Annotated in this window: 50 protein-coding genes, 1 tRNA gene and 1 pseudogene; 23 read left to right on the forward strand and 29 right to left on the reverse strand. The window is 55.7% G+C overall.

The annotated features are described in order from the left end of the window. Nucleotides 1-158 precede the first annotated feature (158 nt). Both CI070_RS12845 and CI070_RS00690 read right to left on the reverse strand, forming a co-directional pair. Complete coding sequence (locus CI070_RS12845; protein ID WP_143245583.1) at nt 159-350, reverse strand: hypothetical protein; 192 nt, start codon at nt 348-350, stop codon at nt 159-161. Nucleotides 351-368: 18 nt separating this feature from the next. Continuing rightward, nucleotides 369-3,530 (reverse strand): AsmA-like C-terminal region-containing protein, encoded by a 3,162-nt coding sequence (locus CI070_RS00690; RefSeq protein ID WP_179218370.1) that lies wholly within the window; start codon nt 3,528-3,530, stop codon nt 369-371. Between the two features lie 205 nt (nt 3,531-3,735). Here CI070_RS00690 and CI070_RS00695 point away from each other — a divergent pair, with 205 nt between their 5' ends. After that, on the forward strand, nt 3,736-4,434 hold the full coding sequence (locus CI070_RS00695; RefSeq protein ID WP_094136221.1) for a pirin family protein: 699 nt from the start codon (nt 3,736-3,738) through the stop codon (nt 4,432-4,434). Between the two features lie 56 nt (nt 4,435-4,490). Here the strand turns inward: CI070_RS00695 and CI070_RS00700 are convergent, their stop codons facing one another. After that, nucleotides 4,491-5,030 carry a DUF2062 domain-containing protein gene (locus tag CI070_RS00700; protein ID WP_179219342.1) on the reverse strand — a complete coding sequence of 180 codons (540 nt, stop codon included), beginning with the start codon at nt 5,028-5,030 and terminating at the stop codon, nt 4,491-4,493. A gap of 184 nt (nt 5,031-5,214) precedes the next feature. Here CI070_RS00700 and CI070_RS00705 point away from each other — a divergent pair, with 184 nt between their 5' ends. Continuing rightward, complete coding sequence (locus CI070_RS00705) at nt 5,215-5,943, forward strand: TlyA family RNA methyltransferase (protein WP_094136223.1); 729 nt, start codon at nt 5,215-5,217, stop codon at nt 5,941-5,943. Nucleotides 5,944-6,238: 295 nt separating this feature from the next. Here the strand turns inward: CI070_RS00705 and CI070_RS00710 are convergent, their stop codons facing one another. From CI070_RS00710 to nagB, 4 genes are all read right to left on the reverse strand, one after another. Next, a complete protein-coding gene (locus CI070_RS00710; RefSeq protein WP_094136333.1) occupies nt 6,239-6,805 on the reverse strand; it encodes a hypothetical protein in 567 nt (188 codons plus the stop codon). 109 nt (nt 6,806-6,914) lie between these two features. Next, on the reverse strand, nt 6,915-7,442 hold the full coding sequence (locus CI070_RS00715; protein WP_094136224.1) for a hypothetical protein: 528 nt from the start codon (nt 7,440-7,442) through the stop codon (nt 6,915-6,917). An 18-nt stretch (nt 7,443-7,460) separates the two neighbouring features. Further along, a complete protein-coding gene (locus CI070_RS00720; protein WP_094136225.1) occupies nt 7,461-8,681 on the reverse strand; it encodes a hypothetical protein in 1,221 nt (406 codons plus the stop codon). 383 nt (nt 8,682-9,064) lie between these two features. Next, complete coding sequence (gene nagB / locus CI070_RS00725; RefSeq protein WP_022198221.1) at nt 9,065-9,808, reverse strand: glucosamine-6-phosphate deaminase; 744 nt, start codon at nt 9,806-9,808, stop codon at nt 9,065-9,067. A 185-nt stretch (nt 9,809-9,993) separates the two neighbouring features. On the opposite strand from nagB, the gene CI070_RS00730 reads away from it, so the two are divergent. Both CI070_RS00730 and CI070_RS00740 read left to right on the forward strand, forming a co-directional pair. Next, on the forward strand, nt 9,994-11,178 hold the full coding sequence (locus CI070_RS00730; protein WP_094136226.1) for a class I SAM-dependent rRNA methyltransferase: 1,185 nt from the start codon (nt 9,994-9,996) through the stop codon (nt 11,176-11,178). 331 nt (nt 11,179-11,509) lie between these two features. Then, entirely contained in the window at nt 11,510-11,791 is a 282-nt protein-coding gene (locus CI070_RS00740; protein WP_094136228.1) for a KH domain-containing protein, read from the forward strand. A 15-nt stretch (nt 11,792-11,806) separates the two neighbouring features. Here the strand turns inward: CI070_RS00740 and CI070_RS00745 are convergent, their stop codons facing one another. From CI070_RS00745 to CI070_RS00755, 3 genes are all read right to left on the reverse strand, one after another. Beyond that, nucleotides 11,807-14,275, reverse strand: coding sequence for a hypothetical protein (locus CI070_RS00745; protein WP_143245584.1), 2,469 nt, complete (start codon nt 14,273-14,275; stop codon nt 11,807-11,809). A gap of 88 nt (nt 14,276-14,363) precedes the next feature. Then, nucleotides 14,364-15,665, reverse strand: coding sequence for a class I SAM-dependent rRNA methyltransferase (locus CI070_RS00750; protein ID WP_094136230.1), 1,302 nt, complete (start codon nt 15,663-15,665; stop codon nt 14,364-14,366). Beyond that, nucleotides 15,662-16,567: an SDR family oxidoreductase gene (locus CI070_RS00755; protein WP_179218371.1), complete on the reverse strand. Its 906-nt coding sequence runs from the start codon at nt 16,565-16,567 to the stop codon at nt 15,662-15,664. The genes CI070_RS00750 and CI070_RS00755 overlap by 4 nt, the downstream gene beginning before the upstream one ends. Nucleotides 16,568-16,658: 91 nt before the next feature. Between CI070_RS00755 and CI070_RS00760 the strand changes: the two genes are divergently transcribed. Further along, nucleotides 16,659-17,609 (forward strand): enolase C-terminal domain-like protein, encoded by a 951-nt coding sequence (locus CI070_RS00760; RefSeq protein WP_094136232.1) that lies wholly within the window; start codon nt 16,659-16,661, stop codon nt 17,607-17,609. 266 nt (nt 17,610-17,875) lie between these two features. On the opposite strand, the gene CI070_RS00765 is transcribed toward CI070_RS00760, so the two are convergent. Both CI070_RS00765 and CI070_RS00770 read right to left on the reverse strand, forming a co-directional pair. Beyond that, nucleotides 17,876-20,053, reverse strand: coding sequence for a family 20 glycosylhydrolase (locus tag CI070_RS00765; protein ID WP_094136233.1), 2,178 nt, complete (start codon nt 20,051-20,053; stop codon nt 17,876-17,878). A gap of 111 nt (nt 20,054-20,164) precedes the next feature. Continuing rightward, nucleotides 20,165-20,611 carry a hypothetical protein gene (locus tag CI070_RS00770; protein ID WP_143245585.1) on the reverse strand — a complete coding sequence of 149 codons (447 nt, stop codon included), beginning with the start codon at nt 20,609-20,611 and terminating at the stop codon, nt 20,165-20,167. A 175-nt stretch (nt 20,612-20,786) separates the two neighbouring features. Here CI070_RS00770 and CI070_RS00775 point away from each other — a divergent pair, with 175 nt between their 5' ends. Together CI070_RS00775 and CI070_RS00780 are read left to right on the forward strand one after the other, a co-directional pair. After that, the gene (locus CI070_RS00775; protein WP_094136235.1) at nt 20,787-22,172 is read left to right on the forward strand and encodes an MATE family efflux transporter; all 1,386 of its coding nucleotides are present in this window, start codon (nt 20,787-20,789) and stop codon (nt 22,170-22,172) included. Nucleotides 22,173-22,483: 311 nt separating this feature from the next. Next, nucleotides 22,484-23,962 carry an alpha-amylase gene (locus tag CI070_RS00780; RefSeq protein WP_094136334.1) on the forward strand — a complete coding sequence of 493 codons (1,479 nt, stop codon included), beginning with the start codon at nt 22,484-22,486 and terminating at the stop codon, nt 23,960-23,962. Nucleotides 23,963-24,045: 83 nt separating this feature from the next. Here the strand turns inward: CI070_RS00780 and CI070_RS00785 are convergent, their stop codons facing one another. After that, nucleotides 24,046-24,495 carry a YhcH/YjgK/YiaL family protein gene (locus CI070_RS00785; protein ID WP_094136236.1) on the reverse strand — a complete coding sequence of 150 codons (450 nt, stop codon included), beginning with the start codon at nt 24,493-24,495 and terminating at the stop codon, nt 24,046-24,048. A gap of 239 nt (nt 24,496-24,734) precedes the next feature. Between CI070_RS00785 and CI070_RS00790 the strand changes: the two genes are divergently transcribed. After that, a complete protein-coding gene (locus tag CI070_RS00790; protein ID WP_094136237.1) occupies nt 24,735-25,220 on the forward strand; it encodes a MerR family transcriptional regulator in 486 nt (161 codons plus the stop codon). Between the two features lie 124 nt (nt 25,221-25,344). Here CI070_RS00790 and CI070_RS00795 read toward each other — a convergent pair whose 3' ends face one another. The 11 genes and pseudogenes from CI070_RS00795 to CI070_RS00845 form a co-directional block, all read right to left on the reverse strand. Further along, nucleotides 25,345-26,163, reverse strand: coding sequence for a carboxymuconolactone decarboxylase family protein (locus CI070_RS00795; protein WP_179218372.1), 819 nt, complete (start codon nt 26,161-26,163; stop codon nt 25,345-25,347). Nucleotides 26,164-26,170: 7 nt separating this feature from the next. Further along, nucleotides 26,171-26,632, reverse strand: a complete 462-nt coding sequence (locus CI070_RS00800; protein WP_094136239.1) for a putative quinol monooxygenase — start codon at nt 26,630-26,632, stop codon at nt 26,171-26,173. A 7-nt stretch (nt 26,633-26,639) separates the two neighbouring features. After that, complete coding sequence (locus CI070_RS00805) at nt 26,640-27,218, reverse strand: flavodoxin (RefSeq protein ID WP_256943546.1); 579 nt, start codon at nt 27,216-27,218, stop codon at nt 26,640-26,642. Between the two features lie 188 nt (nt 27,219-27,406). Further along, on the reverse strand, nt 27,407-28,543 hold the full coding sequence (locus tag CI070_RS00810) for a metallophosphoesterase (RefSeq protein WP_094136240.1): 1,137 nt from the start codon (nt 28,541-28,543) through the stop codon (nt 27,407-27,409). Nucleotides 28,544-28,632: 89 nt separating this feature from the next. Next, the gene (locus CI070_RS00815) at nt 28,633-29,751 is read right to left on the reverse strand and encodes an aldo/keto reductase (RefSeq protein ID WP_094136241.1); all 1,119 of its coding nucleotides are present in this window, start codon (nt 29,749-29,751) and stop codon (nt 28,633-28,635) included. 42 nt (nt 29,752-29,793) lie between these two features. Continuing rightward, nucleotides 29,794-30,873: an alpha/beta fold hydrolase gene (locus CI070_RS00820; protein WP_094136242.1), complete on the reverse strand. Its 1,080-nt coding sequence runs from the start codon at nt 30,871-30,873 to the stop codon at nt 29,794-29,796. Between the two features lie 24 nt (nt 30,874-30,897). Beyond that, complete coding sequence (locus CI070_RS00825; RefSeq protein WP_094136243.1) at nt 30,898-31,743, reverse strand: aldo/keto reductase; 846 nt, start codon at nt 31,741-31,743, stop codon at nt 30,898-30,900. Nucleotides 31,744-31,789: 46 nt separating this feature from the next. Beyond that, nucleotides 31,790-32,797 carry a DUF362 domain-containing protein gene (locus CI070_RS00830; RefSeq protein ID WP_094136244.1) on the reverse strand — a complete coding sequence of 336 codons (1,008 nt, stop codon included), beginning with the start codon at nt 32,795-32,797 and terminating at the stop codon, nt 31,790-31,792. Nucleotides 32,798-32,835: 38 nt separating this feature from the next. Continuing rightward, nucleotides 32,836-34,041, reverse strand: a complete 1,206-nt coding sequence (locus CI070_RS00835) for a MalY/PatB family protein (protein ID WP_094136245.1) — start codon at nt 34,039-34,041, stop codon at nt 32,836-32,838. Next, a pseudogene (locus CI070_RS00840) lies at nt 34,038-34,910 on the reverse strand (DUF3737 family protein). The gene CI070_RS00835 and the pseudogene CI070_RS00840 overlap by 4 nt, the downstream one beginning before the upstream one ends. 765 nt (nt 34,911-35,675) lie before the next feature. Then, a complete protein-coding gene (locus CI070_RS00845; protein ID WP_143245586.1) occupies nt 35,676-35,993 on the reverse strand; it encodes a hypothetical protein in 318 nt (105 codons plus the stop codon). 110 nt (nt 35,994-36,103) lie between these two features. On the opposite strand from CI070_RS00845, the gene CI070_RS00850 reads away from it, so the two are divergent. Both CI070_RS00850 and CI070_RS00855 read left to right on the forward strand, forming a co-directional pair. Next, nucleotides 36,104-36,910, forward strand: coding sequence for a LexA family protein (locus tag CI070_RS00850; protein ID WP_094136247.1), 807 nt, complete (start codon nt 36,104-36,106; stop codon nt 36,908-36,910). A gap of 410 nt (nt 36,911-37,320) precedes the next feature. Then, nucleotides 37,321-38,502 carry an acyltransferase family protein gene (locus CI070_RS00855; RefSeq protein ID WP_094136248.1) on the forward strand — a complete coding sequence of 394 codons (1,182 nt, stop codon included), beginning with the start codon at nt 37,321-37,323 and terminating at the stop codon, nt 38,500-38,502. Between the two features lie 201 nt (nt 38,503-38,703). Here CI070_RS00855 and CI070_RS00860 read toward each other — a convergent pair. Beyond that, nucleotides 38,704-38,778 (reverse strand) — tRNA-Gly (locus CI070_RS00860). Nucleotides 38,779-38,966: 188 nt separating this feature from the next. Between CI070_RS00860 and CI070_RS14010 the strand changes: the two genes are divergently transcribed. The 3 genes from CI070_RS14010 to CI070_RS14015 are packed head-to-tail and all read left to right on the forward strand — an operon-like array spanning nt 38,967 to nt 40,891. After that, nucleotides 38,967-39,098: a hypothetical protein gene (locus tag CI070_RS14010; protein ID WP_256943693.1), complete on the forward strand. Its 132-nt coding sequence runs from the start codon at nt 38,967-38,969 to the stop codon at nt 39,096-39,098. A gap of 12 nt (nt 39,099-39,110) precedes the next feature. Then, entirely contained in the window at nt 39,111-39,875 is a 765-nt protein-coding gene (locus CI070_RS00865; RefSeq protein ID WP_094136249.1) for a S1 family peptidase, read from the forward strand. Next, nucleotides 39,872-40,891 (forward strand): PDZ domain-containing protein, encoded by a 1,020-nt coding sequence (locus CI070_RS14015; RefSeq protein ID WP_094136250.1) that lies wholly within the window; start codon nt 39,872-39,874, stop codon nt 40,889-40,891. The genes CI070_RS00865 and CI070_RS14015 overlap by 4 nt, the downstream gene beginning before the upstream one ends. A 100-nt stretch (nt 40,892-40,991) precedes the next feature. On the opposite strand, the gene CI070_RS00875 is transcribed toward CI070_RS14015, so the two are convergent. From CI070_RS00875 to CI070_RS00890, 4 genes are read right to left on the reverse strand one after another with little or no spacing between them, the layout of a single operon-like run. Beyond that, nucleotides 40,992-41,834 carry a hypothetical protein gene (locus CI070_RS00875; RefSeq protein WP_094136251.1) on the reverse strand — a complete coding sequence of 281 codons (843 nt, stop codon included), beginning with the start codon at nt 41,832-41,834 and terminating at the stop codon, nt 40,992-40,994. 34 nt (nt 41,835-41,868) lie between these two features. Further along, nucleotides 41,869-43,407, reverse strand: a complete 1,539-nt coding sequence (locus CI070_RS00880; protein ID WP_094136252.1) for an SUMF1/EgtB/PvdO family nonheme iron enzyme — start codon at nt 43,405-43,407, stop codon at nt 41,869-41,871. Further along, nucleotides 43,407-44,618 (reverse strand): tetratricopeptide repeat protein, encoded by a 1,212-nt coding sequence (locus CI070_RS00885; RefSeq protein WP_094136253.1) that lies wholly within the window; start codon nt 44,616-44,618, stop codon nt 43,407-43,409. The genes CI070_RS00880 and CI070_RS00885 overlap by 1 nt, the downstream gene beginning before the upstream one ends. Then, nucleotides 44,615-45,391 (reverse strand): hypothetical protein, encoded by a 777-nt coding sequence (locus CI070_RS00890; RefSeq protein WP_143245587.1) that lies wholly within the window; start codon nt 45,389-45,391, stop codon nt 44,615-44,617. Before CI070_RS00890 ends, CI070_RS00885 begins: the two co-directional genes overlap by 4 nt. Between CI070_RS00890 and CI070_RS00895 the strand changes: the two genes are divergently transcribed. The 10 genes from CI070_RS00895 to CI070_RS00940 form a co-directional block, all read left to right on the forward strand. Then, a complete protein-coding gene (locus tag CI070_RS00895) occupies nt 45,390-45,602 on the forward strand; it encodes a hypothetical protein (protein ID WP_143245588.1) in 213 nt (70 codons plus the stop codon). The genes CI070_RS00890 and CI070_RS00895 overlap by 2 nt on opposite strands. Before the next feature lie 120 nt (nt 45,603-45,722). After that, nucleotides 45,723-46,310 carry a hypothetical protein gene (locus CI070_RS00900; RefSeq protein ID WP_094136256.1) on the forward strand — a complete coding sequence of 196 codons (588 nt, stop codon included), beginning with the start codon at nt 45,723-45,725 and terminating at the stop codon, nt 46,308-46,310. Further along, nucleotides 46,307-46,639, forward strand: coding sequence for a hypothetical protein (locus CI070_RS00905; RefSeq protein ID WP_094136257.1), 333 nt, complete (start codon nt 46,307-46,309; stop codon nt 46,637-46,639). The genes CI070_RS00900 and CI070_RS00905 overlap by 4 nt, the downstream gene beginning before the upstream one ends. Nucleotides 46,640-46,686: 47 nt before the next feature. Beyond that, entirely contained in the window at nt 46,687-46,980 is a 294-nt protein-coding gene (gene gatC, locus CI070_RS00910; RefSeq protein ID WP_012420815.1) for an Asp-tRNA(Asn)/Glu-tRNA(Gln) amidotransferase subunit GatC, read from the forward strand. A 48-nt stretch (nt 46,981-47,028) separates the two neighbouring features. Further along, the gene (gene gatA / locus CI070_RS00915) at nt 47,029-48,441 is read left to right on the forward strand and encodes an Asp-tRNA(Asn)/Glu-tRNA(Gln) amidotransferase subunit GatA (RefSeq protein WP_094136258.1); all 1,413 of its coding nucleotides are present in this window, start codon (nt 47,029-47,031) and stop codon (nt 48,439-48,441) included. Nucleotides 48,442-48,495: 54 nt separating this feature from the next. Further along, on the forward strand, nt 48,496-49,479 hold the full coding sequence (locus CI070_RS00920; RefSeq protein WP_094136259.1) for an AAA family ATPase: 984 nt from the start codon (nt 48,496-48,498) through the stop codon (nt 49,477-49,479). 98 nt (nt 49,480-49,577) lie between these two features. After that, nucleotides 49,578-50,468 (forward strand): DUF58 domain-containing protein, encoded by an 891-nt coding sequence (locus tag CI070_RS00925; protein WP_094136260.1) that lies wholly within the window; start codon nt 49,578-49,580, stop codon nt 50,466-50,468. Nucleotides 50,469-50,486: 18 nt separating this feature from the next. Further along, nucleotides 50,487-51,101: a DUF4381 family protein gene (locus CI070_RS00930; RefSeq protein WP_094136261.1), complete on the forward strand. Its 615-nt coding sequence runs from the start codon at nt 50,487-50,489 to the stop codon at nt 51,099-51,101. A gap of 6 nt (nt 51,102-51,107) precedes the next feature. Next, on the forward strand, nt 51,108-52,094 hold the full coding sequence (locus tag CI070_RS00935; RefSeq protein WP_094136262.1) for a VWA domain-containing protein: 987 nt from the start codon (nt 51,108-51,110) through the stop codon (nt 52,092-52,094). Between the two features lie 17 nt (nt 52,095-52,111). Beyond that, the coding region (locus tag CI070_RS00940; RefSeq protein ID WP_094136263.1) for a vWA domain-containing protein at nt 52,112-54,004 on the forward strand (1,893 nt) is incomplete at its 3' end.

Here is a 54,004-nt window from a genome sequence, read left to right on the forward strand (position 1 = left end):
ATCTGGACGATTACGATGTTCTGCTTACTCCGGACGGCACGATCCTTTACGTTGACCATTAAACGGCTCTGCCCATAAGGGAACTCCGTGTCCTGCCGGGTGAATGCCGGCGTGGCCCGGAGCTTCCGGGAACAATTCTTCAGTAATACCTGAAGTCATCAAGGAAGTAAGGAGGGGGCGTTTTCCGCGCAGGCCGCGGGAGGCGCCCCCTCTGATTGACGGGCGATCGTCGGCACGATGACGATGTTTTGCCGGCCCCGGATGGCGATCTCTTCTTGACGCGGACCATGAAACAGACGAAGGCGGGAAAGAGGTCTTCTTTTGACGAAGGCCAAAACGTCTCTTTTCATGTTCCTTTTGCCAATGCACTACCTCTTCCGGATGGAGGCCGGCGCAGGGGGAACAGGGGCTTTCCCTCCGGAGAACGGAGCGAAGTTCCAGGAAACATTGCTTAAAGGCCCTGTGCCGCGCACCTGGAACAACCCGCCGGCCAGAAGGAAGACGGGGGAGGTAATCAGCCCCGGCAGGCCGCGCAGCCCCAACTTGAAATCTGAATTGACCTGCAGGTCGGAAAGACGTATCCAGCCCCCGCCCTCCAGAGACATGTTGCTGCCCTGGGCCGCGAAGTTACTGGTGCGCACATAACCCTTTTCAATGGAAAAATCGCAATCGGCCCTGGATATCTTGTAATTGATCAGATGCCCCAGCCCCGGAATATAATTGGAGAGGGCTTCCCCCAAAAATCCGAACAGAGGAATTTCCACCAGGTCGCCATGCACCAGGGCCGCCTCCCCCTTCGCCTGAATAGAATTCATATTGCCGCCCCTGGATGAAAATTCAATGGCGCCGTGCACGGTGGCTTTCTCCATCTTCTTGTCATAGGATTTCCCAATGGACGCCAAGTTCATATCCTGGAGTACAAAAGAACCGTTCAGGGCATCCCCATCGTCAATCTGCGCCAGCACACGGCCCGTAAAAGAACCGTCCCAAATGGTTCCCTTCATCTTGTCCACAACCACCCACTGCGGAGAAAGCAGCACTTCTCCCTTTGTTTTTCCGAGGTCCAGCGTAGTACCCAGCAAGGGATAGCGCACGCGCCCGGCGGAAGCGTCAAAGCGGATGCGCCCCTTCATCAGCTTCATGTCATCCCCCATTGGGAACATGCCGCCTCCGGAAAGCGTTACGGGCCGTGTAAAGACAAACTCCTTTAACACCCTGGCGGCGCTATCGGAAAACATCCGCAGAGTATAACCGGGATAGGCCTGTCCCTCCAGGCCAAGCACTTCCACCGTATCCTGCGCAAAACGGAAATCTATGCTCTTGGCCTTGAGCGTGCATTCCGAAGGACCTCCGGACAATCCGGCGGAAGACAGGTAATTCCCGTTGGAAACCACAGTCGTCACATTGGTCAGCACCAGCTGGTCCGTCACCAGATGGGCATCCGCCCGGGCGGACTTCAAATCCACCCCTTTGTAGCGCGTGTTGGTTGCGGAAACAGTAGCCTGCAAGTCGTAAGCCTTTTCCAGATTATACAGGCCCAATGTCCCCTGGAAAGAAAGTTCCAGGCCGGAATCCTGGCGGAAGGAAAAGCGGCTCATTAAAAAGTCGTCATCCTTTATGCTTAACAACTGGTCTATCGTTTGCAGCGGAACCGAGGACTGCCCCATGATAAACATCTGACCGTCCAGAAAACCGTTGGCGAATAACTCAAAAACGCCCTTCTCCATTTCTATCCGGCAGTTTTGCACAAAAAGCTGGTTGGGACGGTATTCCGCCTCCACATCCGCCGTCTTAACGGAAACCTTGTTCCAAGCCAGGTTTTCCGCATGGATGCGCGCGCGGACCAGCGTCGGCTCCACAGGCTTGCCCTCCGGAATATCCAGCCTGCCGTGAACCCATAAAACCGCTTTTTCCGGAAGTTGCAAATTCTCAGGAACAGGAACCGAATTCCCGGCCAGAGTCACCAGCAGTCCAGGTTCCAGATTCGATTCCATCGTAAAAACAAGGTCAGTGCCCAGGTAGCTGCCTTCCAGCCTCACCCGGCCGTCATCCCGCACCAGGTCCAATTGGGTGACATTAATGGAACGGCCGATCAATTCCGCCCTGGCCGTAGCGGAGACAAATTCCACCCCCTGGTAAAAGACATCCGTCACGGAAGCCTCAATCCGGAGGCGGTCCACCCGGAGCGGCCCTTTCCAGCCCTTCCCCATATCCACGGAACCGTACACCTTCAATTCCGGGTCTCCCCTGATTTCCAACGTTGGCGGCAGTTTCGCATCCTCCGGCGCAAGAGAGCGGGCCATGCCCAGCATCGCATTCATGGGCAATGTGCTGTGCACGTCTATCTTGATTTCCCCGTCCACTCCCATCACTTTGCCGGAAAAACTGCCTCCGGGATGCCTTATGTCCAGATCAGTTACATAGAAATTACCGTTTTCGTAACTGAAATCGCAGGAAGCCCTCTGGAATTTTTCCCCAAGCACGGAAAACGCACCCAAGGAACCGGCCCCTAAAACATTCAGATGCTCCACGCCCTCCCAGTTTTCCGAAAAAACCGCACGCCCGGATAGCTGCACATGCGGCTCGCTCAGGAACTTCATTTCCCGCGGCACCAGAGCTTCATCAACAATAGCCACCGCCCAGGAAACCAGCGGAGCCGTACTGCGGACATCCCAGATCAGCGTGCGCTTTTTCAAATCGGCCTGGAGGGAAAGGCTGACGAAACCGGCCGTTTCCGCATCCCGCATGGTAAAACGCTTGGCCATAATGACGGAATCCGCATAATCCCCGCTGAACAGAAAATCCTTGAGTATGATTTTTCCGTACCTGAGGGAAAGCGCCTGCAAATCCATGCCCACACGCACGCCGCCTTTCGGATCGTCGCTTAAATTGACAATCAGGCGCGGAGGGGATGATTCAGGCCACTTCACCCGGTCCATGTAATTCAGCGCCTGATTCAACTGTTCCCTGACGGCGGCCATGTCCTGAGCCGTCAGCGTAAAGTCGCCGGAATCATCCTGCCCCATGGAAAATGCCCCCTGGGCCGTCACCCGGATGCCCTGCACCACGGCATCCGCATTGACGATGTCCACCATGCCGGGACGCTCCAGATTCAGTTCCGCGTTCACCCCCGTTACGGAAAAAACTTTTTCCGGATTCCCTGCATCTACGGGCAGGGTGACGTCCATCCCCTTCACATTCACCCGCTCCGGCACTACTTGCCCGTCTATCAGTTTTTTCCAATTCAGCGCCACATCCGCCTCATGCAGCAAAACTATGGGCCGGCGCGTTTCCGGCGCAGCCTCCGGATCCAGCAACTCCACGTTTTTCAGTGTCACGACGGCACGGGGCCACAGAGCAACCTTCAGCGTCCCTATATGGGAAGGGATGCCCTTTTCCAGAAGAACCTGTTCCACCCGCTGCACGACGAAGGAGGGCACCCCCCAGATGGAAATGCAGCATACGCACCCCAGCAACAACGCCCCCAGCAAAATAATCACTGTGGGAATCAGCCCCTTAATCCATCTCATAAATGTCCGCTGAGCCATAAGCCTTGTCTTCTTTGCACAGGTGCTTCGGTACGCTACCTTAAAAGAAGAGACATTGCACCATCAATTTGTGTTGCCTATTTATTTTACGGCACCGGAAATGATGTCATCCGCCTTGAACATCCCCGCGTTTCATCCAGTCAAACACTTTACAGGCGGAAAGCCGCTCTTACTACCCCAGACAATCATGAACATTACCATTCACCGGGCATCCACCCGTGGTCATGCCAACCACGGATGGCTGGACACATACCATACGTTCAGCTTCGCCAGTTATTTCAACCCGGAACGCATGCAATTCGGAGCTCTGCGCGTACTCAACGACGACACGGTTCTCCCGGAAAAAGGCTTCGGCTCCCATCCGCACAAAAATATGGAGGTGGTTTCCATCCCTCTGCAAGGAAAACTCCGCCACGGAGACAGCCTGAACAACAGCCACGCCATTACCCGCGGAGAAATTCAGGTGATGAGCGCCGGAACGGGCATCCTGCACAGCGAATTCAACGACAGTCCCACGGAACCATTGGAATTCCTGCAAATATGGATTATTCCGGACAGAGTCAACGCGCCTCCCAGATACCGGGATTACAACATTGCTCCCCTGCTGAAACACAATGAAATTTCTACCTTCCTGGCCCCGGAAACGGATATTTCCATCATGCAGCAGGCCTGGTTTTCCTGGGCGGATCTGGACAGGGGCATAGAACGGGAATACCAATTCAAGGGACGGAACACGGGCGTATACATCTTCGTGATAGAAGGAGAAATAAAAATAGGAGATGCAGTGTTGCACAGTCGGGACGGAGCCGGAATTACGGATACGGAAACCGTCTCCATGGAAGCCCTCCAGAACTCAACCGTTCTGCTGATGGAAGTAGCCGTCTGATTTCTGCGGACTGCCCGGCTTTCCGGTTGCGTTGCCTTACCTAGGCGGCAGTTTTTTTACGCCTCGCCGCTCGTTCTTTTGCCGTGCAGGAAATGGCCTATCCTCCACCCCAGCTGCACCAGTCCGTAGCACAGTCCACCCAGAACCACGCTGGAAACAATCCAGCCCGCTGCGAATTCCAGGCTTACCATGCCGATGCTCAATCCGCCAAACGGCTCCCAGGACCACTGCTGAACTCCCGCTTTCAGCATCTCCCAGTTCGCTCCGGACATAGGGAGCCCCAAAACCGAAAAAAGAAACCATCCCAGCCACCATTGAGCGGGAATGGCAAAAAAAGTAAAGCCGGGGGGGGAAAGCCACGCCATCAGAATGGCTACGGGAATATTGCCCTTGCGCCACAGGCAGGCGAAAACGCCCCACAGGCTCTGCATGGGAAGCGGGGCAATCGCTGCGGCAGCCCCCCAGGCGGCGCCCGTCGCTACGGACTGCCTGTTCCACGACCAGTAAACAGAATCAAAAACCCTGGCGGAAAGGAACTTGCTGGTCCACGATTTTTTGCGCACCTCCGTCAGCAGGTAAAGCCTGACTTTGCGCATCAATTGCCTGTAGCGGTGTTCCATCCGCCGCAGAGTCTCCTATAAACCGGCCTTGAATCAATCGTAAAATGCTCCAGTACGAGGAATGCCGCATTTTTACGCCCGAATGCCTCTCTGCGCTCGGTTTTTCTTGATTCTTCATGCGGTTTCATGAAATACCTGCGTGCACATCTTTTTCCGAATCATGAGCAAGCAACGACTCGATATCCTTCTGGTTTCCCGCAATCTCGTAGAATCCCGGGAGCTGGCCCAGCGGCTCATCATTGCCGGAGAAGTGAGCGTGGGGGGGCATCCCTCCACCAAGCCCGGTCTCAAGGTCAATGAAGACGCGGATATCGCCATCAGAAACCGTCCCCGCTATGTCAGCCGCGGCGGCCTGAAAATGGAAGGAGCCCTGAATGCCTTCCCCGTTTCTGCGGAAGGCAAGGTCTGCCTTGACATTGGGGCTTCCACAGGAGGCTTCACGGACTGCCTGCTCCAGCACGGAGCCGCCAGAGTGCATGCCATAGACGTAGGAACCAACCAGCTCGTCTGGAAACTGCGTCAGGACCCCCGCGTCATTGTGAAGGAAAAATTCAACGCCCGCTACATGACTCCGGAGGATATTGGGGAACAAGTGGATCTGATCGTTTCCGACGTCTCCTTTATCTCTCTGAAAAAAATCCTGCCAGCCGCCTTTCCCCTGCTGAAAAAAGGAGGAGACGCCCTGGTGCTCATCAAGCCCCAGTTTGAACTTCAGCCGGAAGACATAGGCCCCGGCGGCATCGTCCGGGATCCGGCTTTGCACCAGCGGGCAGTGGACTCCATACGCACTTTCGTCACGGAGGAGCTGAACCGTTCCTGGATGGGGTGCGAACCCTCCCCTATCACGGGAACGGACGGCAACCATGAATTTCTGGCATGGCTCAAATAGCTGCGGCCTTTTACTGTCCGGAAAAATCCTTCAGGCACCGTGGAAGGGGTCAACAGTTTCCCACAGACCTGTTGCCATCCCATGATTCCACATCAAAGTCTACCCTGCCTGCCCCTTGCTCAAAACTTGAGAATACCGGTATTTTCCGCTGGTAGGGAAATATTCCTCTGATGCACAGGTGACTGGCCGTGTAACCTGATGACAAATCCTACCGGGAACCTCAAAGAAGCAACAACACACCTCAGACGTGATTAAAAGAGACTTTCACCATTCTCATTGAATCCACGTTGAACATTCACCGAGCTACTCCTTTGGGCGACCGGCTCGACGTACGAAATTCAGTCTTCCCTACATACACCCTCCGAACACCAGGTTCCGCACATTCATCCCTGAAACGTACTTCCAGCTCATAGTTCTGATCATTGCGAAGGTGTTCGAAATACGTTAGCAATAAATAAGCTTCCTTGATGGAGACTTCATGCTTTTCTCCCGGTTTCAACGTAATGAAACATATCTCGTCCGCTGCCCGTTCAAGCAAATACAAGGGTCCATAACGGGCTTTTGGAGTCTTTATTTTGCCCACCATGTGCCCATATCTCTTCCCTCCCTCTTTTTCCCATATTTCGATGTCGATATTAGGTCCATATTCCTTGAGGGGATAGAAGTCGTCAAACAGGCGAACGGTCTTTTCGCCTTTGTTCGTGAACACCAGTTTGAAGTCAGGAAAAGCCTCCCTCGCGTCAAACTCGGTTTTTTCCATCACCACGGAACATTCCACTCCGTTGTCGGCCATGTCCCCCCATGCCGCAACATGGAGGGACAGACAAACCAAAATTCCTAAATACCGGAAAATTTTTTTCATCACAGCGAGAGTTTGGCCGTCGCCCGGAAAGTCCCCAGGAAATGAGCTGGCTTCCACAAAGGAAAAATCCTCCCTCATCGAATATAAGCGAGGATATTTTAATCATTTGTTAAGGCTTAGTACAGAATTTTGTCTCTCCCTTGTATGTCCTGCGAACTCCCGGTTCGCCGCGCTCATCCATGTACTCCACTTCCAGCAAGTAGGTTTCTCCCTTGGACAAACGCAGCGTCTCAGGGAGAAATTCCACCAGCAAGTAAACGTCCTTAATGGGGACTTCGTGTTTTTCTCCGGGCTTCAAGGTAATAAACCGGATGTCCTGAAACATCGGGTTAACGTGGTAGGCTCCCAGATACGAGCCAACTTCTTTCTTCTCCTTCCCTGTTTGTTGGCTCCAAAGTTTTATCATGATATGAGGACCTAAAGTTGGATCAGGATAAAAACCATCATAAAGCCGGACAGGCTCTTTTCCCTTGTTAGTAAAAACGAGCGTAAAATCCCGTAGCCTGTCTCTTACGTCAAAGAAAGTTTTTTCCATCTTGATGGTGCATTCCAGGCCGTTGTCCGCCTGATCGCCCAGGGCGGCACCGGACAGCAACACGCCAACCAACAAATTGACGAAGAGACAGGCTTTATTCATGCTTTAATAAAGAAACATTTAGTTTTCTTCACCGTTGACCGGGGGAAGGAAACACACAGGTTCCGTTACTCCCGGCACCGTGACGTTCCGGGGAACCCGGGTCCAGCCGTTGGCATCCGCTAAAGCGATAACACTCCTGATCGCTTCATTCAAGACTTTTTGCCCTGCACAATAAGGACGGCTATTCGCATCATCCGGAAGTTTTTGGACATAGGCCCAGACTTCTTGTTGGAATTTCTTCTCCCAATCGGTAACGGCCTTCTTCATCGCTTCCAATGCCTGGTCCATATCCGGGTATTCCTTGCAGGAGACGCTTTCCTTTTCCAGTTCTTCCTGAACCTTTAAATGTTTCCAGTAAAACTGGTATGATTCCTTCCACTGCTGGCGGTGGTGTTCTTCATGAGCAATACTGGCTTCTTGGGTGCTCCAACCTAAAACACCTCCCCTGGCTTGTTCTCCGTTCATACACTCAACTGCTATGATGGCTTCCCCTTCCGTTGCCGGGGGATTGACAAGAGCGTCCCGATAGCCTCCCGTGCGAATCAGCATCTCAGTACCGCAGGAAACATGGGCAACCCGGAGCCTCCAAACATCGGCTACTTCATCCTTACACGCCGTCACAAAGATTTTGGGCACGATAGGCGTGGTAATGCAATCTCCCCCTTCATTTGAAAAAGTCGGTTCCTTTTCGTCAAATCCGATTTCCACCTCCTGGGATTCTTCACAGGTGATGGTGGCCTCTTTCACGATGGTCCACAATTTCATCTTAGGGGATGCTGAAAAGGTGCGCTTCATTGTCGAATTGTCGGAATAATCACCTTCCTTGATTGGTTCCCTGTCCATCGTTACATTGAAGGCAATCGCATTGCCGCTGGTAGGAGAATATCCCTCATTGATGCACAGAAGAGTAACCTTGTAATAGCCCGCTTTCAGGTTTCTTGACCCGGTGGCCAGTTCCAAGCGTCCGTGAGGGGGAATACCATCTTTGACGCAGACTTCCTCACCCGCGATTTTGAGAAACCCCTTGTCGTCTGCTTCAAGGCCGAAATAGTAAAGGCCGTCCTCTTCCACCTTGATAAACATTTCCGGAGCTCCGGAGCAGGAAGCGTGTTCGCACTCCGAGCCGTCAAAACGGCATTCCGTGGCTTCTACACCAAGCTTCTTGTCAATGAGAGGTTCACTTCCATCATAGATGCAAACGGGACCAACAGCCTTATTTAGAGGAATATAATTATTCATGTTCCTGATAGTTTATTGTTTCCGAACTAACGTTTAGTTCACCGGGAATCATGAAGAGTTCCTGAGCCAGCAACAACACGCCTCAGACGTGATGAAAAAGAAATCCCCGGTTATCTCCAATAAAAATGACGGATGCCACTCAGCACCCGCCATATATATGTTAGTAGTTTGGAACGTATCGCCACACGAACATGTGAATTAGTATACGATGATACAAAATCCTCCCCGCACAACCTCCACCCCTTCCCTTTCGCCTGAATAGGCGGCATTATCCCATATAACCTCCATGGAAAGAAGAAGCTCCCGCTTTCCTTCATCCCATAAAAAACGCCGCCTTTCCACGAAACCGGGAAAGACGGCGTTTCCGTTGCTACAACGTAAAATTAAAGCTGGGAAGCGGCTCCCTTGTCCAGAAGGAACTTGGCGTTCGGATGCTTCTGAAGGTAGGAGGCGGCCACCTCCACCGTCACAGGCCCCTGAACAGCCTTCTTCACGATGGACGCCTTCTTTTCTCCCCAGGCCATCAGAGCCACTTCACGAGCGCCCATGATGGTAGCCACGCCCATAGTAATGGCGGTGGTGGGAACATTTTCAATACCGCCGAAAGCGGGAGCGGCGTCGGAACGGGTCAATTCGTCCAGATGAACCTGCCGGGTAATGGTGGTGTCATCAGAGCCGGGTTCGTTAAAGCCGATATGGCCAGTCCGGCCAATGCCGAGAATCTGGAGGTCAATACCGCCGCAGTCCTTGATCTTTTGTTCATAGGCGGCGCAGTGGGCGGCAATTTCATCATCCTTCACGGTGCCGGAGGGCAGATTGATGTTTTCCGGCTTGATGTCGATGTGGTTGAAAAGGTTGGTGTGCATGAAATACCAGTAGGACTCCGGATGGTCACGATCCAGGCCGCTGTATTCGTCCAGATTGAAGGAAATGACGTTGGCAAAGGAAAGGCCTTCCTCTTTATGCATGCGAACCAGTTCCGCGTAAAAAGGCAGCGGAGTGGCCCCCGTGGCAAGGCCAAGAACCACGTTTTTGCCTTCAGCGGCGCGCGTACGGATCAATTCCGCAACTTCTCCTGCCAAAGCCTTGGCAGCATCCTGGGGAGTTTCAAAAGTTTCTACTTTCATAACGCGCCCTATTTTACTGCGTTTCCGGGCATTTTCAACCGAAATAGTCCCGGAATGATGCACAGCGGCGCACTTGCGCAAAAAATCCCCGGGTACGGAGGCCTCTTCCCTTTCCCCATCCGTTCAGGAAACCGCCCGCATTACCCTTGAACTTTCCCCCCCGATCATGTATTGCCTTTCCTGACATGGCAGGTTTGATTATTTCTCCAAGAGCACGTATTTTTCAAGGACACGACTGGGTTTACGGCACGGAAGTGCGCAAGGTCTTCGGCAACCCGCAGCCGGGGGACGTCGTGTCCCTGAAGGATTTCAAGGACCGCTTTCTGGGTTCCGCCATGTTCAATCCCCATTCCCAGATCGTCGCCCGGCGTTTCTCCCGCCGCAAACAGGAACTGAACGGAGATTTCTTTTCCAGGCGCATCAGCCAGGCAGTGGAACTGCGCCGCCGTCTGCTTCCGGAAGAAACTCTCACCCGGCTCGTCTGGAGCGAATCCGACGGGCTTCCCGGCCTCATTGTGGACCGTTACGCGGATTATCTGGTCGTCCAGACGCTGACGATCGCCATGGAACGCCGCCTCCCCATCATCCTGAATGTTCTGGAAGACCTTCTTTCTCCCCGCGGGATTATTGTCAGGAATGATTCCCCCATGCTGGCGGCGGAGGGGATTGCTCCCTCCGTCCGGGTGGCGCGGGGGCAGCAACCGGAACCTTTTGCCGCACGCAGCGGCAGCGTGCAATTCATGATTGACCTTCAGACGGGACAAAAAACCGGCCTGTATCTGGACCAGCTTGACAATTACGCCGCCGTAGCGCGCTTCGCCCGCGGACGACGCGTGCTGGACTGCTTCTGCAACCAGGGCGGTTTCGCCCTGGCCTGCGCCCTGGCCGGAGCTTCGGAAGTAACGGCCGTGGACGTTTCTCAGGACGCTATGGACGCCGTAGCGCGGAACGCCCGCCTGAACGGAGTCTCCGTGCAGTGCGTCACGGATAATGCGTTCGACTTCCTGAAAAAGGAAGCGGCCCTCGTCCGGGACGGAGGAGAACACAAATGGGATTTGATTATCCTGGACCCTCCCTCTTTTACCAGAAACAAAAAATCCGTGCATGACGCCATGCGCGGATATAAGGAAATCCACCTCCGCGCCATGAAGCTTCTGACCCCGGGAGGCATCCTTTCCACCTTCTGCTGTTCCCACCACGCCGGAGCGGACCTGTTCCGTGAGAGTGTGCTTGCCGCCGCCATTGACGCTCCGGCCACCCTGCGCCTGATGCAGCAACATGGCCAAAGAGCGGATCATCCGGTTTTATTGAATATTCCGGAAACGGAATACCTGAAGGGGTTCACTTATGAACTGCTTCCCGGAAGATGATTTCATGATAATAACAACAACCATTCCTTCCGGCCCGATATTGTCAAAATGAGGTAAAAATATAATGCTGTTTCCATTGAATAAAAACATTGTTCCCATGAAAAAATACTTGCGTATCCCCTTTTCCTCCACTATATTGCGCCCCGAGCAGGTGAGCGCTCGTTAAAAAAGCTCTCTGGATCTTAACCGATCCAGTTTCATAGGGTAGTTGGGGCGCCCCGGCCGTTTTACGGTCGGGGCGACTTTCTTTTTCAGGGAATGCCTGGAATTGCATCTTTTCAATCAGGCGGCTTTATAGTAGGGTTCATGAAAATAACCCACATTTCCCTTCATGCATCCTGCTGTAGAACAAATCCGCCAGTACCTGCAATTGATCGCCCTGCAATTCGTGCAACACCCGGAACAGGCGGAATTGCGCGTTGCGGAATCCCCGCAGAGAGACGCCGTCCGCTTCCGTTTGATTCTGGAAAAAACGGACGTGGCCCGCATCATCGGCCGCAATGGAATGACGGCCTCCGCCATTCGTTCCCTGGCGAAGGCGGCCGGGGAAAAACACGGCATCAAGGTCATTGTGCACATGCTTTCCCATGAGGAAGCGGCCGAACAGCCGTAAGCGGCGCTCCTGCGCCTACAATTCCACATCCAGCACCAGGGCCAGAAGGTTAAATGGAGCCGGAGTCTCCACACGGAGGGCAAAGGAAGACTGCTCATCCATACCATAGTTGTGGATCATCCGCACATAGCCGGAGTAAGGTTCGGAAACACCGTACCTGCCGGGCTGGAAATCCTTCCATGCCTCCGGGGCCCCCGTTCCGTAGCGGAATTTCAGGGTGCTTTCATGAAGCAGGACGCGCGCACCTAGCTGCTTTTTAAAGCGACCCAGCGTCTCAAGCGTTTCCAGGGGCATTGTCCTTACTTCCGCCGGAGCGGCCAGACCTACGGAGACTGCTTCCCCATCCCCTCTTCCGGGACAGGCGGCATTCCCGGCTCCGTCAACGCTGATGTCCATGCATGCGCCGTCCCCGCCCACCAAAAAGGCGCCGCATCCCGCCAAATGGCTCAGGCCGGACAGCGTTCCCCCCTTCACGACAGCCTCCGTACAGGCATCCAGGCAGGCATTCCCGTCCGCCATGCATTCCACCGTAATGCAGGCCTCATCCCCCTCCCCGCGCGCCACGGCAAACCATACTTCCTCATCCGGTGTGTTGCGGGAACCGCGCAGGGATGCTACGGACAAAATACGGCCGTGTTCCAAACGGTGCGCATGCCACGCCACCACATTCTGCTCCCGGTTCAGGGTCATGCATACGGCGCTGCCGTCACCCAGCACGCACCAGACATGGAACGCCGTGCTCCTCTGCACAGTCCAGTCCACAATTCCCTCCGCCAGCAGATGGTCGGACAACAGGCTCACATCCCTTGTCTGGTAGCCGTCAGCCTCCAGAGAATAAAATAATTCCCGGACCTTCATCCCGCCCTGCTGCACAAAAAGAAGGCTGTTTTCTACAGACAGGGCATCCAGGGAAGCGGAGCCCACTCCGGAATGACGCTCAAATCCGGCGTTAGAGGCATTCAACCCTTCTGAATTGGTGGCGGACAAACGCCATTCCCCCTCGCTGGTGCCGATCATCAGCCCCCGGAGGGAAGCTATCCAGGAAATGCGGTTCTGCTGGGAAGCCGCCATGGTCAGAATCATGGGGGAATCCGCCGGAATGCCGGGCGTAAACGCGGAAAAATCATCCACCCTGCTGGCCCACAGCGTCTGGGGCTGCCCAGGCGTGCCACCGAACCACAGCCGCCCCTGATGGAACTCTACCGTGCACGGATAACCGTTCCGGACCCCGAACGCACCAAAGGACCAGTCATTGGTATCACAGTCACTCAGCGTATGATAGGACAGATGAAGGGCGTTCGCAAGATAGGCGCTGCGCGGGGAAACATATTCCTCCACCACCACTTCATGATTGAAGGAGCCGGCAGCAGCACGGAATACGGGCGTTCCCGCAGAGGTCCCGCCCTTGTACGCCATGAGGCGGATTTTGTAATAGGACATTTCCTCTTCATTGCCGCTCAAGGTGAAATTATTCCGGAACCCCTCCCTCTGCTGGAAGCTCTTCACGGAATGCCACACCAGTTCCGGACGGTTGGGAAGGTAATTGGAACCGTCCGGATATCCCCGGCAAATTTCCCATTCCGCATCCCAGGTCCCAGTCGTCTCCAACGTCCACGCGCCATTGACATAAACGCGGGTACTGGCATCGGCTCCTTTTTCAAAAAAGGCCGTGTAACGCTCCGGGCGGTCCACTCCTTTCAGGTAGTCGCTTTCCCGGCTGAAATCGCGGATGCAGGTATAAGCCTGCCGCCAGCCATCCTCCCGGTTCATGGAAAAAGTTTCTCCCTTGTAAAGGTCCCGGTCCAGAGTCGTTAAATGGTAAAAAGGCATCTGGGTTCCCTCCGCCACGGTTTCTCCATATTTCCTGGTGATGCGCAGAAACTCCTTTCCCTCCATTTCCGGAGTGAATACATCATCGTCCGCCGTCGCCAGCAGTCTGTTGGCGCTTCCCTCCCGCACCATGCGGCATTCCAGCCGCACGGCATTCAGCAGGGAACTCTCATAAGGCATGCCGGAAAACTCCAATGCTTCCAGCCGCCAGTCATCGTCTGAGTAGCGGGCCAGCGTCATAGGCGGCGTAGAAGGTTCCACGCAGTAAATCACGTCATTCAGCTGCTGCATCCGGAGTTTGCTTACCTGTTCATCCGTCTTCCACGGAGTAAGCGTTTCCTGCGCCCCGCCTTCCGCATCCGTCAGAGGAGCGCCATTCTTAAAATACCGGATATAGCCGCGCCCCACTTCCAGCATAAACTGCACGCCCGTGGAGTACTTGAAGGAAACCAGCCTCACCATGCCCTCCCGGCATCCCGCGCGGGCGACCAGGCGTGTTCCCGGCCTGCGCCGGAGACCGCCGAAGGGGCTGACCAGAAAATTGATCAGCCGGGAGGCACCGCGGGACACGGGGTCCAGGTCGGCGCGTCCGGCCAGCCACGGGGTCAGCTCCCCGGCCGTAAAACTGAGCCGCTGCAATACTTGTTTTGCCATATTCCCCACCACGAAAGCAGAGAGGGGCAAAAAACGTCAACACGCCTGAAAGGTTTTTCCGAAATGCATCCCGGGGCTCAAACTCCAGCTACAGGGCAATCGCCCACAGAACCTTCAGATAACGGCCCTCCGGATAAGTGCTCAGGAAAGGGTGGTCCCAGCCGGGGCCGGTCATCGCCATGATCTGGAGCTTGCGCCCCTGCCGCTGGGCGGCCTTGATGACAGTATGCTCAAACTCCGCGGGGGAAAGCAGCCCGGAACAGGAACAGGTAACAAACAGCCCGCCGGGGCGCACGCATTGCAGCCCCAACATATTGAGGTCATGGTATTTCTTGATACCCTCTTCATACCCGTCCCTGCCGATGATGAATTTGGGCGGATCCAGCAGCACGGCGTCAAACAGGCGGCCGTTGCGCACCATCTGGCGCGCATAAACAAAGGCATCCGCATGCACGAAGTCGATGCGCTGCCGGTTGATATTCCCGTTTCTTTTCGCCATGGCGACGGCCTTTTCATCCAGATCCACAGCCGTTACTTCCGCCGCTCCGCCCAGCATCTTGGCGGCAATGGAAAAGCCGCCGCTGTAGCAGCACAGGTCCAGCACCGTGGCCCCCTTCACCAGAGAGGCGAACTTGAGGCGGTTGTCACGCTGGTCACAGAAAAAGCCCGTCTTGTGTCCCTGGGCGAAGTCCACTTCGTAGGTGATGCCGTTTTCCACAATCTTCACCAGCCTGACGGGGGCCGGGGATGCCGGCGCCTCTTCCGCCCGGATGCCCTCCATGCGGGCAATGCCCTCATCCACCTGCACCACATGGCGCTTTGTGCCGCACAGGCGGTGCAGCAGGGGCAGCCAGCGGTCCAGCCTCTGCCAGACGGCCAGCGTACTCACCTCCAGGCTCAGCACGTCCGCGTAACGGTCCACCACCAGGCCGCCCAGTCCGTCGGAATCCCCGTGCAGCACACGGTACGCATTCGTGGTCTCATCCAGGCGCAGAACTTCCCGGCGCAGCTTCACGGCGCGTTCCAGCGCGGCATCCAGGTCCCGCTCGGCAAAAGCGTCCTTCCCGTGGTGCACCATGCGCAGGGGCGTGCGGCTGGCCTCATTCCAGAATCCGGCGCCGAACAATTCACCATTCTTGTCATAGACGTTTACCAGGCTACCCGGCGCTATTTCCCCGCTTACGGAGCCGAGCATGCGGGGGAACACGGCCGGATTGTATGTGAAATACTTCAGCTCCACCCAGGGCTTGAGCCATTGCTCGCTCCCTTCCGGCGACTTGTTGGCAAAAAGGTTCTTTTTGGGAGCCGTGCGCGGACGGCCCGGCTGGGAACGGCGGTCCCGGTAAACGGGTCTGGGGCGGGAATCATGGGAATTGCGGAAATCGTTCATGAAATGCTGGAGAGAAAGGGTGGATCTGCGGCATAGCGGGCCACGGCCATGTCGATGGCCTCTTCATACGCCCTTACGGGCTGCTTCATCAGGGAAGAGAGCCGTTCGCAGGACATGGCGGTATGCCGGGGCCGAGCATCCCTGAAACCGGCCTGTTCGTCGAGCTTTTGTTCCGCCACGGGCGGCAAAGAAGGCAGCAACCCGTGCTTCACGGCGCATTTCAGTACGGTTACGGCATAACTGTGCCAGGAAACAGGCTCTCCGGACTGGCACAAATGCAGCACGCCGGAAGCCCCGCTCTCATAAGCCAGAAAACGGAGCCATGCGCACAAATCTTCCACCCATGTGGGCATGGACCATTTGTCCGCCACGGCGGCCAGGGGCTCCCTTTTCATCGCCCGCCGCAGCACCATTTCCGGGAATGAAGGCCGTCCCGGATTGCCGAATACCCAGGAAACGCGGGCCACCAGAGCATCCGGCATCTCCTCCCGCACACGGAATTCCGCCTCCAGCTTGGACTCCCCGTACACATTCACGGGGCGGCACTTCCCCTCCTCCGTTTTCAGGCCTTTCCTCCTGCCGTCCAGCACATAATCCGTACTCAAATGGATAAAGCGCATACCCTCCAGGCGGCAAATGCGCGCCATCATCTCCGGAGCCATGGCGTTGACGCGGTGGGCCGTCTCCGGATCATCCAGGCAGGCTTCCAATCCGCTCACAGCGGCGCAATTCACCACATGAGTGGCTCCGGAAGAAAGCAGAACACGTTTCAACGCGCTTAAATCCTTCAAATCACAAAAGCCCCGTCCGCACTTCACCACCTCCAGGCCATGTTCTTCCAGATACGCTGCCAGGCGGCTCCCCACCCGGCCGTCAGCTCCGAACACCAATGTTCTGTACATGACGCAGAGCTTAGACGTTTCCCCCTCCAAAATCCAATGAAAACCTTTTTTCATCGTGACAAAAGATGGAAAGGTTGTTTGAATTAAAGTTGTGTTTTACCATGAATATTCTTTAACAGCCTGCGGCCCTCTGAACGCCAGAGCCGCGGAAGTGTGCAGGAAGGGAGCCCTTATTAAAACGGATGAAGGCGGGTACGGCTGCATCCAGCCGTGGCCGGAACTGGGAGACGCCACCCTGCAGGAGGAATTGGACGCGCTCAGGAAGGGCCGCCCTCTGCCTTTGGGCGTCCGCGCCGCGGAGTGCGCCCGAACGGACGGAGAAGCACGCGCGAGGGGCGTCAGCCTGTTTGACGGTCTTCACATTCCGGAAAGCCACGCCACGCTGCCCTCCTGCGTCAGCCCCGCCACCATTCGCATCATGGAATCCAAGGGATTCAAGGCAGGAAAAATCAAGGCCAGCGCCAATCTGGCCGCCTCCCTGGAACGGCTGACGATGCTGGCATCCATGGTCCCCTCCTGGCGCTGGCGGCTGGATTTCAACGGATGCCTGAATGAAAACGATGCCCTGAAATTCTGGAAATCCCTGCCCCACCATCTGAAAACCAGGATAGACTTCATAGAAGACCCGTGCCCCTTCTCCATCCAGAGCTGGGAACGCCTGGTGGACGCCGGCATGCCTCTGGCCCTGGACATGGGTTCGGACGTGGAACACCAGCCGGCTATTTCCTCAGACCTGCCTATCATCCGCATCGTCAAACCCGCGCGGGAAGCAACGCCGGAATACCTTTACGAGCCTCCCGTCTTCACTACCGTCATGGATCACCCCGTAGGGCAGCTCTGGGCCGTTTACCAGGCGGCGGAGTATTACCGCAACTTCCTTCCCACGGAAATTCCCCTCTGCGGCCTCTGCACTCATCTCCTGTTTGAGCCGGACCCCTTTATTGACCAGATGGGCGGCATGAACCCTCAGGCAGCTGTTCCCGGAGGCACGGGGCTCGGGTTTGACGAACTATTGGAAAATATTCCCTGGAAAATACTGTAACAATACAGAATTACCCGGCTTTCATTGAAACTACAATAAAGCGGTTCTTCCCATACTCCCGTGCCGGAACCGCCCACGGTTTCCCTCAGCCTGCCGGGACTTGCCGCTCTGATGACGCGCCGCCGGGGAGGGCTTAATTTCGTATTCGCGTCCTTTGCATGCAATCAGAAGCCGCGCTTTTGCAGGAAGCGCGGCTTCTTTTGTAATGATGATGGCGGATACCGCAACCGGATTATCTCAACTCCAGATGCTTATCACGCAATTTTCTATTCCGGGCGTGTGGAAAATTTAAGGCCGGGATATTCCTTCACATTGCATCCGGGCGTCTTGGGATTCACCAGCACCGGAACAAAAGTGAACATCCACCGGCGCGCGGAATTGTTGCTGGGGCTCTTCACCAGCACGCGGTTCCACCCCTTCTTCAACGGAACCATGGAAGGCTCCCGGAAATGGTAGTTTTCATCCACCAGCACGCCGCTGTTACGCGGCTTCTTCCATTGCGGGGGGACAATCTCCCGGCCGTTCACGAAAAATTTGGGATCCGCATGGAACCATTTGCCGGGAACGCTCGCCGGACCATTGCGCCAGTCGGATGTGGCCCAGGTATGCCCGCTGATCCAGAAAGGCACCGTCTGCGCCTTGGGGGAATAAATCCAGGTCTGCGCATAATAAGTATGGTTCTTGTGGGGATAAGCTCCTATCTTCGCGCCATTGAATAGCGTCGGAAAATCACAGTAATGCTTGAAAATGATGGTGGCCCCCGTGTAATCGTCTCCGGACCACTCATAGGTGACGCCGTCAATCTCGTAGGAATCCTTCATCTTCCCTGCCTTGTTGTCCTCTTCCGGGGCGAATTCCGTTTCCGTCTTACCGCCGTTGGGAATAGGCCCCAGCAATTTCCAGGGAATATTCGCCTGCCGCACGTAATTAAACTCCTTATCCATGAAAAAACGGTCCCGGATGGCGAGCACTCGGTTCTCGTAATCCGCAAATCCTTTCAGCAGAGGATCTCCCTGCACGGGCAAATTGGAAAAATACTTCATGTATTCGTCCTGGTTGGGATCTCCCTGCACCTTCTCATGGGGATTATTCCACAAGGGTTCGGAAACGAACGCCATCCCGGCGTAAACGGGCGTCTGAAGCACCTGGTTGCGCGGATCCGTGATTTCCAGGTCCGGGAAAGAGCACAGCATCATGCCCAGTCCTTCCGCATTCCGGAACGGACACGCCCGGCGGAAATACATCGTCATGGCCGTTTCAAACGGATCAAGATGATTCAGGTAAGTTTCCAGGGAATCAACGTACTTCGCTCCGTCGGTAGGCCATGCGCCGCGGTTCTGGCGGCCGGACCATAACTGCTGGATGGAGCCGTTATAGCCCTTCGGCGTCAGGCCGGGCTGCCATCTCATGGGAATGCGGCCGCAGGATTCCACAGCATTAATGTACTCCTTCAGAATCTCATTGTTCACCTGCTCATCCCTGCCGCGCACCTCATCCGTGCCGATGTGGATAATGGGCATTTGCTCCTTGGGAACCAGGGAACACAACTCCTTGATCAGGGCCACCAGGGCCTTGGTGGCCTTTTCATCGCTCATCTTCACGTTGAGCGCCTTGCGGAACATCTGGCTGTGCCCCGGCATATCCATCTCCGGAATCAGCAGGATGTTGCGCAGGCGGCAGTATTCCACCAGCTGCTTAAACTCCTTCTGCGTGTAAAACTTGCCAGGCATGCGCGTATAATTCCTGGAATCGTTCAGCTCCGGATAAATTTTGGATTCCAGCCGCCAGCCGGGATTCTCCGTAAAATGGAAGTGGTAAACGTTCAGCTTGAGCTGCGCCATGGAATCCAGCTCCCGTGCAATCAGAGGCAGCGGCATGTAATTGCGTCCCACATCGTTCATGAACCCGCGGATTTCAAAATCCGGCCAGTCCACGATGTCGCAGGCGGCAATAGTCGTCGTCCCGCCGCGTCGCAGAAGAAGCTGCTCCAGCGTTTTCATGCCGTAGTAGAATCCTCTGGTATCCATCGCCGTAATGAGCGCGCCGCCGGAAGTTACACGAAGGGAATAGGCTTCCTCCTTCAGCTTGGAATTTTCCGTGCCGGTTTTCACATCCCCCTTGACGAATTTAACGGCAAACGTCCCGTCCGGAGCCACCTTCACGCGGTGATCCGCCAGAAAAGACTTCAACTCGGAAACGATGAACTTCATCTGCTCCGGATAGGAAGTCTTGGACGGAGACGGAGCCAGAATGCGCACGGACTGCACGGGAATAGCCCTGCCGTCCCAGCGAAGCTGCTGGGGTTTGGGAACCAGCGGAGGCCGCTCCGCCGGAAACTGCCTGTAATTGGCTCCGTTGGCCGGAAAGGACGGGGCCGTATCCTGCCCCCATGCTCCGGCGCAAGCCATGCACATCCATGCAAACGATAATAAAAGGAACTTCATGCGGCCAATAATACGCCCGCAATAACGCCTGCCTGTCAAACCTATCGTGTCCAACCTGCCGGGAAACGGGGCTCCGGCAGCATTTTTTTGCAAAAAGACCAGAACCTGCGCTTACATGACAGAGGATGGCCGGACATCCTGCGCGGCCGGGGCATCTTCAATTTCTCCGGAAATACCGTTTACGGCCACACCGCGGCGCACGGCGTAAAGTCCCGCTTCCTCCTCTTTCTTTCCGGCTACAAAAGCCCAGTAGTAACTGCCGCGGTCATGATAGCAGGCCCACTCTCCGGCAATTCCCGGGCGAGCTTCCATCAGCAGGGAATAAGAATCCGCGGGAGAAACCTTGAACCCGCGGGGCGTACTCAAACCGGAAGAGGGAAAGGAACGGATGTCTCCCCTCCACACCAGATCCAGAGAAGAAGAGGACAGCAGGCCGTCCGCAAGTCTGCTTCCCGCCAGAACCTGCCCGGCGCCGAACATGGGCAGGCAGGAAGAACCCAGAAAAGCGGCTCCGCAAACGGAGACAACGCGCAGGAAAGGGAAAATGGATATGGTCATGGCATGCTTCTGAAAAAGGCGGAAAGGACTCAACTCCCAAAAGCTTCCACAGTCAATCAAAAACAGCCCTCTTTCCGGAACTGGGGAAAAGGCCGTTTTCCGGACAGGTGGACAGCTTGACAACCCATCCGCGCGTTTTTATAGTTTGTTGCCTGTTTTGAAAGGAGGAACGTCCATGGCAGCCCAGTCACGCAACATCGCAGAATTGGAAAACGCATCCGTATGGCGTCTGCTGATCCAGTACTCCCTGCCCTCCATCGCCGGCATGGTGGTATACTCTCTGTACAACATCATTGACAGCGTGTTTATCGGCCACGGCGTGGGGCCTCTGGCCCTGTCCGGCCTGGCCGTCACCTTCCCCATCATGAACCTGACTTTCGCGCTGGGCACGTTGGTAGGCATCGGCGGGGCGGCCATCAGCTCCATCCGTCTGGGAAGAAAAGACCAGGAAGGCACTGAGCGCACGCTTGGCAACGTCCTCATCATGAGTCTGATTGCCGCTGTGGTGCTGGTGGTTCCCACACTTCTCTTCCTTACGGAAATCCTGACCGCCTTCGGCGCCAGCGGGCAGACTCTCACCTATGCGCACGACTTCATGCTCATTACCTTGCTGGGGCTGCCCGTCACGTACGTCTTCTTCAACCTCAATCATGTGATGAGAGCTACCGGCTACCCTAAAAAAGCCATGGGCTCCACCCTTCTCTCCGTAGGAATCAACATCATCCTGGCGCCCATCTTCATCTTCTGGTTCAAATGGGGCATTACCGGAGCCGCCGTGGCTACCCTTCTCGCCCAGGTCGTCGGCATGGTGCGCGTGCTGTTCCACTTTTCCGATGCGGCCAGCACAGTCCACTTCCGCCGCGGCATCTGGCAGCTGCGCAAAGCCATCGTCACCGGCATCCTGTCCATCGGGCTGGCTCCCTGCCTGGTAAACGTCTGCGGCAGCGCGGTTACCGTCGCTATCAACAGGCAGCTTGCGGACCATGGGGGAGACCTGGCTATCGGGGCCTACGGCATCATCAACCGCATTCTTATCCTGTTCGCCATGCTCGTCATCGGCCTCACGCAGGGAATGCAGCCCATCATCGGCTACAACCACGGAGCCATGAAGCCGGGCCGCGTTCTGCTCACTCTCAAATACGGAGTTCTGGCCGGAACGTCCTTCACCACGCTGGGCTTCCTGGCCTGCGTCCTCTTTCCCCGCGGCATTGCCGGCCTCTTCACGGATGACGCCTCGCTCATCAGCCTGGCGGCCAACGGCCTGCTCATCTGCGTGCTGGCCTTTCCGCTCATCGGCAGCCAGATCATCATCGGGAACTTCTTCCAGGCCATTGGGAAAGCCCGTCTGGCCATCTTCCTGTCCCTGACGCGCCAGATGCTCTTCCTGCTGCCGTTCCTGCTGGTCCTGCCCGGTTTCTGGGGGCAGAACGGAGTCTGGGCATCCCTCCCCCTGGCAGACGTGCTTTCCTTTATCGTCACCCTGCTCTTCATCCGCCGGTTCCTGAAATACTACCGGCTGAAAAACAGGCACTACCTGGTTCCCGGCACGGGAAAGGCATAACCTTTCTCCCCCCTGCCTTATTGGCACGAATCCGCCCCAGGACACATTCTTTCCGGGGGGATATGGAAGGCGGTGAAACCTTTTTCCATTCTCCGGAGAAAGGTCCTCCCCGCCTTGCCGTTTTTCCCGCTGGCGTTTTTGCGGGACATAAGACCGGCAGTACGCCTAACGCGCCGCACTTTCAGGACTCTATTCTGTTGAAGGCCTCGCATGGTCTCCCCTTCTGGGGCCCCTCCCGGGAGAACCGCTTTTCCACCGGACAGCTTCCGGAAGCGCAACAACCCGAACAGTATTACAAGGAATCATATCAAATGAAAAACGGAATCATGATGCAGTATTTTGAGTGGAACCTGCCCAACGACGGACAGTTTTGGAACAAGCTGAAGGATGACGCCCCTCATCTGGAGGAAATGGGCGTCACGGCCGTCTGGATTCCTCCGGCCTACAAAGGGAAGGAACAAAACGACGTAGGATACGGCACCTATGATCTTTTTGACCTGGGGGAATTCGACCAGAAAAACACCGTCCGCACCAAATACGGCACCAGGCAGGAACTCCAGGAGGCCATCAAGGCTCTTCATGAACACCATGTAGGCGTTTATCTGGACGCCGTCATGAACCACAAGGCAGGAGCGGACTATACGGAAAAATTCATGGCCAAGGAAGTGGACCAGCAGAACCGCGACAAGGAAATTACGGACGCCTACGAGATTGAAGGCTGGACCGGGTTCAACTTTCCCGGCCGCGGAAACAAATATTCCGACTTCAAATGGCACTGGTACCACTTCACCGGAACGGACTACGACGCGCGCACGGAAAAAACCTCCATCTTCAAGATTATGGGAGACGGCAAAAGCTGGAGCGAAGGCGTGGATGAAGAAAACGGCAACTACGACTACCTTATGTTCGCCAATCTGGACTTCAACCACCCGGAAGTGGTGAAAGAAATGGAAAGATGGGGAATATGGGTATCCCGGGAACTGGATCTGGACGGCATGAGGCTGGACGCCATCAAGCATATCAATGACGAATTCATCAGGAAATTCCTGGCGGCCGTCCGCAAGGAAAGGGGAGCAGACTTCTACGCCGTGGGCGAATACTGGAAACAGGATCTGGAATCCCTGGACGACTACCTCAAGGAAGAACGCTACAAAGTGGATCTGTTTGACGTTCCCCTGCACTACAACATGTACCAGGCCTCCAAGCAGGGCCGCGATTACGATCTTTCCAAAATTCTGGACGGAACCCTGGTTCAGAACCATCCTACGCTGGCCGTTACCTTTGTGGATAATCATGATTCCCAGTGGGGCAGTTCCCTGGAATCAGCTGTGGAAGACTGGTTCAAGCCCTCCGCCTACGCGCTCATCCTGCTCATGAAGGAAGGCTATCCCTGTCTCTTCTACGGGGACTATTACGGTGTGAGCGGCAACCCGCCCATGCACCGCGCCATCATCGACATCCTGCTGGAAATCCGTAAAAACCATGCTTTTGGGGAACAAAATTACTACTTTGACCACCCGAACACCATCGGCTTTACCCGCGTGGGGGATCAAGACCACCCGCATTCCGGCGTGGCCGTGCTCATTTCCAACGGAGAAGACGGAGACAAAGTCATGAACGTGGGCAAGCAACACGCAGGGGAAACATGGAAGGAAGCTACCGGCAACGTGGAAGAAACCGTCATCATTGATGAAGAAGGCAACGGCCGGTTTCTCGTCCACGGCGGCAATGTGGCCGTATGGATTCCGGAACACGCATCTCAGGACACACGGGAGGAAGACGGCAAATAACGCGGTTCCTGCCCGCAAAGAGCCAGAACGGACACGAAGAAACGGCCTGTTCTCCACTCCGGACTGTTTTTCCGGAATGGGGTTCAGGCCGTTCTGACTTTAATCACCAGTTTCAGAAGCTTCCCTTCCCCAATGCAGCCGGCATGCGCATCCTCCGGGAAAAAAATGGCGAACTGCCCCGGTCTCACGACAAAAGAGGTGTCCGGCGAATCGTCATAATGCTGCGCGTCCTTTTCCCTGTTAAACGGTTCGGAAGGTTTTTCCAGCGCCGCGCGGTCCTTCCACATAAACCCTTCTTCCCGGGAAAGGGGCACGTGAATGTCAATAAACCGGTCATGCACTTCCATGCGGGCCTTTTCCCGCTTCTTCATCACCGGTTCATTCACCATCACGGTCAGGGCGTCTTCCTCCAGGACATGGCAGCCCGCTTCCAGGGCTGCCGGAGCAGCTTCCCTGATAAAATCGAAAGCTCTCCTGAACAGGGGATTCAACATTTCGTAACGGGCGGAATCGGAAAGGGAGGCGATAATCATGACTATGGGCTCCGTCCCCGGAGGCGGGCCTCATTGTAACGGGGCGGAAAAGCCAGTCAACTCATTTGCTCCCTTTCTCCCCGATATTCCGGTGCATGGCCCGTTCCTCCCGCTCCGGAATGAATTTTCCGCCGTTTTCCCTGGCCTTTAATATACGTTATCTCCGTGAAGCACAGTAAAAAACTTGTCATCCGGCGCCACCTCGTATATTAGAGTAGCTGTAAGTTATCAGTCACACGATGATTAAACAGAAAAATCCCTCCGGCACCTACCGCCCTTCCTATGACCGCACCCCCAGATACACTGTTAAACAGGTTGCGGAAATGATGGAAATGTCCGCCTACACCATCCGGTATTATGAAAACGCCGGATTAATCCCGGACGTGGACCGCAGCGGAGGAAATGCCCGTATGTTTTCCGACTACACCCTGGGGTGGCTCCGCCTGGTCCACTGCCTCCGGATGACGGGCCTCCCGATTGAAGGCGTCAAACACTACATCGACCTGTGTCAGGAAGGGGATTCCACCATTCCGGAACGCGCCGAACTGATTTTCAAGCAGGAAAAAAGTCTCCGGGAACAGCTCCGCATCCTGAAAAAACAAATGGAAGTGTTGAAATACAAGAAGAAATTCTACCAGGATCTTTTGGAAAGTCGCAGGCCGGACATCTGCAATCCGCTGAACTACGTCAGCGCCAGCGAGCCGAACATCGCTCCTGAGGAATAAGCCCTGCCTTAAATCCGCAACAGAAAGCGGCCGGGATTTCCCAATGAGGAATCCCGGCCGCTCTGCGTTCTTATCTGTTTCCCGCCGCCTCCGCACATTCCGCGGCGGTCATAAAAAATCCGTTTTATTTTTGAAGCTGATCGTACTCATCATCCGTCACCGGCTCAAGCCATTCATTGGATGCATTCTCACCGGGAATCTCGATAGCCAAATGGGAGAACCAGCTGTCGGCGGCAGCCCCGTGCCAGTGCTTCACATTGGCGGGAATATGGATGACTGTGCCAGGAAGAATTTCCACAGCAGGCTTTCCTTCTTCCTGATACCAGCCGCGTCCGGCCACGCCGATAAGCACCTGCCCGCCGCCGTTCGTCGCTTTGTGAATATGCCAGTTATTGCGGCAGCGGGGTTCAAAGGTCACATTGGAGATATTCACCTGTTCGCGTGAAACGGGCGCAAGATAACTGTTGCCTGTAAAATACTTGGCGTATGCCGTATTCGGCTCGCCTACAGGGAAAATCATCTTACGTTGGAAAGCGGCTTTGGCGTCTTCGCCCGCCGTATCTTCCGCCCATACGTCTTTGGCCAGATTAAATGCCGCCCATGCTTTCGGCCAACCGGCATAAAAACCGATGTGGGTGATGATTTCAGCAATCTCGGTGCGGGTAATGCCGTTCTTCTTTGCCGACTGAAGATGGAAAACGAGCGAATTGTCGGTGATGCCCTGGCTGATCAGGGAGGTGACGGTTACCAAACTGCGGTCACGCAGACCGAGCTTGTCAGTCCGGCTCCATACTTCACCGAAAAGAACATCATCGTTAAGTTCCGCAAATTTGGGAGCAAACTCTCCTAACTGAGTGCGTCCCGCCGTCTGTACTATCTTTTCCTGCGACATAGCATTTGTTATGAAAAAACCAATTGAAAGAAATAAAATAATCTTATTCATTATTTTGTTATTTAATAATATTAGCAATGCTGCTTGAAGGATTCAGCGGCGTCTGATCGGATAAAACCAATGCCTTAACCATGTGCTTCGTTCCCTGCTTGTATTTCTGGAAATGAGCCGATGCGATGTGCGACTTATATGCCTTTTGGCTGGCGTAAGTTTCGAGAATGGTTATCTTGCAGGCATTTTCTTTCTCCGCAACAGCATACATGGTCAACACGCCCGGTTCCGTGCGCAGGGAGATTTCCCCCACTTCGATGGCGTACTTCATATATTCCTCCAAATATTCAGAATGCACTTCTATTTTTGAGAGACGAACGATACCATCAGGCTGCATCGGTAACTTGACGCACATGCCCGTATTTTTGCCATTCTCCATTTCCACTTTATCGTGATTTATGGTTTGGGCTTCTGAAAGATTCATCAGACAGGCAAGGGAAAAAGCCATTCCCGCGATGGTTCGTTTCATAAAATCATTATTTGTTAATGGAAATCGTCTCATTGACCCACTTGACGAGCGCGGCCCTCGTCGTCCGTATTCCCTCCCCGGCAAAAGCGCCTCCCTTGAGAACGGAGGACTTGGGACACAGCTTCCGAACCTCGTCCGCACAGCGCGCCATGCCGCCGCCCCCATGCGTCACAAATGGAATCACCGTCTTCCCGGAAAGGTCGTAACTTGCCAGGAAAGACGCGACCGGCGGCGCAATGGTGCTCCACCAGTTGGGGCTGCCGATGAAAATCACATCGTACTTGCCCATATCCTCCACCTTAGCGGCCAGTCCCGGCCGCACCCCTTCCTGAATCTCCTTCCTGGCCTGCACGGTGCATTCCCGATATTCGGAGGGATAGGGTTTGACCGGCTTGATTTCAAACAGCGTTCCGCCCGTCGCCTTCTGAATTTGCGCAGCGGCGTACTTCGTATTGCCTCCCCATGAATAATAGGCAATGAGAACCCTGGCAGGCTCCGCGGAAACCTTGGGTTGTTCCTGCCCCGAACATCCGGCTCCTGTCATCAGGGCCGCGGCCAGAGCGCATATCGTTGATATTGTTTTCATATATTTTTATCCGGTTAAAAGGAGCGGCAGAAGGCGGCCGGGAAAAACGTTTTCATCCGGCATTCCTTTGCGCGAACCTTGTTCCTCATTTCTGTCTAAATATTAGAGTAACTATAAGTCAATATGTTTTTTCAACTATTCCGGAAGCCATACCCAAACCAATTCCTAAAATTCTTCTAATCAATATATTATTCTTTCCGAAGCCGAATCAGGACAATTTCCGACGGAACGCCGATGCGGATGGGAAAGCCGTTCCAAATCCCTGACCCGTTGGAAACATACAGCTTCATATGACCAACCGTGTACAGCCCGGAGACGAACCCCTCGTTAAAACGCGCCACCAGCCGGTCCATGCCGGTAATCATGCCTCCGTGCGTATGGCCGGACACTTGAAGATCCACGCCGTGCTCCGCCGCTTCCCGGGCCAGCCGCGGCTGGTGGGAAACAAGAATGCGTACTCCCTTTTCCGGGGCGCCCTGCAACGCCTTGCTTATATCCGGCTCCTCCTTCCCCATAAGGCCGGCTACAGGATCCGTCACGCCGGCCAATACCACGGCCTCCCCTCCCGCCAGCGCGTGTTCGTTAAGAAGCATGCGAATTCCAAGGGCAGGCAGGAACTCCATCCACTCCTCATAACCGGAGTAATACTCATGATTGCCCGGCACGCCGAACACCCCGTATCTGGCCTTCAAATCCGCAAGAGGCCTCAAATCGCCGCCATGCTCGGATACAGTCCCGTCCACGAAATCTCCGGCAATCACGACGATGTCCGGATTCAGGACGTTCGTGCGCTCCACAATCTTCCGAATGCGGTCCTCCCTTGTAATGCCGTCCGCATGAAGATCCGCCAGCACGGCGACCGTCAATCCGTCCGCCTCCTCCGGGAGGCGGTTCACGGCAATCGTTTCCTCCTTCACCTGGGGCACTCTGGTGCCTCCGAGCATGCCCACAGTTGCCAGCACGGCGGAAAGAACCAGCAAAACAACATTCACCCGGTTGCCAATGACGCGGAACCTCTCCGTCCTGTTCCTCCGCAGGCAGAACAAAACCAGCAGATACAGCGCCCGCGCCACATCCGCCGCCAGCAGCAGGAAAAAGAACAGGAAAAGAACGGAGAACAGCCACGCGGCCGCCAGCAGAACGTCTTCCGGCAAAACCGGGGAGAAAAACATGGGGCCTCCAAACAAATGCAGCAAGTGGAATTTGAATGCCGCCACCGCCAGCAGGGCGGCAAGCAGAAGCTTCCAGCCCCATTTCAGCTTCAGAGGCAAAATAGCGCGGCAGAAAACGTAAACCGCCAGCAATGCTCCGAAAATCAGTATCATATGTCTCTTTCTTAAAAACAGCTTAATATCTTCCCCTCGCCGCAAACAACTCTATGGCATTTGAACGGAAGGGAAACGCATCGGCAAAACTACTTGTCTATCTGGCTCTCCGTAAATGGATCCGCCCGGTGCCCCATCAGGGGGAGCCTGGAACAGGCAAGGTCAAATTCCTTGAGTTCCGATTCGGACAGGCGAACGGAAGTTCCTCCCAGAAAATCATCCAGATGGGCTGGATTGGTTGTTCCGGGAACAGGCGCAATCCACGGTTTCCGGGAAAGCATCCAGGACAGGGCGAACTGGGCCGGAGTCATACCCCTGCTTTCCGCCCATTCCCGGACAAGAACAGCCAGCGGCATGTTGAACCTGAGGGCTTCCGGCGTAAACCGGGGCAAAGTGGCGCGGCGGTCCGGCTTTTGAAAACGGCTGTCCTCCCGGACGGCTCCTGCCAGAAAAGCGCGTCCCAGCGGACAATACGGAACAAAACCGATGCCCAATTCTTCCAACGTGGGAAAAATCTTCCTCTCCGGTTCCCGCCACCAGATAGCGTATTCGCTCTGGACGGCGCTCACCGGACACACGGCATGGGCCTTCCTGATGGAACGGGCGCCGGCTTCGGACAGGCCGAAATGCAGCACTTTTCCTTCCCGCATCAGTTCCTTCACCGTACCTGCCACTTCTTCCATGGGAACGTCCGGATCCACCCGGTGCTGGTAAAGCAGGTCAATATGGTCGGTACGCAAACGTTTCAAGGAACCTTCCACTGCACGCCGGATATGGTCGGGCCTGCTGTTCAGGGAAGAAGGGCGGCCTTCCTCCACTCCAAAACCGAATTTGGTACCTATCCTGACCTGGTCGCGGACAGGGGCGAGAGCTTCACCCACCCATTCCTCACTGGTATAAGGCCCATACACTTCCGCCGTATCAAAAAAAGTAACTCCTTTGTCAAAAGCCCGGCGTATCAAGGCAATCATCTCCTGTTTATCATACTTGCCGCCGTAATAACCCACCATCGGCAGGCATCCCAGCCCGATGGGGGACACTTCCAGACCTCCAAGGCGCCGGGATTCCCCAGGAAAACCCTTCTTCGGCGCCCCGGAAGAAGACCCGGGAGCGTCAGGCAGCAAAGAAGAACCCTCCCCGGCCCATCCCCGGGAAACCAGGGATAAGGCAAAACCGGACGTTATTTTGAGAAAATCCTTGCGTTTCATCACGTTCCATCTTTCTTACCCAAATTCAGTCGCAGAACCGCCTTATTTCAGATACTTCAAAAAGAACTGTTCGATTTTGTCGAAAGGAATAACGCCGGCTTGATTGTCATAAAGATCCACATGGCTCGCGCCGGGAATGATCATCAGCTCCTTGTTATCCCCCTTCAACTTCTTGAAGGCGTCCTCGCTGAAATAACGTGAATGGGCTTTTTCTCCGTGAATCATGAGCACGGCGCTGCGGATTTCACCGCTGTACGCCAGAATGGGCATATTGATGAAAGAAAGCGCCGAGGTAACGTTCCATCCGCCATTTGAATTGAGCGAACGCTTGTGATAGCCGCGGGGCGTCTTATAATAATCGTAATAATCCTTCATAAATCCGGGCGCATCCGTGGGCAGAGGATCAGGTACGCCCCCCGCGAGAGCATAAGAACCGTTCTTCGCATCATCCGTGCGCTGGGCATTCAGTTGTTTGCGAAGCTCATAACGGGCGTCGGCGTCCATCGCGTCGAAATAGCCGTTCGCGTTCACGCGGCTCATATCGTACATCGTGGACGTTACCGCAGCCTTAATGCGGGTGTCGATAGCCGCCGCATTGACCGCCATGCCGCCCCAGCCGCAAATGCCAATGATTCCGATACGTTCCGAATCCACGTCATCACGGGTGGAGAGGTAATCGACGGCGGCGCAAAAATCCTCCGTATTGATATCCGGGGAAGCGACATAGCGGGGAAATCCGCCGCTTTCTCCCGTATACGAGGGATCAAACGCGATCGTCAGAAAACCGCGTTCGGCCATCGTCTGGGCATAAAGGCCCGCAGATTGTTCCTTCACGGCGCCGAAAGGACCGGAAACGGCAATAGCCGGCAATTTCCCGTTGACATTCAGGGGTATATACAAATCCGCAACCAGCGTAATGCCATAGCGGTTGCGGAAACTTACCTTGCGGTGGGTTACCTTGTCGCTTTTAGGAAACACTTTATCCCATTCCTGCGTTACATTCAGTTTTTCGGTCATGATTTTGTTAGTGTCGGTATGATGATGTTCAGCGGATAAGCTCCCTGCGCAGCAAAGGCTTGCGGAGAAAGCCAGACAAATCCTTGTCAATGAAATAACGGTCATATGTCCAATATCTAATGTGAATGATTACTTCCCGTAATTGATCAGGTACAAAACCGATTCCGGATCCTGGTGGCACAGGAAAAGGCTCTCTCCCCGGTCAAGCCTGGCGATAGCCTCCATATCCTCCTGGGAAAGAGTAAAATCAAAGACGTCGAAATTCTCCTTCATCCTTTCCCGGCGGGTCGTCTTCGGAATGGCGATAATTCCATGCTGAATCAGGAACCTCAGGGCTGTTTGCGCCGGGGTTTTGCCGTACTTCTCGCCGATGCTCTTCAATACCGGATTCGTGAAAAATCCATTGCGGCCTTCCGCAAAAGGTCCCCAGGATTCTATTCTGGTACCGTACTTTTCCATCACTTCACGGGCCTTTTTCTGCTGGTTGAACACATGCGTTTCCACCTGGTTGACGGCGGGCCTGATCTCGCAGAACTCCGCCAGATCCACAAAGCGGTCCGGATAAAAATTGCTCACGCCGATGGCACGGACCTTTCCGGCCCGGTTCGCTTCTTCCATGGCCCGGTAAGTGCCGTAGTAATCGTTGAAAGGCTGGTGGATGAGCAGCAGATCCAGATAATCCGTACGCAACTTGCGCAGGGATTCGTCGATGGACGCCTTCGCCTTCTCATACCCGCCGTTAGAAATCCACACCTTCGTGGTGAGGAACAACTCTTCCCGAGGAACCCCGCTTTTCTCCGCCGCGCGGCCTACGGCTTCCTCATTGCCGTAAATCTGCGCGGTATCAATAGAACGGTAGCCGACCTCAATCGCATCCAGCACGCAGCGTTCGCACTCCTTAGCGTCGGGAATCTGAAAAACGCCAAACCCCAGGACAGGCATCGTAACGCCATTGTTCAAAATGATTTTTTCCATAACAGTTTTTTCTATTGTTTTTTGATGCTAAAAAGGAAATTGCCAATTAAACGGCCTGCAGCGGGTTCAGTTCTTTCAGTTCATACTTCCTGCTGCCCAGGCCTATTTTCTCGGCGTACTCCACCGTATGCCGCCCATGGCGGCTCTCAATACGCTCCACCAGAGGCCTGTTGTCATTCCCTTCAGACGGTTTGACGGCGTAAACGAGATCCAGGCAGGCCTGGTCAAGAGCAACCGGGTCAAGGGAAGCCAGAATACCGATATCCTTCATTTCCGGCGCATGGGGGTGGGCATCGCAATCACAGTCAATGGACAGATTGTTCATCACATTGATGTATAGAATTCTGTCCCCGAAGTAATCCGCCACGGCCTGCGCGGAAGCCGCCATGGACTCCAGAAAATCATCCTGCCTGGCCAGATTGTTCCATACGGAGGAAACATCCCGCGTCTTTCCGGCGGAATGGATGTACGCCTTCCCGGCCGCTGAGGCAACCCCGATGGACTGGTTCTTGATCACGCCGCCGAAGCCGCCCATGGCATGCCCCTTGAAATGGGCCAGATTGACCATGAAATCATAATTCTTCAAATGATCCCCCACGATATCGTATTCCAGATGCTTCCTGTCCCTCACCGGGATAGTGAACTCTCCTTCCGCGTCCATGATATCCACCCGCGCAATATCGGAAAAACCGTGATCCTTCGCAGCCTGCAAATGGTCCTCCGTCCGTGAGCGTTTGCCTCCGTAAGCCGTATTGCATTCCACGATAGTGCCGTTCACCCGTTGCACCAGGCCTTTGATTAAGGCCGGACTCAAAAAATGATGGCCGCCCGGTTCCCCGGTGCTGATCTTGACGGCTACCTTTCCCGCGGCCGGACGCCCCAGAGCCTCGTAAATCCTCACGAGAGCCTCCGGAGAAATTTCCTTCGTCATCCAGACCCTGGAAGCTCCACCCTTCTCCGCAACCGCGCCCAGGGCATACTCCGGCAAAGCCAGGCCCGCCAGGGCTGCGGTGGAAGACTGGAGCCATGCTCTTCTCGTCATCTTATTTTCCATGCCAACTTGATTACTTGTTATTAAAACCGTTCTACCTGTTAAGAACCTGCAGGGGACGCCGGGCACGTTCGTGTTCCGAAAATGCGGCCGCACAGCGTGCGGATGATTCTCTCCAGCCCCTCAAGCAGCAGCTTCCTGGGACAGGCGATGTTCAGGCGAATGAAGCGCCCCTCCGTTTCCCCATACATTTCCCCGCCGTTGACAAGCACCCGTCCCTCATCTTCCAGCAGGCGGACGATCTCTGCGGAGGAAAGTCCCAGATCGGAACAATCTATCCAGACCAGATAGGTCCCCTCCAGCGGCGCCACACGGAGCTGCGGCAGGCGTTCGACCAGCATATCGCGGACTATCTCGTAATTCCCGTAAAGGTAGAGCTTCAGTTCCTCCAGCCATTCCTCCCCGCCGTTATAAGCCGCTTCCAGTGCATCCACGGCAAAGGAATTGACGTCACACACCTCATTGATGTTGATGGCCTTGTCAATCCTCTTCCGGACTTCTTCATCCGCCGCGACGATATTGGCTATCTGAATGCCCGCCAGATTAAACGCCTTGCTGGGGGAAATACAGGTGACGGAATGGCGCAGGGCGTCCTCTGAAAGGGAAGCGAACGGCGTATAGGGATGGCCCGGATACGTCAGTTCGCAATGAATCTCGTCAGCCACTACGAAAACGCCGTTTCTCCGGCAAATGGCAGCCATTTCCTCCAATTCTTCCCTTGTCCAGACGCGCCCGGCGGGATTATGGGGATTGCACAGGAGCATCAACTTGACGGCAGGATCGGACGCTTTACGTTCCAGCTCATCCGCATCCAGCTCATATCTGCCGTTCTCATATTTCAGAGGGCAGGTTTCCGCAACGCATCCGTTATTGCGGATGGAGGAAAAAAAGCAATTATACACAGGCGTCTGCACCAGCACCTTGTCTCCGGGAACCGTCAGGGCCCGTATGACGGCAGACAGCGCGGGAACCACCCCCGTGGTATAAATCATCCATTCCGGATTAATCTTCCAGCCGTGGCGGCGTTCAAACCAGTTCACAACCGCCTCATAATAGGAATCAGGAACCCGCGTATAACCGAAAATGCCGTGTTCGGCCCTTTTCCGGATGGCTTCCGTCACCGCCGGAGCCGTACGGAAATCCATGTCTGCCACCCACATGGGCAGAATATCCTCCCGGGGCATGGAATCCCACTTGTAGGAATTCGTGCCCCGGCGCGGAACAACAGTGTCAAAATCGTACTTCATGCGGCTTCTCCGGATTGTTTTTTTCCCGTTTCAATGGAGCAATTGGCCGGAGCCTTGCAATGCTCGTCCAGAATAATCTCCCCGTACTCTTCCGCGACGATGCGGCCGCTGCGCGGATTTTTGACGCTGTGCACACGCCCTTTGATTTCCGCATGCACGGAGGAATACTCAAAGCAGAGATCCGCATCCTCTCCGAGCGTGCAATTCTCCAAAACCAGGTTTTCCGCGTAGCACAACGCCTGCGTGCCGGAAATGCGGCAATTCACCAGACGAAGGTTCCTGGAATGCCAGCCCAGATACTCCCCATCCACTACGGAATCATACACCGTCACGTCCTCCGTATTCCAGAAAGCGTCCTTGGAATGGATTTCCGCATTCCGTATCACCACATTCCTGCAATATTGGAAAGAGTAATTTCCGTTCAGGCGGAAGCCGTTAACATCTATATTCTCCCCGTGCATGAACAGGTAATCCCCATGCTCCGCCTGAACGCCGCGAAGTTTCGCATTCCGGCAGTGCCAGCAGCATTCCAGGGCATCCGTCAAAACGACGTTCTCCAGAACCATCCCGTCCATATCACGGAACATCTTGGGCGCTTCCACGCGCGTATTCTTCATATGCAGATTCCGGGAATACCAGATGGCGGCCCGGGCGCCTTCCCTGAACAGGCAATGTTCCACCAGCAGCCCGTCATTATGTCAGAAAGGATACTTCCCCCGGAACTCGCACCGTACGGCTTCAATGTCGGAGCATTCCTTCAGGGCGGATTCCCCCGGATAAATAATGACGTCTTCCAGCCTGAGATGGCGGGAAGCGAACAGGGGGCGTTCCCCTTCGTAGGAAGCATTTTTAATCATTCTCTTGGTCATGGCGATGATTTGATAAAAAGTCTGTTGTTTTTCATGATATGCCGTTTCAAACGGCGCCGGCCGGATTCCGGAAAAAGAAGGGAAAAGACGACGTCCGCGTACCATGCCTTCTTCTTTCTGCATTCAGGCTATTCCTTATAGTAACTATAATGCAAAAGATTTTTAGCACTTTCTGCTTCATCATTATTAATATATTAACATTCAATATACATTGACTGTCATAAAACTATTTCTCAACAGACAAAACCGAAAAAAACCTCTTCATTTTTCACGTTCCCCGCAGAAAGAGCATCTGTTACCCGGAAAAAATCCCGAAGAGGAAAGTTCCCCATTCCAGGCGGCATTTTCCGCCTCCAGCCTCCCGACCATTATCACAAGGCCCGGAATGATGAACAATACGGCCTCAGGGCCCATCATCCCCGCCTCAAATCCCGGCAAGACAGACCACCAGGGAACAGCCGGTCACGCTAGAATGAAACCGAACCGCTCCGGATAAACGGGAAGCGGCCACGCGGGGGAAAGGCGTTCCTGTTCCATTTCATACGGCTCCCTCCGGCCAAAAATCCGGAACCAGCATGAGAATGCAATACTCCACGCCCCATACCCTTCCCCGGCTCTCCCATTAAAACTGTTCTGCTAATAAAAAACCGCCGGAACTCCGGCGGCTGTTCCAGTCGGAGCCTTTCAATGTGTCCGCGGGCGTTTCACTCCCGAAAGCAACTCCACAGGGAAAACGCGCTCCGGCTCCCTTGAGCAAGGGCCGGCTTACGGTTTTATGGAACAGGAAGGCTTGGAAGCCTGCAAGGCGGAATTATCCATCTCAACAGCCAGCCAGAAAACGCCGACAGCCATCAGGCCGAAAACGCAGGCTCCGGCGACAGAAAGAATGTTCATTACCAGCTTTCGCCGCTCCGCATCTTCCCAGCATTGACGAACCAGCGCCCGCAGCGCGCCGCAGACGGAACCGGAACAAACGCCCCGCTTTTCTTCCCGGGAGGGCTGTTTTCTGGGATGCAGGTCGGACCTCATCATCACGGGATGCGGAAAAGGCTCCGGCTGCATTACGGAAAGGTCTAAAGGCATGTAGTTCATAACGCCGTTTTAACGATTTTCGTTAATCAGTCAACATATTTTAACGAATTCAATTTAATTCTTTCTATCGACAATTCACGAAAATCGTGTATCATCAAGCCATGACACCGACAAAAGGGGATGTGAAACGCTGGTTGAAAGCCATTGGGAAAAACCGTGACTGGCTTGCCTTGGAATGCGGTACGGAAAAAGGTACGGTGAATAACTGGCTCTCCCCCTCCGGCCCCTTTCCCGCCAGCGCCATGTTGAAAATCCAATCCCTGATGTCTCAATACAAAACGGTTCAACCGAAAAACGAACCTGTCCAGACCAATCGCCTCGTTCTGGAAATCACGGAAGAGCGCATGAGGAAATATGAACGGGCCGCCTCTGAAAAAGGCGTCCCCCTCCGCCAGTGGCTGACGGATTTGGCGGATGAAGCGGCGGAGGCATGCCAGCTGCGGCCAAAACGCTTCCCCTTGCTTCCCCAGGTCAGGCAATTCCCGTCCCATGCTGAACGAGCCAGGCGCGAATACAGTACGCAAATAATCGGCAACATCGCCGCAGGCTCCCTTGCGGAAAGCGACACTGTCCCGTCTACCATTTACATGGAAAGGCCCCTGGATAAAAACGAATACGTGGTTCGCGTAGAAGGAAAATCCATGGAACCCCTCATCCCTGACGGCTCCCTGGTGGTCATGCGGCGCCATACCGCTCCGCCCATCCCCAAACCGGGCGCCATCGTGGAATACAACGACGGACGCGGCGTTACCCTGAAAAAACTGATCCGCAGGAAAAACGAGGAAACAGGAAAAACGGAATACGTGCTGCGGCCCATCAACCCCATATTCAAGGACATAACCCCCATGGACGGCGGCAGTATCTCCGGAATATATGTGGAAACGCTTGTAAACTACCGCAAAGGCTGAGCATTCCGCTCTCCTGCCAGCCCTCTTTCCTATTCCGCAAAAATGCCGCAGCGCAGAAAAAACAGGCCGGAAACTCTTGTCTACGGAAATCTGACGGGCAGTAATCAACACCCTGCTCTTCCCGGCATCCTTACAAAACCGTTTTCATTCTGACGGGATTCCCGGTCGCTTGCCTCTTCCTCTGCATAAGTGGCTCGCCCCTACGGAAAACCGCCGTTCATTCCGCTCATCTTCCTGCCGGCGGATAAGACGGGAAACGCCTGTTGAAAGAATCTGCAGGGAGAAAGGGTATTTGGTTAGGCAGCTCGGCAACCGCGTCTTCGGAGAACCTGCATCCACCTGAAAGACGGAACATGAGCAGCCGGTTTTTCACCTTAAAACAAAAACAGCATCGAACAACAGCTTCTCTCATGTTGAAAACGCAGCATCCGCCCATTCCCCCAGGCAGTGAAAAACACCACTACCACATTCTTGACGGCTTGCGCGGCGTGGCCGCCATTGTCGTCGTATGGTTCCACATCTTTGAAGCCTACGCCACCAGCCATGTGGACCAAATCATCAACCACGGCTACCTGGCCGTCGATTTCTTCTTCATGCTTTCCGGCTTTGTCATCGGCTACGCCTACGACAACCGCTGGAAAACGATGACGACCCGGGAATTCCTCAAACGCCGCCTTATACGCCTACAGCCCATGGTGGCGATAGGAGCGCTCATCGGCGCGCTCATCTTCTATTTCCAGGGCTGCCCCGTATGGGACGTATCGCAGGTGGCGGTCATTTCCCTGTTCGCCGCCACCTTCGTCAACATTCTGCTCATTCCGTCACCTCCCGGCATGGAAATCCGGGGTCTGGGAGAAATGTACCCGCTCAACGGCCCGAGCTGGTCCCTGTTCTTTGAATACATCGGCAACCTTCTTTATGCCCTCTTCATCCGGAAACTCTCCACACGTTCCCTGGCAATACTGGTTGTCGCGGCCGGATGCGGCCTTGCCTCCTTCAGCTTCTGGGGCCCCAACGGAGACATATGCTCCGGATTCTCCATGACCGGCACGGAATGGACGGGCGGCTCCCTGCGCCTGTTGTACTCCTTCTCAGCCGGGCTGCTCCTGTTCCGGCTGTTCAAACCGTTCAACGTCAAAAATTCTTTCTGGTTATGCAGTCTGTCTCTTGCCATTCTGCTGGCCGTTCCCCGGCTGGGAGGACAAAATGCTTTCTGGATGAACAGCCTCTATGAAACAGCGTGCTTCGCGGTATTTTTCCCGCTCATCCTCCTCTTCGGCGCTTCCGGCAAAATTACAAATCCCTATACGGATAAAATATGCCGTTTCCTGGGCCACATCTCCTACCCCCTGTACATGGTGCATTACCCGTTCATCTACTTGTACTATGCATGGGTGAAAAACGAAAAGCTTTCCTTCCCGGCCTCCCTTCCCGGGGCTCTGGCCGTCGTCATCGGAAGTATCCTGCTGGCCTGGCTCTGCCTGAAACTCTATGATGAACCGGTCCGTAAATATTTGACGGCGCTGTTCTTAAAAAGAAAAGTCCTTCCAAAGAAAACTCCCGTCATTCAGGAAAACGGTCTTCCGCAATAATTCCTCGCCTTCCGGTGGAGAGCAACAAAGGCGGGACAGCGCATAAAACTTCGTCGCAAACAAGATATCCGGCTCTTGTTTCACCGTTGCAAGGATAAACAAACCGCCATATCCTTTCTCCGCTCTTTCAAACAATAAAGCGGAAACACCGCTGTTCAGGCAAATCCGTTATTCCCGCATCAAACCGACCGGAATAAAAAATGGAGCGGATGATGGGATTCGAACCCACGACATCAACCTTGGCAAGGTTGCGCTCTACCCCTGAGCTACATCCGCTTTAAATGAGCCAGCGAACCGGAAACGGCCGCTGACGGATTTATACGCCTGTCTCGGGAAAAAGCAACCTTTATTTTGTCTATTTCCTCATCCGCATTCATCCCACGCTCTGCCGAACTGCATCAAAATGCGGCTTATCAATGAAATTCTCTCGTCAGACGCAAGGACGCATTCTATGCTGTGACGGCATGAAAGAACTCCTCATTACCCTTATTACGCTGGCAGGCCTGTTTATCGGCGTATATTACCATGATTCCCTGGTGGGCGGAGGACAGGAAGACCAGCAGCAGAAGACGGAAACTTCCGTCTCTGAGCAATAATCCCCGGCAACCATGATCCCGGCTCTCCGGCTCCCCTGTTTTTCCGCCATTCTCTGCGGCACGGCATTACTGGTTCCGCCAGCTCCGGCACAATCCGCTGATGGAGCCGGCCTCCTGGCTTCCACCCCGCAATCCATAGAAGACTTGCGGCAAATTGAACACCGGCTTCAGCAAATGCTTCCCCGGGTACTCCCCGCCCTGGTCTGCATTGAAATCAACAACGGCAGCGGCTCCGGCATCCTGGTTTCGGAAAAAGGCCTGGTTTTTTCAGCGGCCCACGTCGTGGACAAAAAAGGCACTACGCTCAAAATCATCCTGCCGGATGGAACGTGCCTGCCTGGAAAAACTACGGCGCAAAACAGTAATTCGGATGCAGGCATGGCCAAAACCACGTCCAAATTGAACAGGGACCTGCCCTGCGTGGAAAAAGCGGAAGAAATGCCTCGTGTGGGGGACTGGGTATTCGCGCTGGGGCACGGCGGAGGTCTGGATCGGAAACGCGGCCCGATGGTGCGCCTGGGAAGGGTGGTTTCCCTCAAAGACGGCGTCATTCAGACGGACTGCAAGTTGATTCGCGGAGATTCCGGCGGACCTCTTTTCAATCTGGATGGAAAGCTGATTGGCATTCACAGCCGGGTCGGTTCCGGTCTTGAAGACAATCTTCACGTGCCCATGAAGGATTTCGATGCTCTGACGGAGGAGGCAGCGGAAGAAAAGCCCTCCCTGACGCCGGCACCGGAACAGGACAGCCAGCCATTCACCCCTAAGCTATCATGAAATGTTCTTTCTGCGTCTGCCTGTCTCCCCTGGCCTTCTTCCTGTTTCATCCCGCTCTGGCGGCAGGAAACAGCGGGAGCCTGGATTTTGAACAGAGAATCAACGGAAAAGCCGTTCTGAAAATCATCGAACCCATCCGCGAACGTCTTCAGGACTTGAGCGCGGTTTTCTTTTCCGGTCATGATGTTGTGATTTACGGCATTGTGCTTAGCCCGGACGGCTATATCGCCACCAAGGCCTCGGAACTCCATTCCTACAGGGATCTGACTATCCGGGTAGGTTCTTCCAAATATGGGCAGTTCAGGGAAATTGGCTCGGACCCGTCCACAGACATCGCGGTAGTGAAAGTGGAAGCCTCAGGCCTGCGCGCCCCCGGCCCCGTCAGCAATGATGCAGCCATGGGAACTCTGGTGGTAAGCAACGGTTCCACCACCCGTACTTCCAGACGGCCCCAGCTGGGAACCCTTAGCGCGGCGCGGCGCCCCATCCCGAATGGAGATACCGCCTATCTGGGCGTCGTCTTCGGCGCCCCCTGTTCCATTCAGGAAGTTATCAAGGACGGACCCGCGGCCCAGGCCGGAGCCATGGCCGGAGATGAGATTCTGACGGTGGACGGCACGCCCATTACTGCGCTGAATGCCGTTTCCCCCATCCTGTCCGGGAAAAAAGTGGGGGAAAAAGTGACGCTGGACGTCAAACGCAAGGATAAAAGGTTATCCTACACCATCACGCTGGGTTCCAGACGTCAGGCCCTGGGAGAAAACGTTCCTGAGGATTCCAATGACCTGATCAGCGGCGGCTTCAGTAAACGCAGGGATGATTTTCCTATGGTCCTCCAGCATGACACCCCTTCCCGGTGCACGCTGATGGGAGGCCCGCTGCTCAACCTCAAAGGGGAACTCATCGGCATGAACATCGCCAGAGTGAACCGGGCGGAAAATTACGCCCTTCCCGTCAGCCTGGTGCAGAAAAGCGTGCAAAACATCCTGAAAAACGCGCCTCAGCCGGAAAAATAACTCAGGGAAATACCGGAATATCTCCTTTTTCCCGTACAGGAGAAGCAGCGCATTTGCCTTTTCCTGTTCCCTGCATGGCTCCCAGGAAACCCGGACGGATTCACATGCCGGGAACGTCAGCGGCATCCGGAACCGTCTTGGGCTTCACGGTAGGATCATAATGGACGGCTCCCGTCACACGCACGCTGCCGTCCGGGAGAAAGATCATGGAGGGAGCTCCCACCACCTTTTTATAGTACTGGAGCTTCTCCATCGTTCCCCGGTAGTTGATGCGGGAATACGCGCTCAGCATGGGAGTAGTTGGGAAGAAGACATGGACATTCGCCTTGCCGTCCACCATGCACTGCGGACGCGTGGTCCCCAGCCAGTCCCCGATGCACACGGCATTGTAGGCCACTCCCGTATCCGGATCCTTCGTCTGCACATACAACTTCTGGATCCCCCGCACGGCAATGGTGCAAACGGAAAAAGTGCACCGCTTGGCACTGGCTGGAATAGCTACGGTCTGGGACCACATGGGCGTTCCCGTCCGGACGGCAAACAGGGATTTCTGGGAAGCAAACATGTCCTTCTGGTTGGGCATTTTGACAACGGCCTGCACATGGTAGTTGCCCTCACGGGACAAGTCATAGAAATGGCGCAGATCAATCTTGCGGGAAACGCTCATGCCGGCCGGAACCTTGAGAGGCGGGAACAGCGCAAACTTGGACTGTGGGAGCTCCGTCCCCGCAGTGGAATGCTCCACATGGATATCCAGCCAGGAGGAATATTCCCGGCTTTTCAGTTCCACGGGCACGCCGGAATTGTTGGTAATGGTCAGCCTCATATACATGGCTTCCCCGCTGAGGAAGGTCTTCTTTTCCGGAACGACTTTCACGTAAATCTGGGCCAGGGCCCCGGACGCGCCCAGCAGGGCCAGCAGCATGGCAAGGATATGTTTCATGATATTGGTATGTTAAGTATTGTTATTAAACAAGTCAGCGGACATCCCGCACGATTCTGAACCCCAGGTTGTCCCGGCTTTCACCGCGGGAGCGCAGGTATTCCACCCGGTTGGAGATGCCGGGTTGCCTCCAGTCTCCGCCGCAGGCCACCGGCCCCGGAGGCTCCTTCACGCGCGCAGGATCCTTTTCCATGGAAGAAGTCCATTCCATCACGCCGGAAGCCATGCCGCATACGCCGGTTTTTAAATCGTAATCATTGCTGTATCTGTCAATCACCAGCGTCTTGTCACCCTTTTCACCCGTTTCCATCATCTTTCCCAGGGCCATCCATTCCCCACGCTCAGGCAGGCGGTAGCGCGGTTCTCCGGGGGCCACGGGCTTCCATCTCGCATACGCCCAGGCATCCCAGAAAGTAACGTTGACGACGGGAGAGCGGGGCGTTATTTTCCTGCATTTCCATTTGCCTCCCGGCATGGAAGCCGCCTTCCACATAGCCTCCCAGTCCCGGGGAATATGGGAGGCAGTCCTCTTGTCCGGCTGGTCCGGATGGGAATATTCCTCCCTCAGCTCCGGAGTAAGGCGTGCCCACTGTTCCAAAAACAGACGGTAGGATTCCAGGGTAATTTCATGGGCCCCCACAATCAGCTCCCCGCCTCCGGGAAGAGTTACGCGGACTTCCGTATGATCGCTGGCGGAAAAATCGGGATAATGTTTAGGAGACGGAACATGGGGGCAGGATACGGTTTCCTTTTCCCGGGGGAATAACAGAAGAACGGCAGCCGCGGCTATTCCCGCGCCCAGCAGGCCCGTTCCGGCCCAAAGCAGCCGTTTTCCGGCTTTTTCGCGGGATTCCGCGGGGACGGTATAGCGGTGGGTGGTCACCCGGGGGGAAAGCCCCAGCTGCTCACGGACCGCAGCAACCAGCTCCATAACCTGGTCCCATTGCATCGGCTTTCCGTTCTGCCCTTCCCTCATCCATTCCAGCAGGGTGCGCAGCCGCGTGGTTCCGGGCACATCCGGCGTCACCAGAGGCGGCAGGTCAACGCCCAGGCGCTTCATCTGGGTTCGGGACATTTCTTCGTGAAAGTCACCGGGCACGGCCGTATTCATCAGCCGCACGGAGGACTTGTCATCCAGGAAAATGTGACGCGGCTCCATGATATTGAAAGCGGTCCGCAGACGTTCATACCTGCCGCACATATTGCCAACCGTTTCAATCACTTTCAGCAAATCCTTCATGGACAGGGTCTGCCCGCGGTCCAGCAAGGCCTGGAGGGACGCGCCTCCCAGTTGTTCGCTGGTGACGAACCAGTATCCCTGGGCCTGGGACGCTTCATAGACGGTGCCCAGCACCGGAGCATTGATGACGGCGCGCGTGCGGGCCTTCATCAGGAAATCCTCCACGCCTACCCCCTCCGGATTGCCCGGATCCAGCAGCTCCAGGAACACGGAACGGTCCATGCCCTGCTGGATGGCCTGATAAAGAATCCCACCGCGCGTGCGGCCAATGAATGCCACCAGCGTGTAGTCGCCAAAATTGTGGGGAAGGTCAAACATGGACAAATCAGGCATCAGGGAGGCAAAAGGGATTCATAAGAATCAGAAACCGGAGCCGCTTCTACAGGGGGAAGCAAGCCGCCGTCATAAATCTCGGGCAGGCCGGAAGGAGAACTCTGATTCATCTGTTCCAGTAAAAATAGCACGGGCGGGGAAGCATGGCAATCCATCGGTTCTCCCTTGTAATACAATTTAGCGGTATATCCGTAATACTTCAGGCTTCCATAAGCGATCGTCTCTTCTTCCGTCAAAGGGGGCATGTAGTAGGTTATTTCCATGATTTCCTCACCGTCCGCCCAATCCGCAGGTTCCGTAACGCATCGGGAAGAAGGTTCGGGCGCGTGCGTCTTTTCCACTTTCTTCCCATTCACTTTGTCAAAAAACTGGACAATGACGCGCAAATCCTCCGGCCTGACATTCAGGCCGTCCTTCATCAGAATAGGCACCATCAGCTTGACGCGCTCCCCGGCGGGGCATTCCGGATCCCGGTATTCCAGAATAGTGCCGAAGGACATATCCCCCCGCAAATCCGCCGGGCTGGAAAAGCCGGCCTGGAGGTGCCGCGCCGCACGCGCAAAATATTTTCCCGCCTTCTCCCGCTGGGTATATACTTTCAGAAAAAACTCCCGTGACTTATCCGCGTTCCTCAGCCATTCATAGGTGAGTCCGTAATAATAAAGCACCACCGGATTATCAGGTTCCAGCCTCATGGCCTGCTCCAGCTTCACGACCGCCACTTTAAGGTCTCCTTCAATCTGGGCGTACCGGGCCGCCTTGACAAGCTCCGCCACTTCCTCCGTCATGGGGGGCATCACATCATCCGGATTCTCGGCGGGAAGGGATGCCCCGCTGGAGGCGCCCCCCCCTCCCGCAACAGCCGCGGCAACCGGAACTGAATCGGCTGCCGGATCTGACAAATCGGCTTCCCGGAGCATTTCTTCCACGGAACGGGGCTTTTCAGAAGGGGATGCCGGAGCGTTCACCCTATGTGCCGTCTCCTCAGCCGCTCCATCCTCAATGGCTCCGCCCGGGCTCTCCGGTTTCTCCCGGGCCGGAACGGGGACAGGCTTTTCCACCACTTTTTCCACCACCATGGTACGGACAGACAGGCTGAAAGAAACGCCCACCATCAACAACAGGACAAACGCCAGCCCCCCCAGCGTCCAGCAGGCGACGCAAAACGCGCGGTCATTAGCGCCCTTTTCCGGTGGAAGAGACCCGCTCATACGGCACGTTCCTCGTCCTCTTTCCGGGCAGGCGACCCGCCGGCATCGGGAATCTCTTCATAATCCACTATTTCTCCTCTGTAGAGAGACAAAAGAGCCTTCATGAAATCTTCCGCGTTATGGGGAGAATCCTCCTTCCGGAAACCGCCGTAAGTCAGACCGTCCAGCCTGATTCGGGCGCCTCCGCATTCCGGCTTCAGCGTCGCTATGGCCAGCCCTTTCAGTTTCCATCTGCGCAAATCCAGACGGGCAATGTCATCCACGCGGAAAACCACCCCGGCGGCCGTCACCTCTTCCCCGTTCAGGGACATTTTCCTGCCGCGCGTTCTCACCAGGAAAAACAGAGCCACCATGGCAAGCGCCATGCAAATGCACCCGGCCACCCACTGCTCAAAAATTTTGGAGGCGTCATACGGGTGATCCACCGGCTTGATGGGATAGTGCTTCTCTCCGGAATAGGATTGCCACGCAGCGCTCCAGCCCTTGCCGGGAGCGGACATCAGACTGTAATCCGCCAAAATGGCAGGCCACGGCATCGCGTTCCTGTCCACGTCGGAAGGGATCTCGTATCCCTCCGGAAATTTCACGGTGCGCGCCAGAACAATGCGCTCCCAGTCCTCTGCAGACGCCCCTTTTCCGCTCACCTCGCGGTCAAACACGGCTCCAGCGTCCACGAACGCCTTGTGCATGAAAAACTCCAGATTTTTTTGAGGGTATCCGGTGGACGCATCATAATAAAAATACACTCCGAACCCCAGAAACATGAGAGCCATGATAACCGCCCTGCCGGTAAACCACATGGTCGGCTTACATTCTACCGTGTCAGACTGCATGTTTCCTACATACCAGCAAATCCATGCCTTTGACCATAAAAAAAAGCTCGCCTCCTCCACCTTTGCGGGAACGGGGAACTTCCTGCCGGGAAAGCATCCGGAAAATCTTTCCCTGCCTTCTTCTTGGCTTGATTTATTTTGTGAAAGTTAAATAATAGCACGCGCAGGCGTTCCCCGCTCCGGCAAAAAGGAGTGGAAACGTTGCAATCCCTTACGCCGGCCTGCATTATTTTTTCCGCATATGAGACCAAGTCACCCTCAATACCGCCGCATGGACGCCGAACCCGGCTACAATTCCCAGGCAGACGACCAGATGGACGCCGATATGGAACAGGCCCAGCTAAGACTGGAACAGCTGCGGAAGGAAAAGGAGGAAGTGGAAAACTCCCGCCGCCGCCTGGAAGAAAGCCACATGCGCAAAGCCAGGTTTATGGACCAGCAGAATGAGCTGGGCGACCGCATGGTCAACGCTACAGACCTCATCGGCCGGGAAGTGGAAAGCCTCCGCCAGGAAAGCAATGAACTGGAACAAATCCATATGGCGCTGACGCGCAGCCTGAAAATGCTCAGCACCGTGCGTCCGGACGAATGGCCTATTGAAAATACGGACAACCTGATCAACCAGGGCCAGCAGGTCATTGACCGTTGCGAGGAGGAATTCGCGGATGCTGTCCAGCAGTGCGCGCGCATGCAGCATACCAAAGTGCTCACCGGGGTGCGCCGCTCCAGCAAAGTGCGCATCAGCTCCCGCGAATTCATGACCCAGTTCCTCCAGGGCCTTTCCTTTCATCTTCCCCTGCTCCTGATTGCCCTCATCATTCTCTTTTTCATCTGGATTTTCAGCCCTTCCGCATCATGATTAAAAGAAAAACCAAACGCCGTTCCTCAGAACTGGCAGAACTGGATCGCGCCTCACGGGAAATTGAGAGCCGCATCCAGGAATTGGAAGCCTCTCTCAAACGCCCGGCCCAGCAGACCCGCATGCGCCTGGACCGCAATACCATGCCGCCTCCCGACCGCGTTCGGGAAGGTAACCAGAACCGGGCTCTGCGTGCCGTAGTGGCCCGTGACGGGCGCGCCACCAACATGAGGCGAGAGCTGCGTGAAAACTTCATGCTGCTGGGCCTGCTGGTCTGCGCCATCGCCGCCTCCTTCTGCTGGATCGTCCGTCTGCTGGAACAGCAGTAGGAGGACCCTGTCCCCCTCTTTTCCGCACCTTTCCTATATTTTATACCATGAGCACGCCCCAAATAGACGTAGCCTACATTGCCAAACTGGCGCGCATTGATCTGACAGAGGAAGAAACAGCCCTCTTCTCCAAGGATCTGGACAAAGTCCTGGCCTATATCACCAAGCTGGAATCCTACGATGTCACGGGCATCGCCCCCATGAACCATCCTCTCCCGGCAATGGATGTCATGCGCGAAGACATTCCTGAAACCGGCTTCACCCAGGAAGAAGCCCTCTCCAATGCTCCCCAGCAGTCCCAGGGACAGTTCCGCACACCCAAGGTGGTGGAATCCGCCTGATCTTCCCGTCTCTTTTCACGTTTCAACCGTCTTTACCTTTTCCCTCCCATGTCAAAAATTCAAGGCACCCTGGCCCAGTGGCGCGACCGTCTGCGCCGCAAGGAACTTTCCCCTGCCGAACTGGTCAACCTGACGGCGGACGCCATCGAGGCGGACCGGACAACCAACGCCTATATCTCCTTTGACCGCGAAGCAGCCCTCCGGGCCGCGGCTGGGGCGGATATTTCCAGCCCCCTGGCCGGCATCCCCATCGCCGTGAAGGACAACATCAATGTCCTGGGCCAGCCGACGCGCTGCGCCTCCCGCCTTCTTTCCCCTTATGTTTCTCCCTATGACGCCACTTCCATCCGCCTGCTGAAAGCAGCGGGCGGCATCCCGCTGGGCCGCACGAACATGGATGAATTCGCCATGGGGGCCAGCGGAGAAAACTCCGCTTACGGCATCACGCGCAACCCGAACGCCCCGGACCGCATCCCGGGCGGTTCCTCCAGCGGCTCCGCTGCCGCCGTCGCATCCGCTACCGCCATTGCCGCACTCGGTTCGGACACAGGCGGCTCCATCCGGCAGCCGGCCGGGCACTGCGGCATTGTGGGCCTCAAGCCCACCTACGGGCGCGTTTCCCGTTACGGGCTGGTGGCATTCGCCTCTTCCCTGGACCAGATCGGCCCCATGACCCAAACAGTCGAAGACGCAGCCATCCTGCTCCAGGCCATCTCCGGACACGACCGGAAAGACTCCACATCCGCAAACTGCCCCGTGCCGGACTTTGAAGCCGCGCTGGGCCGCGACGTCAAAGGGCTGAAAGTGGGCATCCCTTCGGAATACTTTACCTCCGGCAACCATCCGGGCATTTCCGAGGCAGTGCAAAACACCGTGAAACAGCTGGAAAACCTGGGTGCGGAGCTGGTGGAAATCAATCTGCCCCACGCGGACGCCGTCGTCGCCGCCTACTATATCATCGCCTGCGCGGAAGCGTCTTCCAACCTCTCCCGGTTTGACGGCGTGCGCTACGGCAAGAGAGCGGAAGACGCCGCCGGACTGGTGGAACTCTTCTCACGCACCCGTGAAGAAGGATTCGGGCCAGAAGTCAAGCGCCGCATCATCCTGGGCACCTACGTGCTCAGCTCCGGTTACTATGACGCCTACTATTCCCGCGCTCAAAAAGTCCGCTCCCTGGTCGCCAGAGACTTTGCGGAAGCTTTTTCCAGGGCGGACATCATCGTAGGCCCTACCTCTCCCGCGCCCGCTCCCAAAATCGGAGATTCCGCGATGGACCACCTCCAGACCTATCTGGCGGACATCTACACAATCCCCGCCAACCTGACCGGCCTCCCCGCCATGTCCATTCCCTGCGGAACCGTTAAGGAAAACGGCATGGAACTTCCCGTGGGCTTTCAGATAATGGCGCCCCATTTCCGGGAAGACCTCCTGTTGAAAACCGGATTTGCCCTTGGGAAATAATAGGATTTTTTCAACGTAAATGCCCGGCATACTGTCTTACTGCTATCAAGAATCATGGATACCCGAGAATTCAACGAAATTATCGCCGCGAACTCATCGTGGATTTCTGCTCTCAGAACGGAGGTCGGTAAAGTGGTCATCGGCCAGCAAGCGCTTGTGGACAGATTAATACTCAGTCTTCTCTGCAAGGGGCACGTTCTGCTGGAAGGCGTTCCCGGCCTTGCCAAGACGCTTTCCGTCAAAGCCATGGCGGGCACGCTGCATGCACAGTTTGCCCGCATCCAGTTCACTCCGGACCTTCTTCCGGCGGATTTGCTGGGCACCATGATCTATAATCCGGAAGAAAGGCAGTTCACAGCCAAAAAAGGCCCGGTCTTCGCCAATCTCATTCTGGCGGATGAAATCAACCGCGCCCCAGCCAAAGTGCAATCCGCCCTGTTGGAAGCCATGCAGGAACGCCAGGTGACCCTGGGCGAAACCACCTACCGCCTCCCGGATCCCTTCCTGGTGCTCGCTACGCAAAACCCGATTGACCAGGAAGGTACCTACCAGCTCCCGGAAGCCCAGCTTGACCGTTTCCTCTTCAAGGTGCTGGTCACCTACCCAACGCGCGAAGAAGAACTTCAGGTTCTGGACCTCATGGCCAGCTCCGCCAAACCGCCGGAAACCTCCCCGGTCACCACGCCTGAGCAGGTGGCTGCCTCCCGCGATCTGGTAAACCAGATTTATATTGACGACGCCGTGCGCGGCTACATCGTGGACCTGGTGCGCGCCACCCGTTTCCCGGAAACGGTGGACGTAAAGCTGCGCGGTCTCATCCGCGCAGGGGCGTCACCCCGCGCTACCATCAACCTGGCTCTGGCCTCCCGCGCCAATGCCTTCATGCACCATCGTTCCTTCGTCACTCCACAGGACATCAAAGACCTGGCCCACGATATCCTGCGCCACCGCATCCTGCTTTCCTATGAGGCTGAAGCGGAAAACATTTCCACGGACGACGTCATCGACCACATCCTGACGAAAGTTCCCGTGCCGTGACGGCAGGAGGCGCACGCTTCCGCATCCGCCTTGATCCTTCAGACCCCGAGGGGCGCCTTGCCGAAACCTGATTGAACCCAAACAGGGAGAATCATTTCATGGATAAAGCCTCAGACATTCTCAAGCGCGTACGCCGCATTGAATTGCGCGCCAGGCATCTGGCCACGGAAAACTTCGCCGGGCAATACCAGTCCGGCTTCCGCGGGCAGGGGCTGGACTTTGACGACTTCCGGGAATACATGCCGGGGGACGACCCCCGCTTCATTGACTGGAAAGTGACGGCCAGGATGAACTCCCCATTTGTCCGCCGTTTCCGGGAGGAACGGGAACAGGCCGTCATTCTGGCGGTGGACGTCAGCGGCTCCATGCATTACGCCTCTTCCGCGGCCCGCGTCTCCAAGCTGGACTATGCGGCGGAAGTAGCGGCAGTGCTCGCTTTCAGCGCTGCCCAAAGCGGGGATAAATGCGGTCTCCTTATCTACGGGAACAGCCGCTCCCATTACATCCCCCCGGCCAAGGGAGTGAAGCAAACCCTGCGCATCGTCCGCGAAATCGTAGCGAGCAAAAACGATGGGGCCGACCAGAACATTTCCGATGTAGCCCGGCAGCTTGTCCTTTCCCAGAAAAAAGCGGCCATGGTCATCATGATCAGTGACTTCTGGGGCGAGACCAACAAAGCCGCCCTGGGGCAACTCAACTTCAAGCACGACTTCATCCCCATCCGCATCGCAGACCCGATGGAACTGCATTTGCCTGACGCCGGGCGCGTCATCCTGAAAGACCCGGAAACCGGAAAAAGCATGTTCCTGAACCTTTCCCGCCAGGATGTCCGGGAAGCCCACGCCAACGCCGTGCATCTGCACCGTGAAAAATGGACGCAGGATTTCCGCCGCCTGGGCATCGACTTCCTGGACTTTCAGACCACGGAAAACTTCATGCCTCCTCTCCGGGCCCTTTTTGCCAGAAGATCCCGTAAATTTTCACGCTAATCCTTCTCTCCGCCAGCCATGCCGACACCTGTCACCATCCAGCCCCCCCCCTCGGCCATTCCGGAACCGCCGGCGTTTCCCTCCCTGATGGAAACACAATCCCCGGACGCCTATTTTCAAGCGGGCTTTTGGGATGCGTGGGGCATCTGGGTCATATTGGCCTTCATCCTGCTGGCCGTCGCCATCGCCGTCATCGTGCTCATTCGCAGGAAAGGACGACTCCCCGCCGCGCCGCTCAGCCCGGCGGAAACCGCTATCCGGGACATCTCGGCGCTCCGGAACACGCATCCCTCCCTCAGGCAGGCCGCCGTGGAATTTTCCCTGATCCTCCGCAAATACCTGGTGGGAGAAACCAAAGACCCGGCGCTATATGAAACCCAGCAGGAATTCAACCGCCGGGCGGATGCGCTCACCGCGCTGCCTTCCGAACTACAGGCCCCCACGCGAGATTTGCTGGACCGCATGGCTTCTCTCAAATATGAACCGGACACCCCGGAAAATGATTCCATGGTCAACGAATTGGCGGATGCCACAGTCCAACTCATCAATGACATAGAGGCGGACGCCCACCGGACGAAGGAAGAAACGGACCTTGTCGTCAAAAAATCTTCATCCCGCCTCAACCAACGCTAGCATACCATGACGGAACACTTCCAATTTGCACAACCTGAATGGCTCTATGCCCTACCCCTCATCTTGTGCCTCATCATCCTCCGCCGCAGGCGCGGGGCGGAAGGCTCCATCACCTATCCTACCGTGCGTTTCATCGCTTCCCTGGCGCGCGCGCCGCAATCCCTGGCTGGGAAAATAGGCGCCCTTTGCTTCGTTCTGGCGGCTGCCGCCATCGCCATCGCCCTGGCGCGCCCCCAGCATGTGGAAGACAAAACCTTTCGGACAGTCAACGGCATCGACATCATGATCGCCTTTGACCTTTCCTACTCCATGGAAACGCCGGACATGGTTCTCAACCGCATGCCCATCAACCGGCTGGTAGCCGCCAAACATGTCATCACCCAATTCGTTGACAGCCGTCCGGACGACCGCATCGGCATCGTGGGATTCGCCGGGAAAACCAAATCCTTCTGTCCGCTCACGCTGGACCACGCTCTGGTCAACAGCATCATCAGGGATTTCCATCCGCGCATGATCCAGGCGGACGGCACGGCCATCGGCTCCGCCATTGCGGCGGCGGCCACCCGGCTGGACGACCGCAAGGACACCAAATCAAAAATCATCATCCTGGTGACGGACGGCGCCTCCAACTCCGGCCAGATATCCCCGCTGGTAGCGGCGGAAAACGCGGCCAAGCTGGGCATTAAAATTTATACCATCGCCGTGGGCACGGAAGAAGGGACCCTGGCGAACGGCATGGTGGTGCAAAGTGAATTTGACGAACCCACCCTGCGGAAAATAGCCCAGCTCACGGGCGGAGAACACTTCCGGGCCACCAACATGGCATCCTTCAATAAAGCGTTCACCTCCATCGGCAAGCTGGAGAAAAGCGAGGCCAAAGTGCAAACCGTCCGCCACATTGAAGAATACTTCATGTACTTCCTTGTAACGGGAGCCGCGCTGACGCTTCTGGGCCTCTCCCTGCAAGTGCTTAAACCGGCGCCCGCCCCGTAACACGATCTTCATCCGTCATGACTTTCCTTTATCCCAACGTTCTGTACGCGCTCATTCTCCCTGCCCTGCTCGCGGCGGCGGCCTGGTGGCTGTGGCGCCGCCGTTCCAGAAAATGGGAAGTGCTCGTCTCTCCGGAATACCGGCGGGAACTGGTTCACGCTCCGGCCACCTGGCACCGGGTGCTCCCCGTCATCTTTGCCGTGCTGGCATCCATCTTCGCCATCCTCTCCATGGCGCGTCCGGTGGACGGCTACACGGAGGTAAAGGAAATTCCCAAATCGCGCAACATCCTCATTGCTATTGACTGCTCCCGCTCCATGCTCAGCAAGGATGCCTCCCCGACCCGCCTGGGAAGAGCGAAAACCGCCGCTTACGACCTGCTGGACGCCCTGCCGGGGGACAACTTCGGCATCATCATCTTCTCCGGGGACGCCGTCCTGCTCATGCCCCTTACCCATGACCATAACGCATTAAAAGAAACCATTGAACAACTTCAATTCGGCTGGGTTTCCCAAGGGGGAACCAACCTGGAAAACGTCGTGCGCCTGGCCCTTCAAACTTTCAAGCGGGACAAGGAAGCGGACGCCAAAAACGCCCTCGTCATCCTCAGCGACGGGGAAGACACCGTCAACATCACCTATAAGACGGCGGAAGCCGCACGGCAGCACCAGCTTATCATCGTGACGGCGGGCATCGGCACAACCATCGGCACCACTATCCCGGATGAACAATCCCCCTCCGGCCTGTACCGGGACCGTCGCGGCCAACACGTCGTCTCCAAGCTCAATCCGGAAAGCCTGCAATACCTGGCCAGGCAAACGGAAGGCCAGTATGTCCAACTCTCCGACGGAGCGGCGCTGAACCGCTTCGTCAAGGACATCGCGGACCGGCTGGACGCCACGGAAGGCAGGGAAGAAGTGCGCCGCGTGCCGAATGACCGCTACATCATCTTTGCCGTTCCGGCCCTCATCTGCCTGATCCTCACCCTTCTGGCGGGAACACGCTGGCGCTCCTTCCGCCGTTCCGGGCGCCGCGGTATGACGGCTCTGGCTGTTGCGGCGTTGTTCTGCGCCGGACTGCTGGGACCGGAAGCGCGGGCGGACATGCACGCCCTGGACAATGTTACGGATTTGATCCGCACGGGAAAAACGGAAGAAGCCGTCAAGTACATTGATGAAATGCTCGCTGTCCCCGACCTGGCGGAAGAAACACGCCAGGCCCTGGAATTCGCCAAAGGATGCCTGGCACAAAAAGCTGATAACCCCAAGGAAGCCGCGGAGGCTTTCTCCCAGGCGCTTCTTTCTCCCAAACCCGCGCTCCAGGCGGATTCCCACTTCAACCTTGGCAACCTGGAAGCCGCCCAGGCCCGCAAAACCATGACCTTCTCCAAGCCGGAAGGGGAACAGCAGCAGGCCCGGCCCTCTTCCATTGACGACCAGATTAAGGAAATTGATGCCCGGCTGGCAAAAATACCCGTTGCGAAAAAACATGTTAAGGAAGCCGTCAAGCGCTTTGACGACGCGCTCTCCGCCTATGGTTCCCATGAAGGAGCAGCATCCAACAAAGAGGAAATGCTCCGTTATGATCAATCCCTGGACGAATACCGCCGGCAGCTGGAAGAGTTAAAGAAGAAATTGGAAGAAGAAAAGAAAAAACAACAGGACCAGAACAAGGACCAGAACAAGGACCAGAACAAGGACCAGAACAAGGACCAGAACAAGGACCAGAACAAGGACCAGAACAAGGACCAGAACAAGGACCAGAACAAGGACCAGAACAAGGACCAGAACAAGGACCAGAACAAGGACCAGAACAAGGACCAGAACAAGGACCAGAACAAGGACCAGAACAAGGACCAGAACAAGGACCAGAACAAGGACCAGAACAAGGACCAGAACAAGGACCAGAAC

It is taken from the genome of Akkermansia muciniphila (assembly GCF_900184965.1).
GTDB lineage: Bacteria > Verrucomicrobiota > Verrucomicrobiia > Verrucomicrobiales > Akkermansiaceae > Akkermansia > Akkermansia muciniphila_A.

Bases quoted from the DNA above. Each gene is read 5' to 3' on its own strand.
- CI070_RS00925 (WP_094136260.1), top strand. From the start codon at position 49,578: ATGGATAAAGCCTCAGACATTCTCAAGCGCGTACGCCGCATTGAATTG.
- CI070_RS00875 (WP_094136251.1), bottom strand. From the start codon at position 41,834: ATGAAACATATCCTTGCCATGCTGCTGGCCCTGCTGGGCGCGTCCGGG.
- CI070_RS12845 (WP_143245583.1), bottom strand. From the start codon at position 350: ATGAAAAGAGACGTTTTGGCCTTCGTCAAAAGAAGACCTCTTTCCCGC.
- CI070_RS00785 (WP_094136236.1), bottom strand. From the start codon at position 24,495: ATGATTATCGCCTCCCTTTCCGATTCCGCCCGTTACGAAATGTTGAAT.
- CI070_RS00835 (WP_094136245.1), bottom strand. From the start codon at position 34,041: ATGAAGTACGATTTTGACACTGTTGTTCCGCGCCGGGGCACGAATTCC.
- CI070_RS00790 (WP_094136237.1), top strand. From the start codon at position 24,735: ATGATTAAACAGAAAAATCCCTCCGGCACCTACCGCCCTTCCTATGAC.
- CI070_RS00905 (WP_094136257.1), top strand. From the start codon at position 46,307: ATGATTAAAAGAAAAACCAAACGCCGTTCCTCAGAACTGGCAGAACTG.
- nagB (WP_022198221.1), bottom strand. From the start codon at position 9,808: ATGAAAGTAGAAACTTTTGAAACTCCCCAGGATGCTGCCAAGGCTTTG.
- CI070_RS00805 (WP_256943546.1), bottom strand. From the start codon at position 27,218: ATGAAAACAATATCAACGATATGCGCTCTGGCCGCGGCCCTGATGACA.
- CI070_RS00695 (WP_094136221.1), top strand. From the start codon at position 3,736: ATGAACATTACCATTCACCGGGCATCCACCCGTGGTCATGCCAACCAC.
- CI070_RS00800 (WP_094136239.1), bottom strand. From the start codon at position 26,632: ATGAAACGAACCATCGCGGGAATGGCTTTTTCCCTTGCCTGTCTGATG.
- CI070_RS00845 (WP_143245586.1), bottom strand. From the start codon at position 35,993: ATGCCTTTAGACCTTTCCGTAATGCAGCCGGAGCCTTTTCCGCATCCC.
- CI070_RS00930 (WP_094136261.1), top strand. From the start codon at position 50,487: ATGCCGACACCTGTCACCATCCAGCCCCCCCCCTCGGCCATTCCGGAA.
- CI070_RS00700 (WP_179219342.1), bottom strand. From the start codon at position 5,030: ATGCGCAAAGTCAGGCTTTACCTGCTGACGGAGGTGCGCAAAAAATCG.
- CI070_RS00720 (WP_094136225.1), bottom strand. From the start codon at position 8,681: ATGAATAATTATATTCCTCTAAATAAGGCTGTTGGTCCCGTTTGCATC.
- CI070_RS00825 (WP_094136243.1), bottom strand. From the start codon at position 31,743: ATGGAAAAAATCATTTTGAACAATGGCGTTACGATGCCTGTCCTGGGG.
- CI070_RS00770 (WP_143245585.1), bottom strand. From the start codon at position 20,611: ATGACCATATCCATTTTCCCTTTCCTGCGCGTTGTCTCCGTTTGCGGA.
- CI070_RS14015 (WP_094136250.1), top strand. From the start codon at position 39,872: ATGAAATGTTCTTTCTGCGTCTGCCTGTCTCCCCTGGCCTTCTTCCTG.
- CI070_RS00765 (WP_094136233.1), bottom strand. From the start codon at position 20,053: ATGAAGTTCCTTTTATTATCGTTTGCATGGATGTGCATGGCTTGCGCC.
- CI070_RS00830 (WP_094136244.1), bottom strand. From the start codon at position 32,797: ATGGAAAATAAGATGACGAGAAGAGCATGGCTCCAGTCTTCCACCGCA.
- CI070_RS00705 (WP_094136223.1), top strand. From the start codon at position 5,215: ATGAGCAAGCAACGACTCGATATCCTTCTGGTTTCCCGCAATCTCGTA.
- CI070_RS00775 (WP_094136235.1), top strand. From the start codon at position 20,787: ATGGCAGCCCAGTCACGCAACATCGCAGAATTGGAAAACGCATCCGTA.
- CI070_RS00855 (WP_094136248.1), top strand. From the start codon at position 37,321: ATGTTGAAAACGCAGCATCCGCCCATTCCCCCAGGCAGTGAAAAACAC.
- CI070_RS00820 (WP_094136242.1), bottom strand. From the start codon at position 30,873: ATGACCGTTATTTCATTGACAAGGATTTGTCTGGCTTTCTCCGCAAGC.
- CI070_RS00715 (WP_094136224.1), bottom strand. From the start codon at position 7,442: ATGAATAAAGCCTGTCTCTTCGTCAATTTGTTGGTTGGCGTGTTGCTG.
- CI070_RS00780 (WP_094136334.1), top strand. From the start codon at position 22,484: ATGAAAAACGGAATCATGATGCAGTATTTTGAGTGGAACCTGCCCAAC.
- CI070_RS00755 (WP_179218371.1), bottom strand. From the start codon at position 16,567: ATGTACAGAACATTGGTGTTCGGAGCTGACGGCCGGGTGGGGAGCCGC.
- CI070_RS00690 (WP_179218370.1), bottom strand. From the start codon at position 3,530: ATGAGATGGATTAAGGGGCTGATTCCCACAGTGATTATTTTGCTGGGG.
- CI070_RS00795 (WP_179218372.1), bottom strand. From the start codon at position 26,163: ATGAATAAGATTATTTTATTTCTTTCAATTGGTTTTTTCATAACAAAT.
- CI070_RS00885 (WP_094136253.1), bottom strand. From the start codon at position 44,618: ATGAGCGGGTCTCTTCCACCGGAAAAGGGCGCTAATGACCGCGCGTTT.
- CI070_RS14010 (WP_256943693.1), top strand. From the start codon at position 38,967: ATGAAAGAACTCCTCATTACCCTTATTACGCTGGCAGGCCTGTTTATC.
- CI070_RS00890 (WP_143245587.1), bottom strand. From the start codon at position 45,391: ATGGCTCTCATGTTTCTGGGGTTCGGAGTGTATTTTTATTATGATGCG.
- CI070_RS00810 (WP_094136240.1), bottom strand. From the start codon at position 28,543: ATGATACTGATTTTCGGAGCATTGCTGGCGGTTTACGTTTTCTGCCGC.
- CI070_RS00865 (WP_094136249.1), top strand. From the start codon at position 39,111: ATGATCCCGGCTCTCCGGCTCCCCTGTTTTTCCGCCATTCTCTGCGGC.
- CI070_RS00935 (WP_094136262.1), top strand. From the start codon at position 51,108: ATGACGGAACACTTCCAATTTGCACAACCTGAATGGCTCTATGCCCTA.
- CI070_RS00730 (WP_094136226.1), top strand. From the start codon at position 9,994: ATGGCAGGTTTGATTATTTCTCCAAGAGCACGTATTTTTCAAGGACAC.
- CI070_RS00880 (WP_094136252.1), bottom strand. From the start codon at position 43,407: ATGCCTGATTTGTCCATGTTTGACCTTCCCCACAATTTTGGCGACTAC.
- CI070_RS00850 (WP_094136247.1), top strand. From the start codon at position 36,104: ATGACACCGACAAAAGGGGATGTGAAACGCTGGTTGAAAGCCATTGGG.
- CI070_RS00745 (WP_143245584.1), bottom strand. From the start codon at position 14,275: ATGGCAAAACAAGTATTGCAGCGGCTCAGTTTTACGGCCGGGGAGCTG.
- gatC (WP_012420815.1), top strand. From the start codon at position 46,687: ATGAGCACGCCCCAAATAGACGTAGCCTACATTGCCAAACTGGCGCGC.
- CI070_RS00740 (WP_094136228.1), top strand. From the start codon at position 11,510: ATGCATCCTGCTGTAGAACAAATCCGCCAGTACCTGCAATTGATCGCC.
- CI070_RS00815 (WP_094136241.1), bottom strand. From the start codon at position 29,751: ATGAAACGCAAGGATTTTCTCAAAATAACGTCCGGTTTTGCCTTATCC.
- gatA (WP_094136258.1), top strand. From the start codon at position 47,029: ATGTCAAAAATTCAAGGCACCCTGGCCCAGTGGCGCGACCGTCTGCGC.
- CI070_RS00895 (WP_143245588.1), top strand. From the start codon at position 45,390: ATGATAACCGCCCTGCCGGTAAACCACATGGTCGGCTTACATTCTACC.
- CI070_RS00900 (WP_094136256.1), top strand. From the start codon at position 45,723: ATGGACGCCGAACCCGGCTACAATTCCCAGGCAGACGACCAGATGGAC.
- CI070_RS00920 (WP_094136259.1), top strand. From the start codon at position 48,496: ATGGATACCCGAGAATTCAACGAAATTATCGCCGCGAACTCATCGTGG.
- CI070_RS00710 (WP_094136333.1), bottom strand. From the start codon at position 6,805: ATGAAAAAAATTTTCCGGTATTTAGGAATTTTGGTTTGTCTGTCCCTC.
- CI070_RS00750 (WP_094136230.1), bottom strand. From the start codon at position 15,665: ATGAACGATTTCCGCAATTCCCATGATTCCCGCCCCAGACCCGTTTAC.